Annotated in this window: 54 protein-coding genes, 2 tRNA genes and 1 pseudogene (1 of these 57 running past the window's edge); 26 read left to right on the forward strand and 31 right to left on the reverse strand. The window is 62.2% G+C overall.

Annotation, left to right across the window (positions count from 1 at the left end):
• Positions 1 to 140 precede the first annotated feature (140 nt).
• Both QMY55_RS14050 and QMY55_RS14055 read left to right on the forward strand, forming a co-directional pair.
• Complete coding sequence (locus QMY55_RS14050; protein WP_283484819.1) at positions 141 to 593, forward strand: type II toxin-antitoxin system RatA family toxin; 453 nt, start codon at positions 141 to 143, stop codon at positions 591 to 593.
• Positions 586 to 933 (forward strand): RnfH family protein, encoded by a 348-nt coding sequence (locus QMY55_RS14055; RefSeq protein ID WP_283484820.1) that lies wholly within the window; start codon positions 586 to 588, stop codon positions 931 to 933. The genes QMY55_RS14050 and QMY55_RS14055 overlap by 8 nt, the downstream gene beginning before the upstream one ends.
• Before the next feature lie 62 nt (positions 934 to 995).
• Here the strand turns inward: QMY55_RS14055 and QMY55_RS14060 are convergent, their stop codons facing one another.
• Positions 996 to 1511 (reverse strand): DUF4124 domain-containing protein, encoded by a 516-nt coding sequence (locus tag QMY55_RS14060; protein WP_283488964.1) that lies wholly within the window; start codon positions 1509 to 1511, stop codon positions 996 to 998.
• A gap of 97 nt (positions 1512 to 1608) precedes the next feature.
• Between QMY55_RS14060 and guaB the strand changes: the two genes are divergently transcribed.
• The 4 genes from guaB to guaA all read left to right on the forward strand — a co-directional run bounded on the left by guaB (position 1609) and on the right by guaA (position 5540).
• Positions 1609 to 3084: an IMP dehydrogenase gene (guaB, locus tag QMY55_RS14065; protein WP_283484821.1), complete on the forward strand. Its 1476-nt coding sequence runs from the start codon at positions 1609 to 1611 to the stop codon at positions 3082 to 3084.
• A gap of 96 nt (positions 3085 to 3180) precedes the next feature.
• The gene (locus tag QMY55_RS14070) at positions 3181 to 3453 is read left to right on the forward strand and encodes a type II toxin-antitoxin system Phd/YefM family antitoxin (protein WP_283484822.1); all 273 of its coding nucleotides are present in this window, start codon (positions 3181 to 3183) and stop codon (positions 3451 to 3453) included.
• On the forward strand, positions 3450 to 3890 hold the full coding sequence (locus QMY55_RS14075) for a type II toxin-antitoxin system VapC family toxin (RefSeq protein ID WP_283484823.1): 441 nt from the start codon (positions 3450 to 3452) through the stop codon (positions 3888 to 3890). The genes QMY55_RS14070 and QMY55_RS14075 overlap by 4 nt, the downstream gene beginning before the upstream one ends.
• A 33-nt stretch (positions 3891 to 3923) precedes the next feature.
• The gene (guaA, locus tag QMY55_RS14080; RefSeq protein ID WP_003064855.1) at positions 3924 to 5540 is read left to right on the forward strand and encodes a glutamine-hydrolyzing GMP synthase; all 1617 of its coding nucleotides are present in this window, start codon (positions 3924 to 3926) and stop codon (positions 5538 to 5540) included.
• 106 nt (positions 5541 to 5646) lie between these two features.
• On the opposite strand, the gene QMY55_RS14085 is transcribed toward guaA, so the two are convergent.
• On the reverse strand, positions 5647 to 5922 hold the full coding sequence (locus QMY55_RS14085) for a hypothetical protein (protein WP_283484824.1): 276 nt from the start codon (positions 5920 to 5922) through the stop codon (positions 5647 to 5649).
• Between QMY55_RS14085 and QMY55_RS14090 the strand changes: the two genes are divergently transcribed.
• Positions 5911 to 6357 carry a universal stress protein gene (locus QMY55_RS14090; protein ID WP_283484825.1) on the forward strand — a complete coding sequence of 149 codons (447 nt, stop codon included), beginning with the start codon at positions 5911 to 5913 and terminating at the stop codon, positions 6355 to 6357. The two genes, QMY55_RS14085 and QMY55_RS14090, sit on opposite strands and share 12 nt — an antisense overlap.
• 132 nt (positions 6358 to 6489) lie before the next feature.
• On the opposite strand, the gene QMY55_RS24850 is transcribed toward QMY55_RS14090, so the two are convergent.
• Entirely contained in the window at positions 6490 to 6885 is a 396-nt protein-coding gene (locus tag QMY55_RS24850) for a hypothetical protein (RefSeq protein ID WP_407650513.1), read from the reverse strand.
• 411 nt (positions 6886 to 7296) lie between these two features.
• Here QMY55_RS24850 and QMY55_RS14095 point away from each other — a divergent pair.
• From QMY55_RS14095 to QMY55_RS14105, 3 genes are all read left to right on the forward strand, one after another.
• A tRNA-Pro gene (locus QMY55_RS14095) sits at positions 7297 to 7373 on the forward strand.
• 1113 nt (positions 7374 to 8486) lie between these two features.
• Positions 8487 to 8681 (forward strand): hypothetical protein, encoded by a 195-nt coding sequence (locus QMY55_RS14100; RefSeq protein WP_283484826.1) that lies wholly within the window; start codon positions 8487 to 8489, stop codon positions 8679 to 8681.
• Positions 8682 to 9056: 375 nt separating this feature from the next.
• A tRNA-Pro gene (locus QMY55_RS14105) sits at positions 9057 to 9132 on the forward strand.
• 415 nt (positions 9133 to 9547) lie between these two features.
• Here the strand turns inward: QMY55_RS14105 and QMY55_RS14110 are convergent.
• Both QMY55_RS14110 and dmeF read right to left on the reverse strand, forming a co-directional pair.
• Entirely contained in the window at positions 9548 to 9946 is a 399-nt protein-coding gene (locus QMY55_RS14110) for a DUF1232 domain-containing protein (RefSeq protein WP_283484827.1), read from the reverse strand.
• Between the two features lie 29 nt (positions 9947 to 9975).
• Positions 9976 to 10974, reverse strand: coding sequence for a CDF family Co(II)/Ni(II) efflux transporter DmeF (gene dmeF, locus QMY55_RS14115; protein WP_283484828.1), 999 nt, complete (start codon positions 10972 to 10974; stop codon positions 9976 to 9978).
• A 46-nt stretch (positions 10975 to 11020) separates the two neighbouring features.
• On the opposite strand from dmeF, the gene QMY55_RS14120 reads away from it, so the two are divergent.
• From QMY55_RS14120 to QMY55_RS14130, 3 genes are all read left to right on the forward strand, one after another.
• The gene (locus tag QMY55_RS14120; protein WP_283484829.1) at positions 11021 to 11296 is read left to right on the forward strand and encodes a metal/formaldehyde-sensitive transcriptional repressor; all 276 of its coding nucleotides are present in this window, start codon (positions 11021 to 11023) and stop codon (positions 11294 to 11296) included.
• A 272-nt stretch (positions 11297 to 11568) separates the two neighbouring features.
• Complete coding sequence (locus tag QMY55_RS14125; protein ID WP_283484830.1) at positions 11569 to 11859, forward strand: transposase; 291 nt, start codon at positions 11569 to 11571, stop codon at positions 11857 to 11859.
• A gap of 59 nt (positions 11860 to 11918) precedes the next feature.
• Positions 11919 to 13049, forward strand: a complete 1131-nt coding sequence (locus tag QMY55_RS14130) for an oxidoreductase (RefSeq protein ID WP_283484831.1) — start codon at positions 11919 to 11921, stop codon at positions 13047 to 13049.
• Between the two features lie 332 nt (positions 13050 to 13381).
• On the opposite strand, the gene QMY55_RS14135 is transcribed toward QMY55_RS14130, so the two are convergent.
• The 6 genes from QMY55_RS14135 to QMY55_RS14160 form a co-directional block, all read right to left on the reverse strand.
• On the reverse strand, positions 13382 to 13639 hold the full coding sequence (locus QMY55_RS14135; protein ID WP_283484832.1) for a putative hemolysin: 258 nt from the start codon (positions 13637 to 13639) through the stop codon (positions 13382 to 13384).
• A gap of 242 nt (positions 13640 to 13881) precedes the next feature.
• Entirely contained in the window at positions 13882 to 15354 is a 1473-nt protein-coding gene (locus QMY55_RS14140; protein WP_283484833.1) for an efflux transporter outer membrane subunit, read from the reverse strand.
• The gene (locus QMY55_RS14145; protein ID WP_283484834.1) at positions 15351 to 18524 is read right to left on the reverse strand and encodes an efflux RND transporter permease subunit; all 3174 of its coding nucleotides are present in this window, start codon (positions 18522 to 18524) and stop codon (positions 15351 to 15353) included. Before QMY55_RS14145 ends, QMY55_RS14140 begins: the two co-directional genes overlap by 4 nt.
• Positions 18525 to 18539: 15 nt before the next feature.
• Entirely contained in the window at positions 18540 to 19847 is a 1308-nt protein-coding gene (locus QMY55_RS14150) for an efflux RND transporter periplasmic adaptor subunit (protein ID WP_283484835.1), read from the reverse strand.
• Positions 19848 to 20125: 278 nt separating this feature from the next.
• Positions 20126 to 21598 carry an MFS transporter gene (locus tag QMY55_RS14155; RefSeq protein WP_283484836.1) on the reverse strand — a complete coding sequence of 491 codons (1473 nt, stop codon included), beginning with the start codon at positions 21596 to 21598 and terminating at the stop codon, positions 20126 to 20128.
• Complete coding sequence (locus QMY55_RS14160; protein ID WP_283484837.1) at positions 21591 to 22790, reverse strand: multidrug effflux MFS transporter; 1200 nt, start codon at positions 22788 to 22790, stop codon at positions 21591 to 21593. Before QMY55_RS14160 ends, QMY55_RS14155 begins: the two co-directional genes overlap by 8 nt.
• A gap of 165 nt (positions 22791 to 22955) precedes the next feature.
• Here QMY55_RS14160 and QMY55_RS14165 point away from each other — a divergent pair, with 165 nt between their 5' ends.
• Positions 22956 to 23585 (forward strand): Lcl C-terminal domain-containing protein, encoded by a 630-nt coding sequence (locus tag QMY55_RS14165; protein WP_283484838.1) that lies wholly within the window; start codon positions 22956 to 22958, stop codon positions 23583 to 23585.
• A gap of 185 nt (positions 23586 to 23770) precedes the next feature.
• Here the strand turns inward: QMY55_RS14165 and QMY55_RS14170 are convergent, their stop codons facing one another.
• The 5 genes from QMY55_RS14170 to QMY55_RS14190 all read right to left on the reverse strand — a co-directional run bounded on the left by QMY55_RS14170 (position 23771) and on the right by QMY55_RS14190 (position 28202).
• A complete protein-coding gene (locus QMY55_RS14170) occupies positions 23771 to 24676 on the reverse strand; it encodes an SDR family oxidoreductase (protein ID WP_283484839.1) in 906 nt (301 codons plus the stop codon).
• Between the two features lie 185 nt (positions 24677 to 24861).
• Positions 24862 to 25878, reverse strand: a complete 1017-nt coding sequence (locus tag QMY55_RS14175; RefSeq protein WP_283484840.1) for an NADP-dependent oxidoreductase — start codon at positions 25876 to 25878, stop codon at positions 24862 to 24864.
• 131 nt (positions 25879 to 26009) lie between these two features.
• Entirely contained in the window at positions 26010 to 26420 is a 411-nt protein-coding gene (locus tag QMY55_RS14180; RefSeq protein WP_283488965.1) for a PaaI family thioesterase, read from the reverse strand.
• A 100-nt stretch (positions 26421 to 26520) separates the two neighbouring features.
• Positions 26521 to 27312: an SDR family oxidoreductase gene (locus tag QMY55_RS14185; RefSeq protein ID WP_283484841.1), complete on the reverse strand. Its 792-nt coding sequence runs from the start codon at positions 27310 to 27312 to the stop codon at positions 26521 to 26523.
• Positions 27313 to 27476: 164 nt separating this feature from the next.
• Entirely contained in the window at positions 27477 to 28202 is a 726-nt protein-coding gene (locus QMY55_RS14190) for a methylated-DNA--[protein]-cysteine S-methyltransferase (protein ID WP_283484842.1), read from the reverse strand.
• Positions 28203 to 28318: 116 nt separating this feature from the next.
• Between QMY55_RS14190 and QMY55_RS14195 the strand changes: the two genes are divergently transcribed.
• A complete protein-coding gene (locus tag QMY55_RS14195; protein ID WP_283484843.1) occupies positions 28319 to 28624 on the forward strand; it encodes a hypothetical protein in 306 nt (101 codons plus the stop codon).
• Here QMY55_RS14195 and QMY55_RS14200 read toward each other — a convergent pair.
• The 3 genes and pseudogenes from QMY55_RS14200 to QMY55_RS14210 form a co-directional block, all read right to left on the reverse strand.
• Positions 28618 to 28977, reverse strand: coding sequence for a class I adenylate-forming enzyme family protein (locus tag QMY55_RS14200; protein ID WP_328517798.1), 360 nt, complete (start codon positions 28975 to 28977; stop codon positions 28618 to 28620). The genes QMY55_RS14195 and QMY55_RS14200 overlap by 7 nt on opposite strands.
• 72 nt (positions 28978 to 29049) lie before the next feature.
• Positions 29050 to 30186: pseudogene (locus tag QMY55_RS14205) on the reverse strand (AMP-binding protein); the annotation flags it as partial.
• 24 nt (positions 30187 to 30210) lie between these two features.
• Positions 30211 to 30981 carry a crotonase/enoyl-CoA hydratase family protein gene (locus tag QMY55_RS14210; protein ID WP_283484844.1) on the reverse strand — a complete coding sequence of 257 codons (771 nt, stop codon included), beginning with the start codon at positions 30979 to 30981 and terminating at the stop codon, positions 30211 to 30213.
• A gap of 60 nt (positions 30982 to 31041) precedes the next feature.
• Here QMY55_RS14210 and QMY55_RS14215 point away from each other — a divergent pair, with 60 nt between their 5' ends.
• Both QMY55_RS14215 and QMY55_RS14220 read left to right on the forward strand, forming a co-directional pair.
• Positions 31042 to 31851: a type IV toxin-antitoxin system AbiEi family antitoxin domain-containing protein gene (locus QMY55_RS14215; protein WP_283484845.1), complete on the forward strand. Its 810-nt coding sequence runs from the start codon at positions 31042 to 31044 to the stop codon at positions 31849 to 31851.
• Positions 31852 to 32125: 274 nt separating this feature from the next.
• A complete protein-coding gene (locus tag QMY55_RS14220) occupies positions 32126 to 33079 on the forward strand; it encodes a class I SAM-dependent methyltransferase (protein WP_283484846.1) in 954 nt (317 codons plus the stop codon).
• A gap of 99 nt (positions 33080 to 33178) precedes the next feature.
• On the opposite strand, the gene QMY55_RS14225 is transcribed toward QMY55_RS14220, so the two are convergent.
• The 3 genes from QMY55_RS14225 to QMY55_RS14235 form a co-directional block, all read right to left on the reverse strand.
• Complete coding sequence (locus tag QMY55_RS14225; protein ID WP_283488967.1) at positions 33179 to 34036, reverse strand: ABC transporter permease; 858 nt, start codon at positions 34034 to 34036, stop codon at positions 33179 to 33181.
• A 257-nt stretch (positions 34037 to 34293) separates the two neighbouring features.
• Positions 34294 to 35154, reverse strand: a complete 861-nt coding sequence (locus tag QMY55_RS14230) for an ABC transporter ATP-binding protein (RefSeq protein ID WP_283484847.1) — start codon at positions 35152 to 35154, stop codon at positions 34294 to 34296.
• A 23-nt stretch (positions 35155 to 35177) separates the two neighbouring features.
• Positions 35178 to 36209 (reverse strand): ABC transporter substrate-binding protein, encoded by a 1032-nt coding sequence (locus QMY55_RS14235; protein ID WP_283484848.1) that lies wholly within the window; start codon positions 36207 to 36209, stop codon positions 35178 to 35180.
• A 189-nt stretch (positions 36210 to 36398) separates the two neighbouring features.
• On the opposite strand from QMY55_RS14235, the gene QMY55_RS14240 reads away from it, so the two are divergent.
• Together QMY55_RS14240 and QMY55_RS14245 are read left to right on the forward strand one after the other, a co-directional pair.
• Positions 36399 to 37079: a response regulator transcription factor gene (locus QMY55_RS14240; RefSeq protein WP_283484849.1), complete on the forward strand. Its 681-nt coding sequence runs from the start codon at positions 36399 to 36401 to the stop codon at positions 37077 to 37079.
• A gap of 6 nt (positions 37080 to 37085) precedes the next feature.
• On the forward strand, positions 37086 to 38507 hold the full coding sequence (locus QMY55_RS14245; RefSeq protein WP_283484850.1) for a sensor histidine kinase: 1422 nt from the start codon (positions 37086 to 37088) through the stop codon (positions 38505 to 38507).
• A gap of 4 nt (positions 38508 to 38511) precedes the next feature.
• On the opposite strand, the gene QMY55_RS14250 is transcribed toward QMY55_RS14245, so the two are convergent.
• The 6 genes from QMY55_RS14250 to QMY55_RS14275 are packed head-to-tail and all read right to left on the reverse strand — an operon-like array spanning position 38512 to position 44440.
• Complete coding sequence (locus tag QMY55_RS14250) at positions 38512 to 39291, reverse strand: SDR family oxidoreductase (RefSeq protein ID WP_412767166.1); 780 nt, start codon at positions 39289 to 39291, stop codon at positions 38512 to 38514.
• 19 nt (positions 39292 to 39310) lie between these two features.
• Positions 39311 to 40327 (reverse strand): ABC transporter substrate-binding protein, encoded by a 1017-nt coding sequence (locus QMY55_RS14255; RefSeq protein ID WP_283484852.1) that lies wholly within the window; start codon positions 40325 to 40327, stop codon positions 39311 to 39313.
• Between the two features lies 1 nt (position 40328).
• Entirely contained in the window at positions 40329 to 41129 is an 801-nt protein-coding gene (locus QMY55_RS14260; RefSeq protein WP_283484853.1) for an ABC transporter permease, read from the reverse strand.
• On the reverse strand, positions 41126 to 41884 hold the full coding sequence (locus QMY55_RS14265; protein WP_283484854.1) for an ABC transporter ATP-binding protein: 759 nt from the start codon (positions 41882 to 41884) through the stop codon (positions 41126 to 41128). Before QMY55_RS14265 ends, QMY55_RS14260 begins: the two co-directional genes overlap by 4 nt.
• A gap of 1 nt (position 41885) precedes the next feature.
• Positions 41886 to 43349, reverse strand: a complete 1464-nt coding sequence (locus tag QMY55_RS14270; RefSeq protein WP_283484855.1) for an acyl-CoA reductase — start codon at positions 43347 to 43349, stop codon at positions 41886 to 41888.
• On the reverse strand, positions 43346 to 44440 hold the full coding sequence (locus QMY55_RS14275) for a LuxE/PaaK family acyltransferase (RefSeq protein WP_283484856.1): 1095 nt from the start codon (positions 44438 to 44440) through the stop codon (positions 43346 to 43348). Before QMY55_RS14275 ends, QMY55_RS14270 begins: the two co-directional genes overlap by 4 nt.
• A 370-nt stretch (positions 44441 to 44810) precedes the next feature.
• On the opposite strand from QMY55_RS14275, the gene QMY55_RS14280 reads away from it, so the two are divergent.
• From QMY55_RS14280 to QMY55_RS14295, 4 genes are all read left to right on the forward strand, one after another.
• On the forward strand, positions 44811 to 45785 hold the full coding sequence (locus QMY55_RS14280) for an alpha/beta hydrolase fold domain-containing protein (RefSeq protein ID WP_283484857.1): 975 nt from the start codon (positions 44811 to 44813) through the stop codon (positions 45783 to 45785).
• A 170-nt stretch (positions 45786 to 45955) separates the two neighbouring features.
• A complete protein-coding gene (locus QMY55_RS14285) occupies positions 45956 to 46396 on the forward strand; it encodes a nucleoside deaminase (protein WP_283488968.1) in 441 nt (146 codons plus the stop codon).
• Between the two features lie 87 nt (positions 46397 to 46483).
• Complete coding sequence (locus QMY55_RS14290; protein WP_283484858.1) at positions 46484 to 47731, forward strand: cyanate transporter; 1248 nt, start codon at positions 46484 to 46486, stop codon at positions 47729 to 47731.
• 157 nt (positions 47732 to 47888) lie between these two features.
• Positions 47889 to 48188, forward strand: coding sequence for a DUF4148 domain-containing protein (locus tag QMY55_RS14295; RefSeq protein WP_283484859.1), 300 nt, complete (start codon positions 47889 to 47891; stop codon positions 48186 to 48188).
• An 86-nt stretch (positions 48189 to 48274) separates the two neighbouring features.
• Here QMY55_RS14295 and QMY55_RS14300 read toward each other — a convergent pair whose 3' ends face one another.
• The gene (locus tag QMY55_RS14300; protein ID WP_283484860.1) at positions 48275 to 49432 is read right to left on the reverse strand and encodes an AAA family ATPase; all 1158 of its coding nucleotides are present in this window, start codon (positions 49430 to 49432) and stop codon (positions 48275 to 48277) included.
• A 68-nt stretch (positions 49433 to 49500) separates the two neighbouring features.
• Complete coding sequence (locus QMY55_RS14305; RefSeq protein ID WP_283484861.1) at positions 49501 to 50337, reverse strand: RNA ligase family protein; 837 nt, start codon at positions 50335 to 50337, stop codon at positions 49501 to 49503.
• Between the two features lie 746 nt (positions 50338 to 51083).
• Here QMY55_RS14305 and QMY55_RS14310 point away from each other — a divergent pair.
• From QMY55_RS14310 to phnE, 3 genes are all read left to right on the forward strand, one after another.
• Positions 51084 to 51965: a putative selenate ABC transporter substrate-binding protein gene (locus QMY55_RS14310; protein WP_283484862.1), complete on the forward strand. Its 882-nt coding sequence runs from the start codon at positions 51084 to 51086 to the stop codon at positions 51963 to 51965.
• A 74-nt stretch (positions 51966 to 52039) separates the two neighbouring features.
• Positions 52040 to 52882: a phosphonate ABC transporter ATP-binding protein gene (locus QMY55_RS14315; RefSeq protein ID WP_283484863.1), complete on the forward strand. Its 843-nt coding sequence runs from the start codon at positions 52040 to 52042 to the stop codon at positions 52880 to 52882.
• Entirely contained in the window at positions 52873 to 54447 is a 1575-nt protein-coding gene (gene phnE, locus QMY55_RS14320; RefSeq protein WP_283484864.1) for a phosphonate ABC transporter, permease protein PhnE, read from the forward strand. The genes QMY55_RS14315 and phnE overlap by 10 nt, the downstream gene beginning before the upstream one ends.
• Positions 54448 to 54454: 7 nt before the next feature.
• On the opposite strand, the gene proP is transcribed toward phnE, so the two are convergent.
• Positions 54455 to 55967, reverse strand: partial view of a glycine betaine/L-proline transporter ProP gene (gene proP, locus QMY55_RS14325; protein WP_283484865.1) — the 3' portion only. The gene runs 62 nt beyond the window's last position; the window shows 1513 of its 1575 coding nt (coding positions 63-1575); its start codon lies beyond the right edge, outside the window; its stop codon occupies positions 54455 to 54457.

A 55967-nucleotide genomic window follows, 5' to 3' on the forward strand; every position in this document is an offset into this window, starting at 1 on the left:
GACCGGAGATAAAAGCTCTCCCTACAATACAGGGTTGCCGTCTCGCCTCTGAGTGGCGATTTTAGTTACGCATGACGGTCAGTGATAGTTTGGCCTTTGCCAAGACCCCATTGTCGCGCCATGCCGATTGCTCTTTGTCCATGAAAAACGTCAACAAGTCCGTCCTGATCTGGTATAGCCCCGAAGAAATGTTTGCCCTCGTGACGGACGTGGCCCACTACGCCGACTTCCTGCCCTGGTGCGATCATGCCAAGGTGCTGGAGCAGGACGAGAGCGGCATGACCGCCGAGGTGGGTATTGCATTCAGCGGACTGCGCAAGTCCTTTGTGACGCGCAACACCAACAGCACCATGGACAACGGCGGCAAACAGGTCTGCATGCGCCTGGTCAAAGGCCCGTTCTCGCGCCTGGAAGGAAACTGGCGCTTTCATCCCGTAGGGGACGGCAAGCAGCGCGCCTGCAAGGTGGAGCTGCAGCTGGACTACGGTTTTGAAAACGGTGCCGTCGGCGCCATTATCGGCCCCGTCTTTGACCGTATTGCAGGCTCCATGGTGGACGCCTTCATCAAGCGCGCCGAGCAAATCTATGGATGAGATGAGGCTGAGCTTTTGCCTCTCGCCCACAGCCGGCGTGGTGCATGAAGCATCGCTGCAAATGCCCGCAGGCAGCACGGTGGAGCAAGCACTGGCCGCCGCTGCCACAGCTCTGCCACAGTTTGCCGATGTCATTCATGCTGCGATGCCGGGCATGGTGGGCATCTGGGGCAAGACAACCGATCTGAAGCATTTGCTTTGCGATGGTGATCGGCTGGAAATCTACCGTCCGCTGACCGTGGACCCCAAGATCGCCAGACGTGAGCGCTTTGCCCGCCAAGGCGCACGCAGCACCGGCCTTTTCAAGCGCCAGCGCCCTGAAGCGAAGGCAGGATACTAGCTCTCTGCCATCCATAAAAAAGCACCTTGACGGTGCTCTTTTATTGAAGCATTCGCTTGCCCTTATTGCGCTGGATCAGGCAGCGGACCGCAATCCGATGCAATCACGGCATCGGCACGCTTGACTTCCGCCTCGCGCGTGGCTTCGTCCATAAAGCCTCGCTCGCCCTTGGCATTCACGCTGGAGAGCAGGCGGCCCGAGGCCAGCGTTGCCTTGGCCTGCTTGGCCCGGTTGCAGTTATCCTGGCGCTGCTGCTCGCGACGCCCCTTGTCCGCCTGGGCTTTTTCTGCCTCTTGTGCTTCCTGCTTGCGTTTTTGCTCCTGCAGGCCCTTGTCCACCCCCTGCTCTGCCACCTTGGGTGCAGCGACTGGCACGGGCGCTGCCTCTGCCGCTACAGCCCCCTTGATGCCCCCCGCCCCCCCGGGTTGACGCAGGATGTTCTTTGCCAGGGTATCCGGTGGCGGTGCACGGTCGCTGAAGACCTTGTGCCCCTGAGCATCAATCCACTGCCACTGCGCCATGGCAGGGACAGAGCAGCAGGCGATGACGGCAAACAGGGCGTACTTGGGGATGTGCATAGGATTCAAGAGTCGGTTTCAGACCGTGGGGATTCTGGGATGCCAGCCCACATTGTGAGCCAAGTCACAGGTACAATCTTTCTTTTGGAGCCATCACATGCGCCTTCTCGGAAAAGCACTGACCTTTGACGACGTCCTGCTCGTTCCCGCCTACTCCGAAGTCCTGCCCAAGGACGTTTCCCTCGCCACCCAATTCACTCGCAATATTCGCCTGAACCTGCCCCTGGTGTCTGCCGCCATGGACACGGTGACAGAAGCGCGTCTGGCCATCGCCATTGCGCAAGAAGGCGGTATCGGCGTGATCCACAAGAACATGACGGCCGAGCAGCAAGCCGCCGAAGTGTCCAAGGTCAAGCGCCATGAATCCGGCGTGGTGCATGACCCCGTGGTCATCACTCCCGAGCACACTGTGCTGCAAGTGCTGCAGCTGTCCGAAGAGCGCGGCATTTCGGGCTTTCCCGTCTGCGACGGCGGCAAGGTTGTCGGCATCGTGACCAGCCGCGATGTGCGTTTCGAGACCCGCTACGACGTCAAGGTCCGCGAGATCATGACGCCCCGCGAAAAGCTCATCACCGTCAATGAAAAAGACGGTACCAGCCCCGCCGAAGCCAAGGCCCTGCTGAACAAGCACAAGCTCGAACGTATCCTGGTGGTCAACGACGCCTTTGAACTCAAGGGCCTGATCACCGTCAAGGACATCAACAAGCAAACCACCTTCCCCAATGCCGCGCGTGACGCCGCAGGCCGCCTGCGCGTGGCCGCCGCCGTCGGCGTGGGCGCCGGCACCGAAGAGCGCGTGGAACTGCTGGTCAAGGCCGGCGTGGACGCAATCGTGGTGGACACGGCTCACGGCCACTCCAAGGGCGTGATCGATCGCGTGCGCTGGGTCAAGCAGAACTACCCCCAGGTGGACGTGATCGGCGGCAACATCGCCACTGGCGCGGCCGCCCTGGCCCTGGTGGAAGCCGGTGCGGATGCGGTCAAGGTCGGTATCGGCCCCGGCTCCATCTGCACGACACGTATCGTGGCCGGCGTGGGCGTGCCCCAGATCATGGCGATCGACAGCGTGGCCCAGGCCTTGAAGGGCACGGGTGTGCCCCTGATCGGTGACGGCGGCATCCGCTTCTCCGGCGACATCTCCAAGGCTCTGGCCGCTGGTGCTTCCACCATCATGATGGGCGGCATGTTTGCCGGCACCGAAGAAGCGCCCGGCGAAGTGATTCTGTACCAGGGCCGCTCGTACAAGAGCTACCGCGGCATGGGCTCCATCGGCGCCATGCAGCAAGGCTCTGCCGACCGCTACTTCCAGGAATCGTCCACCGGCAACCCCAATGCCGACAAGCTGGTTCCCGAAGGCATCGAAGGCCGCGTGCCCTACAAGGGCTCCATGGTCTCCATCGTCTATCAGATGGCCGGCGGCGTGCGCGCCTCCATGGGCTACTGCGGCTGTGCAACCATCACCGAGATGAACGAAAAGGCCGAGTTTGTGGAAATCACCGCAGCCGGCATCCGTGAGTCTCATGTGCATGACGTGCAGATCACCAAGGAAGCGCCCAACTACCGCGCTGACTAAGCAAACCCCGTGAATTCTGACCAGATTGAAAAATCTGGCCAGAATGCTAAAATCTGGCCTGAACTACTGTTCTAGCCAGATTTTTTGTTTTCAGCTATGCAATCTATCGGTATCTACGAAGCCAAAAGCCGCTTTTCCGCCCTGGTCGAAATGGTCGAACAAGGCGAGGAAGTGCGCATCACGCGCCACGGCAAAGAGGTCGTGCGCATGCTGCCCATGCGCCGCAAGCCCGTGATCACCGATGAGCAGATTACCCGCGAGCTGGGACAGATCTCGGCTCTGCAGCAGACGGTGAAAGCGCAGGCAGCTACCACTACCGTAGCAGACAGCGTCGCCAGCCTGCGCCACACAGGACGGAGCCAGGCATGAACGCCACCGCTTTTGTGCTCGATGCCTCCGTCACCGCCGCCTGGCTGCTGCCTGACAGCGCCAGCGAACACACCAGACGCCTCTACACCCGGATCCGCCGCGATGAAGTCGACCCGCAAGCACCCAACCTCTGGCAGTGGGAATGCGGCAACCTGATTGCATCGGGCGTCAATAATGGCCGTATCCCGCAGACTTCGGTCGAAGGCCTGTGGGGCGTGCTGGAAGCCATTCGCCACCGCGTGGAGCTGCACGACCTGGCTCCTGCACAACACAAGGCCGTGCTGGATGTGGCGCTGGACACGGGGCTGCCTACCTACGATGCCGCCTACCTGTGGCTGGCGCAGTCGCTGCGCCTGCCGCTGGCCACATTCGATGCAGCCCAGATGGCGGCCGCCCGCAAAAGCGGCGTCACCGTCTGGGCTCCCGAAGATTTCTAATCCTTTTTTGTCACCCTCTTGCCCTTGATCACCATGCAACACGACAAGATTCTTATTCTGGACTTCGGCTCTCAGGTCACGCAACTGATTGCGCGCCGCGTGCGTGAAGCCAATGTCTACTGCGAAGTCCACCCCTGCGATGTGAGCAGCGACTGGGTACGCGAATTTGCCGCCGACGGCAAGCTCAAGGGCATCATCCTGTCGGGCAGTCATGCCTCCGTCTACGAAGTGGACGACCGCGCTCCCGACGCCGTGTTCGAGCTGAACCTGCCCGTGCTGGGCATTTGCTACGGCATGCAGACCATGGCCACCCAACTGGGCGGCAAGGTCGAAGGCTCCAACACCCGTGAATTCGGTTATGCCGAAGTGCGCGCCCATGGCCACACCAAGCTGCTGGAAGGCATCGAAGACTTCGCCACGGCCGAAGGCCACGGCATGCTCAAGGTCTGGATGAGCCACGGCGACAAGGTCACCGAGCTGCCTCCGGGCTTCAAGGTCATGGCCTCCACGCCCTCCTGCCCCATCGCCGGCATGGCCGACGAAGCACGTCGCTACTACGCCGTGCAGTTCCACCCCGAAGTCACGCACACCGTGCAGGGCCAGGCACTGCTCAACCGCTTTGTGCTCGACATCTGCGGCACGCAAGCTGACTGGATCATGGGCGACTACATCGAAGAAGCCGTGGCCAAGATCCGCGAGCAGGTAGGCGACGAAGAAGTGATCCTGGGCCTGTCCGGCGGCGTGGACTCCTCCGTGGCTGCAGCCCTGATCCACCGCGCCATCGGCGACCAGCTGACCTGCGTATTCGTCGATCACGGCCTGCTGCGCCTGAACGAAGGCGATATGGTCATGGACATGTTCGAAGGCAAGCTGCATGCCAAGGTGGTGCGCGTCGATGCCTCCGCCCTGTTTCTGGGCGAGCTGGCCGGCGTGTCCGAGCCCGAGCAAAAGCGCAAGATCATCGGCCGTCTGTTCGTGGACGTATTCAAGGCCGAAGCCGAGAAGCTCAAGGCAGCCAACGCCGGCTCCAAGGGTGCCACCTTCCTGGCCCAGGGCACCATCTACCCCGACGTGATCGAGTCGGGCGGCGCCAAGAGCAAGAAGGCCGTCACCATCAAGAGCCACCACAACGTCGGCGGCCTGCCCGAGCAACTGGGCCTGAAGCTGCTGGAGCCCCTGCGCGATCTGTTCAAGGACGAAGTGCGCGAACTGGGCGTGGCCCTGGGCCTGCCCCGCGGCATGGTCTACCGCCACCCCTTCCCCGGCCCCGGCCTGGGCGTGCGCATCCTGGGCGAAGTGAAGAAGGAATATGCCGACCTGCTGCGTCGCGCAGATGCCATCTTCATCGAAGAGCTGAACAACTGGATCGACGAAAAGACTGGCAAGAGCTGGTACGACCTGACCAGCCAGGCCTTTACCGTGTTCCTGCCCGTCAAGAGCGTGGGCGTAATGGGCGACGGCCGCACCTACGACTACGTCGTGGCCCTGCGCGCCGTGGTTACCAGCGACTTCATGACTGCCGACTGGGCCGAGCTGCCCTACGGTCTGCTCAAGAAGGTGTCCGGCCGCATCATCAACGAAGTGCGCGGCATCAACCGCGTCACCTATGACGTGAGTACCAAGCCACCAGCAACCATCGAGTGGGAATAAAGCGCTGTCGTGAACTGACACGCAACCCTTAGACTTTTGCTCATGCAAGCCCGCGATATCGCGGGCTTTTTTGTTTTGATCAGGACTTATTCGGAGCTGCCTGGCCTTATGAAGACACCGGGCTCCAGAGCTGCGCTGCAGACAGCGCCGTGACGCAAAACCTGGGCAGGCTTGGCTGCGCAGCGATCAAGGCATCAACCCGAGCAAGCCTGGTGCAAACATCCACCACCCACACTGTTGTTTGATTTTCCAGTTTCCAATATCCGCCAAAAGCCATGTCATTCACGGCGGCGATATGTTGCATTTGCCGTGACAGGGTGTGACTATGAGTCTGGCAACTGCTCTGTTTCATCGTGCAAGGAGGTTGAATATGTTCAAACACATTCTTATTCCTACAGATGGTTCGAAGCTCTCGGAAGGCGCTTTGCGTGCGGGCATTCAGCTCGCCAAGGAACAAGGGGCCCAGGTCACCGCCCTGTATGTGATACCAGACTACGCTGCCATGATTTATGGCGGTGAAGCACTGATGACCTATAGCTCCAGCGAACTGAACAAAGATTCCGAAAAGGAGGCTGACAAGGTGCTACATGCAGCGCAGGACATTGCCAACGCCGAAAATGTGGAATGCAAGACTGCGCGAACAGTGAATATTTCCGTGCACCAAGCCATCATCAAGCTGGCTCAGGAGATCCACTGTGACCTGATCTGCATGGCATCACATGGTCGCAAGGGCATTGCAGGCATCTTGCTGGGCAGCGAGACCCAGCGCGTGCTGGTGAACAGCAGCATTCCTGTGCTGGTACATCGCGCGGCATGAAGCCACCGCATTGGCCTAGCCATTCGGGCGCAGGCGTGGCTGACTCAAGCAAAACGAGAAAGCCGCCAAGGCAAGCCAAGGCGGCTGAAAAAAGCACCGAGAATTATCAGAAGGTGGTCTGGCGAACGCGGGCTATCGGTGCCACTGCCCTCTTACCCAGAACCAGTTATTGATATCAGAGCGCCACACCCAATGCCCCGGCACCCAGAAATGCTCAGGGCTTGGGGCCATGGCCCTCTCCTCAATGATGACTGCAGGCATCGGCGGCACCGCATTGGCAACCCAACGGCCTTTCTGCCAAATCCACTGATCTCGATCCCAACGCCAATAACCATTCACCCAATGCCATCCTGGCGATGGAGGAGCACCCCTCTCTTCAACAATCACACTTGGCATCGCGCGCTCTTGAACATGAGTAACCACCGGTCGATGAGGTCTCTCTGGAGCCACCACACAACCTGTCATAACTAACACAGACATTAGGCTTACAGACACAAACCCGACTTCGGCGACTCTTCTAAGCATCATTGAATTACCTCATGAGTGAATGACAGCCAATGTACGCGCTGCCATCTGATTAACGATTTGAGACCGACAGACTACTGTCAGATTTTTTCCACAAGCACTATCAGAGACATTGCAGACACAAAACCCCAGCCGCACAGGCTAAGGATTTGAGATTCACACCATAAGTTGTGCCCACTTTCTGCCCTTTGGCTGAACTGCCCAAGAACCGTCACCAAATCCAACTCTGAATCGGAGCCCCAAGGCCAGCGATCCACACTGTGAGGGCGACAGTGAATACAGGGCTTGCTGCACAGAAATTTCACGAAATTCAGCAGCCATGATTGAACCGGTGAGAATCAACGCAATAAATTTTGCTTCCGACCGATCTCCAAGAGCCGAACCTTCCTTGCTTTGGGTTAGAATCAAAGGCTTCGGAATGTAGCGCAGCCTGGTAGCGCACTTGCATGGGGTGCAAGGGGTCGCGAGTTCGAATCCCGCCATTCCGACCAGATATAAAAGGGTTAGGTCTCACGACCTAACCCTTTTTTTCTTGGCCAAAGTCCCACCGGCCTTTGGGGCCAGAGTATCTTCTGCCGCCTGATCGGTGCGGCACCGCCTTTTCCGATCACCGGCTTGCCAAAAGCCCCCTGTCTGCATGGCTACCGGGCTCATCCACATAGAGTTGCACCTGTGGGCAGTCCTGCGATAGTTCAGCCCCCTCACCCAGAAGCTTTCCTCTTAAGCCAGCTAGGTCAATGTGGCCACGCCAGCACTGGGAGTTTGTCCTTTGATTGCTTTTAGCCACCCCTGACGCTTGAGCTCGGTACATGCTGGAACTGCTCGCCCATCATTTCCCCAGGCGGCCTGCATTGACACGCCTGTACTCCTCGCAGCTAACGACATTTTCCTGAGCCCAGCATGCCACAAGGCCAGTGACAGGACAAAAAAAGTATCCAGATACAGCGCTCGTCAGCTCTCAGTTCCCTGTCTTCTTGCTTCAGGTACTCCAACAGTCCCATCTTGCAACGCCGTCCTGGGCCTCGAACCGCGACGCGACACCACCAGTCATTGCCACCTCCAGGTTCAACGGCAGAGCACCCAGCCGTCGCACACAAGATCGGTCTGGCATGGCAAATAAATTACTGTACAAACAATCAGTACTGATTAAAATAACAGTAATTTTACTAAGTTGAAGCATGCGCAGACATGCTGCGCAGAAGCAGGGGCTGCGACTCCTTCAACGCGCTGACTTTTATATTCCCGGTCTGCAATGCAGGCCCTGATTTCGCACCAAGGAGCTTTCATGCAGTACCGCTTAAATTCCCAGCCCGTTAATGAAGACCTCGTGCAACGCCTGCGCGAGAAGGGAGGCCTGTGAAATGGCCGCATATCCCCACTCTGGTTCTGACTCTGTGCTTGGCACTCTTGCTGCTATTCGCCAGTACCTTGGAACAAGGCTTCTGAGCGCCGCACGATGGGTGGCCTTCATTGCCGCAGCCATCGGCCTCGTCGGAGCAGCGGTGCTCATTGCCACCACGCCAGCCGCCTGGCCACTGTAAGCGGCGCATACCCTCAAGCTTGATAGCTGTACTTATCGACAAGTACCTGATCGGAGAAACATCATGGAAAAGATTGTTGAATCCCTGCTTCTCGTTGCCGCCATTGCCATGGGCGCCCTGTGGCTTGCCACACCCAGTGCACAGGCCAATGAACCTGTGGCGCTGGCCAAACCTGTGCGTGACGAGTTCGCTTGCCCCGGAATGCACGCCGAATGGCTGGACGACAAAACAGTGCAATGCCTGCGTGAGATGCCCTGAGCAAGCTCTACCCGTCGACAGCAATCTCAAGCCTGGATCAGCTCCGTATCGCTAGGATTGGCACATCCAGGGCCTGCAACTGGCCTGCTGAACGGGTGCATAAAGCCCCCCTATTCACCAGCATCACTTCAGGATGCAATGCACGGTAATCGCCGCTCCACAAACCTCGCGGCCTCGATTTCGCCCATGTCTTCCTGCCCGGCATCTTGTCTGCCAATGCCTGCTCCAACACCGCGGTCGCAGGTTCAAAGCCCGCTGGACTCTTGTCCCAGTTGCTGCGCAATCCAGGAAAGCAGCGAGATTTCCATAAATATTTGCACCAATCCACTCATCCAAGAATTTTTCTCAGGTGAACTAGGTTACATTTGAAGGCTTCGGAGCGTAGCGCAGCCTGGTAGCGCATCTGCTTTGGGAGCAGAGGGTCGCGAGTTCGAATCCCGCCGCCCGACCATATGATTCAAGGACTTAGCTTCGAAAGGGGCTAAGTCCTTTAGTCTTTCTGGGGCCAAGGGGTAAACAAAGTTGTGCCTACCCAACCTGTTCTGATCTATTCGAGTCCGCATCCACTGAGCAGGCCAACCCAAGGGGAACTGGGGCTGGGACTTTCTCATGAATGCGTTCCACACAACCTCTGCCCATCCCACTCGCCTGACTTCTGCCCAAGAGCAACTACCGTGCAGCGATTGCTGCTGCTCCCGACCATATCGAAACGGATCGTTCACCCCCCATAGCGGTCATATGAATACCGAGACTGGCGATGGCTCCACGACGGATTTCATGTGCGGCGATCATCGGTGCAGTCTGATGGACTACGCAAAGTCCGCTATTGCGCCTCACCTATGGATTCTGTCGCCCTAATCAGTCCTTCATGCGCGTAACCAAGGAATCACCAAGGTCCAGAAGGCTATGCCTACGGCTATCCATAGCACAATGACCATCAGGGCACCCGCTTTGCTGATCGGCTTCGCCCGTTTTTCCGCCATCCATTGGTCTGCTTGCAAACGGCACTCGGTCAGAACCGATGTTGGTAGCAATTTGACCGTCAGCCAAATGAGAACTGGAAGCAAAAGGATATCGTCCACATATCCCAGAACGGGTATGAAATCAGGTATCAAATCAATGGGACTCAACGCATAGGCGACCACAAAAAGTCCAAGTGCTTTCGCATACCAAGGAGTCTCAGGGTGCTTGCCTGCAAACCATAGAGTTACGCCATCGCGCTTGATTCGCTTTGCCCATCGCTTTAGGTTTTCACTGATTTCCATAAAGGTTTAGCACTTGAAGCAGGTCATTCTTATCTGCTGAATCCATGCATAGAACCTGTTGGGGGCTGCGCATTCACTTCCACCGAGACATGCACTAGCTCCTCATGGATACAGACAAGCTGACGAATGTAGTCGGAACTTATATCCGGACCACCCTCGACGGCGATGATGCTTGCGTACTTGCCTTTGCCTACACGCCATACATGCAAGTCTGTGAGCTCTGCCCGGTAAGGGCCTTGAGCGATGGCTTCACGTATCTCCTCGGTCACCGGGGCATCCATTTCTGCGTCCAGCAGCACGCGTGCGCTTTCGCGCAGCAATCCCCATGCCCAAACAGCCACCAGCACGGCACCTGCAAGGCCCATGACTGGGTCCAGCCAGCCAAGCCCCCACAGAATTCCTCCCGACAAGGCCAAGATGGCCAGTACAGAGGTTGCCGCATCTGCAACAACATGCAGATAAGCCGAGCGCAAATTCAGGTCGCCATGATCTGCGTGACCGTGTCCATGCTCATGATGGTGATTGTGTCCATGCCCGTGTTCATGGTGATGATGCCCATCCTTCAGTAGCCAGGCACATGCCAGATTCACCAGCAGGCCCAAGACAGCAACACCTATGGCCTGCTCGTAGTGAATGGCAGATGGAGATAGCAAGCGCTCCACTGACTGAAAGACCATGAGGCATGCGACCAGCAGCAAAAATATGGCACTGGTATAGCCGGCTAGAACCTCGATTTTCCAGGTTCCAAATGCAAATCGCGAGTCCCTAGACAAACGGCGGGCCGCAACATAAGCCGCTGCAGATAGACCCAAGGCCAGGGCATGGGAACTCATGTGCCAACCGTCGGCCAGCAAAGCCATGGAGTTGTAGCAATACCCGGCCCCGATCTCCAGAGCCATCATGGCCAGCGTCAGCAGCGCCGCGAGCTTCGCATTCCTTTCCCCCAAAGGGTTGCCTTCATCGAAAACATGGGAATGCTGCCGTGCAGAGGTTTGAGCCGCTTGTTGAAGTGATTGTGTTGCGTTCATTTTTATACTGTACCCCAGTATATTTGAAGCTCTAGAATTGGCCCTTATGTCACATACAGTTCAGAACAAGAAGCCACTGCTGGCACGAATTCGGCGTATCAAGGGGCAGACCCAAGCTCTGGAGCGAGCCTTGGAAAACTCGGAAGATTGCTCCGTTGTCCTGCAGCAGTTGGCAGCTGTGCGTGGAGCCGTCAACGGGCTGATGCTGCAAGTCATGGAGGGCCATCTGCGCGAGCACCTGGGCGATGCAGACGCATCAGACGCACAGCGCGAGAAAGACCTCGAGATGGTTATTTCTGTACTGCGCAGTTATGTGAAGTGACGGATCTTTTGGTCGGCCTTGCGTGAGATGGTCAATAAGTCCGGATATGAGTGGCTACATGTCGCCGAAAGCGTGACTTCGAAAGAAGTCCCGGTAGCAAGCACGCAATGTGAACAAGCGGGTTCCAGCGGCTTTGAATGCCATAGAACTCTCGACCGGAGGCAGCCCTTGAAAGCATGTTGGCAGGTGATGGCTTCAGGCAGATTTCGGCCAACCCCACTGGTTTCCATCTCACAGCAGGGCAGGCATAGGATTTGGAAGGAGCAGATGTCTTGCTTGCGCGCACCGACGCGCAGGCCATGATTGCCGACAAAGCTTATGACGCCCATGAACGCGTGGTTGAACAACTGCTGCGCCAGGGCAAGCAGGTTTTCATTCCCAGTATTCGGACGCGCAAAACCCAGCGCGGGTATGACCGCCATGTCTACCAAGAGCGACATCTCATTGAGAACTTCTTTGTGCGGTTGAAGGAGTACAGGGGTATTGCCACGCGCCATGACAAAACGGCAGCGGCATTCTTGGGAGGGATTCACCTTGCGGCCACTGTCGTCTGGCTCAATTGATGACGAGCTCTAGTCTGCGCAAACTGGCCCAGGCCGCAAAAAGCGGCGGAGCGCCCGCCGTGCTGCAAATCTTCCATGCCGGCAACAAGGCCGTGCCCAGTCTGACCCCGAAGGGTGAACTGGTCAGCGCGAGCAGCCTGGCCGCGCCCAAGGGACCGTTCAATGACGGCAAGCTGGCCAGCCGGGCCTTGAGCCCTGAAGAAATCCTGGCTGTGATCCGCGATTTCGGTGAAACCACGCGCCGCGCCATCGAGGCGGGCTTCGACGGCGTGGAGCTGCATGGCGCCCATGGATTTCTGATCCAGAACTTTCTGTCGCCTCTGTTCAATCAACGCACGGACTCATGGGGAGGCTCATTGGAGAACCGCATGCGCTTTCCACTCGAAGTGGTGCGCGAGGTACGCCGCGTGATCGCCGCCCATGCCAAGCGTCCATTCCTGCTGGGCTACCGTATTTCTCCCGAGGAGCCTGGCGAGGGCGCGCTACGCATCTGCGGTGCATTGGCGCTGGTAGACCAATTGATCGAGGAAGGCCAGATCGACTATCTGCACGCCTCGCTCCATGACCTGCTGGCGGGCAAGCCGCAGAACAATGGCGTGGAGGATGAGAGCGGCAAGACGACTGCCGAGCAGTTCATCGAGCGCGTGGCAGGGCGAGTGCCGCTGCTGACCGCGGGTCAAATCCGCACACCCGACCAAGCGCGCCGCGCAGTGGCTCTTGGGTTGCCTTTGGTAGCCGTGGGCAAGGGACTGGTGATGAAGCGCGGTGGGTGGAACTGGCGCAGGCCGGACGTGATCACGAGATCGACACGGCATTGGATTTGCCTGGTGAGGCTGGCGACCTTCAGTTGCCGGACAAGCTGTGGTCCACAATCTTGGCGACGCCCGGTTGGTTCCCGGTACGCAATGAAGCAGAGGATCTGGCCGAAGCATGACCTCGTCATGGTCAGTTCGGTGTGGAGAGAAAATCTTCCAAGAGCGTCTTTGAAGCACTGCCTTTGCGAGGCGGTCAACCGTTCTCACCGCAAGAGCCGGCTTGCACTGAATGAATCCGGGCCCCTAGGCCTTCAGCGTTTGCCATGGCCACGGCCGCCGCCCGGTCTATGTCCACCATGCGGATGGCCGCCGCCATGTGAAGGACGATGGCCTCCTCCATGCGCACCATGTCCTGGATGTGGGCGATGTCCGTGAGGTCTGTGTACGTGATGGTGGGGGCGATATACAGGGCTGTAGACTTGGCCGCCGTAGTAGCCCCCATAGGGCTGATAGACGTAGGTGTCGCTGTAGCCGTAACCATATCCGCTCCCTGCCGTGGCATAACAGCCCGACAAAAATACCAGCAGCGCAGAGACTCCAAGCAATTTCTTCATGCCTGCAGTCTATAAGGGCCACGCATTTATCTGGTATTCAACATGTAAGCCGCCAGGGTAAGGCCACCGCACCAGCCACACCGACTTTGATAGCTGCCTGCACCTGGTCTATCTTGGCCAGGGCCAAAAAATGCCGGAATCTGTATCAGTGGTTTACTGAGCCGGATGGTCTCTGCGAAACAAGGCCCATTCCTCCATCTCGGTACCGTCGGGCAGCATGCAGATGCCCCGTTCACCAGCGGTGGTCTTTTCGATACGCAGCTTGCCGCCGAGCTTGCCGCAATACACCGAGGCTGGATTGGCCATGCCCAGCATCGGAGACTCCTGGCCCTTGGTCTGGGGTTGAGAGCAGGCACTGACGGCCATGGCCCCCAGAAAACCGGCTGTGGTGGTGATCAGCGTTTTTTTCATGACTTCAATATAGCAAACGCGTTGCTTGCACCCTCCCCTCAAAGGGGATGGTCCTGGCTCCGCGCTTGACTCTTGAAACCATAGCTTGCAACGCTTGATTCCTTTATGTTTCAGTGTATTTCCCGTGAGAAATCCAATGAGGACCAGCTGTATGCGCTCCCAAAACAAAGGCGCGCAGCCTTTCCAAGAGCTGCGCGCCAGGGGCCAATAGCGGCCGATAACAGCTAATAGCGGCCAGGACATCAGGATGCGTTGGTGCTGCCCGAGCTTTCGCCTGCCGCCTCCTCGCCGCCCAAGGCCTTCCACAATGTCACGCGGTTGAGCTGCTCGCCCAGGCGCAGATTGATCAGCGTCTGCTGCGCGGTATAGAGGCTGCGCTGCGCATCCAGCACGCTCAGGTAGTTGTCCACGCCGGCCTTGAAGCGGGCATTCGACAGATCAAACGCCTTTTGCGTATTGGCCACCATGCTGGTCTGGGCCGACAGGCGCTCGCCCCATTGGGCACGATCGGCCAGCACATCGGCCACTTCCTTGAAAGCGGTCTGCACGGATTTTTCGTACTGGCTGACGGCGATGCGCTGATTGCTCTGTGCCACCTGCACGCCAGCACGATTGCGGCCGCCGTCAAAAATCGGCAGCTTGACCAGAGGGATAAAGCTCCAGCTCTGGTTGTTGTTGCCAAACAAGCGGTCCAGCTCGGTGCTGCCCGTGCCCAGACTGCCGGTGAGCGTGATGGAAGGGAACATGGCTGCGCGGGCCGCGCCGATATTGGCATTCATGGCGCGTAGATTGCGCTCTGCAGCCTGCACATCGGGGCGCTTGAGCAGCACGCTCGAGGGCAACGGCGTCGGCACCTTCAGCAGCGCCATATCGGCCGAGCCGCCGATATCCGCAGCCTTCAGGGCCTGCGGAGCCGGCAGCAGAGGTGCGGGCACAGGGCCGCCCACCAGCAACTGCAGCGTGTTGCGGTCGCGCTCGACCTGGGCCGTATAGCTGGCGACATCGCCACGCGCCGTATCCACCGTGGTCTGGTTCTGTGCCAGCACCAGACCCGAAGTGGAGCCCAGCTCGTACATGCGCCGGGTCAGATCGAAGGCCTTGATACGGCTTTCCAGCGTGTCCTGTGCCAGTTGCAGGCGAGCCTGGTCGGCAGCCAGGGTCAGCCAGGCGTTGACCACATCGGCCACCAGACTGATCTGCACATTGCGCTGGTTGTCCTGGCTTTGCAGAAACTGCTGCAGCGACGCCTCGCTGAGGTTGCGTATGCGTCCCCACAGGTCCAGCTCATAGCTGGCAAAACCCAGCTGTGCCGAATATTGCTCGCTGATATTGCTGCGCCCTGCCGTAGTCAGATCGGCCGGTGTGCGCGAGCGATTGCTCTGTGCCTGGGCAGTGATGCCGGGCAGCAGATCGGCACGGGTGATGCCGTACTGGGCGCGCGCTTTCTCTATGTTTTCCAGCGCCACGCGCAGGTCGCGGTTATGGGTCAGCGCCAGCGCCACCAGTTCGCGCAGTTGCTGCGATTGCAGCCACTGCAGGGCCTGGGCTTGCTGCAGCGCCTGCTCGCTGGCCTGCACGGCAGTGCCGCCAGCGGCCACCGTGTCAGGCACGGGCATGTCGGGGGCCTTGTAGACCGGCGCCAGATTGCAGCCCGCCAGCAGTGTGGCCACACAGGCTGCGGCCAGGGCGGAAGTTTTCATCATCAGGCGCCTCATGCTGCGCTTTCCTTGGTGGTGGTCGAAGTCGCCACCTCGTCGTGGCGCGAGTGGCTCTTGAACCAGCTGCGAATCAGCAAAAAGAACACCGGCACCAGAAAAATGCCCAGCACCGTGGACGCCACCATGCCACCCAGCACGGCCGTGCCGATGGCATTGCGGCCGCCCGCGCCAGCGCCGGTGCCTATGGCCAGCGGAATCACGCCAAAGCCAAAGGCCAGCGAGGTCATCAGGATCGGGCGCAAGCGCAGGCGCACGGCCTCGACCGTGGCGTCGAACACCTTCTTGCCCTGCTCCTGCAGCTGCACCGCGAACTCCACGATCAGGATCGCGTTCTTGGATGCCAGGCCCACGGTAGTGAGCAGACCCACCTGGAAGTACACGTCGTTCGTCAACCCGCGGGTATAAGTGGCCATCAGCGCGCCGACCACGCCCAGAGGCACGGCCAGCATCACGGACAGTGGCACGGTCCAGCTCTCATACAAAGCAGCCAGGCACAGAAACACGAACAGAATCGAGATGGCGTACAGCATGGGAGCCTGGGCGCCGGACTGGCGCTCCTGCAGCGAGGCGCCGGTCCACTCGTAGCCAATGCCCTGGGGCAGTTGCTCAAGGATGTCCTCTACCGCCTTCATGGCCACGCCCGAGCTCACGCCCGGTGCCGAGCTGCCGATGAACTCGTAGGCTGGCGCACCGTTGTAGCGCATCAGTTGCGGCGAACCATAGGCCCAATAGCTGCGCGAGAACGCTCCGAAAGGCACCATCTCGCCCTTGTTGTTGCGCACCGTCCATTTGGCAATGTCCTGCGGCAGCATGCGGTGTGGCGCATCGCCCTGGATGTAGACGCGCTTGACACGGCCGTTGTTCAGAAAGTCGTTCACATAGGTACCGCCCATGGCACTGGAAAGCACGCCGTTGATATCGGTATACGACAGCCCCAGCGCGGCCGCCTTGCGGTCGTCGATGTCCAGGCGCAGCTCGGCCGCGTCTTCCAGATTGGTCACGCGCACCGAGGTCAGTTCGGAGCGCTTGCGCGCTGCCTCTTCCACCTGCTTGCTGGCAGCCAGCAAAACCTCGTGGCCCATGCCGTTGATATCCTTGAGCATGAAGTTGAAGCCGGCATTCGCGCCCAGGCCGCGCACGGCCGGCGGGTTCATCACGAACACGCGGGCATCACGGATGCGAGCCAGCTCCTTGGTGGCACGATGCGCCACGGCAATCGAGGACTGCGAAGCCAGCGGGCGCTCGGCCCAGGGCTTGAGCCGCACAAAACCACGTGCCGAGCTCTGGTCGCCGTTGAGGCCCGAGACCTGGTTGAAGCTGATGACTTCGGGCTGCTTGACCAGGTAGTCACGCACCTCGTCCAGCACCTCCTGCAGGCGGGCGTCGGACGAGCCCGAGGGCAGGTTCACATTGACATAGACAAAGCCCTGATCTTCGTCTGGCAGAAAGGAAGTCGGCAGGCGTGCCATCAGCAGCCAGACGGCCGCACAAATGGCCAGAAACACCAGCATCATGCGCTTGGCGCGGCGCAGCATATAGGCCACCGTGCCCTGATAGCGGCTGGCCGTCGCATCGAAATTGCGGTTGAACCAGTTGAAGAAGCGATCGCTGAGCCCGAACGGCCCAGAGCGCACTGGGCGCTCATGGCCCTCGCCGCCATGGTGCTCGGGCGCCTTGAGAATGGTCGCGCACAGCGCAGGCGTCAGCGTCAGGGCCACGAACACCGAGAACGCCATGGCCGCCACGATGGTGATGGAAAACTGGCGGTAGATCACGCCCGTGGAGCCGCCGAAGAAAGCCATGGGCACGAACACGGCCGACAGCGTCACCCCGATACCCACCAGCGCCGGGGTGATTTCCCTCATGGACTGGTGTGTCGCCTCCTTGGGGGACTTGCCGGTTTCGTGCATCACACGCTCGACGTTTTCCACCACCACGATCGCATCGTCCACCAGCAGGCCGATGGCCAGCACCATGCCGAACATGGTCAGGGTGTTGATGGAATAGCCGGCCGCCGACAGCACGCCAAACGTGCCCAGCAGCACCACGGGCACGGCAATGGCGGGAATCAAGGTGGCGCGGATGTTCTGCAGGAAGATGAACATCACGATCACCACCAGCACCATGGCCTCACCCAGGGCGCTGACCACTTCGTGAATCGAGGCCCGCACAAAGGGCGTGGAGTCCGAGCTCACGAAGTAGTCGATCTGGTTGGGGAAATAAGGCTTGAGCTCGGCCAGCTTGGCGGCCACGGCATCGGCCACTTTCATGGCATTGGCGCCGTCGGCCAAAATCACGCCCATGCCGGCGCCGGGCATGCCGTTGAGCTTGGCCTGGATGGTCAGGAAGTCGGCCGCCAGCTCCACACGCGCCACATCGCCCATGGTGACAACCGAACCGTCCGTCGCGGCCTTGAGCACGATGGAGCGGAATTGTTCAGGCGTCTGCAGCTTGGTACGTGCGGTAATCGTTGCGTTGAGCTGCTGGTTCTGCACGGCAGGCAAAGCGCCCAGCTGGCCGGCAGACACCTGGGCGTTCTGCGAGTTCAGCGCGGCCACCAGATCGGACGGCATCAGCGCGTATTTCTCCATCTTGGCCGGGTCCATCCAGATGCGCATGGCGTAAGGGGAGCCAAAGACGTTGATGTCGCCCACGCCTTCCAGACGGCCGATCACGTCGACCAGATTGCTGTTCAGATAGTCGCCAATGGCCACATCGGTGACCTTGGGGTCCAGTGAGTAAAAGCTGTAGGTGACCAGAAAGTCCTGACCGCCCTTGTTGACGAACACGCCCCGGCTTTTGACAGCATCGGGCAGCCGGTTCATCGCGGCCTGCAGCTTGTTTTGCACCTGCACCTGGGCCACGTCGATATTCGTGCCGGGCGCAAAGGTCAGCGTGGTGCGCGAGCGACCCGAGGCATCGCTGGTCGAGCTCATATAGAGCATGTTGTCGATGCCCTTGATCTGCTGCTCGACGATCTGCGTGACCGAGTTTTCCACGGTCTCGGCAGACGCACCCGTGTACTGCGAGGAAATCGTCACCCGCGGCGGTGCAATGTCGGGGTACTGCTCCAGCGGCAAGGTCGAGATCGACAAGGCCCCCGCCAGCATGATGATGATGGCAATGACCCAGGCAAAAATGGGCCGGCTGATAAAGAACTGCGCCATGGTGTCTGTCCTGCCTTATTTCTTGGCAGGGGCTGCGGGGGCGTCGGCGGCAGCCTGCACGGGCGGCTCGCCACGCACGCTCTTGCGCTCGGCCTTGGCCTTCAGGTCCACCTCCACGGCCTTGACCTTGTCGCCGGGCTTGACGCGCTGAAAGCCGTCCACCATCACGCGGTCGCCCGCCTTGAGGCCGGACTTGAGCAACCAGAAGGCACCGACGGCACGGTCCACCTCGATCTCGCGCCTTTCCACCACATCGCCATCCTTGACGAGCATGACATTGGGCTTGCCCGCCAGATCGCGCGTCACCGACTGCTGGGGCACCATCACCCCGTCGGGTGCCAGCGCCGTGGGCAGCTTGGCCTGCACATACATGCCGGGCATCAGCATGCCCTCGGGGTTGGGCACTTCGGCGCGCAGCGTCAGCGTGCCCGTGGTGTCGTTGACGATCACGCCGGCAAATGCCAGCTTGCCCTCATGCGGATAGTCGCTGCCGTCGTCGAGCTGAATGCGCACGGGCACCTTGTTGCCCTCCACCTTCTGGTAGCGGCCGGACTCCAGATCGCGCTTGAGCTGCAGCAGGTCGGAGCTGGACTGGGTGAAGTCTACATACATGGGGTCCAGTTGCACGATAGTGGTCAGCGCATTGGCCTGATTGGCCGTGACCAGTGCACCCGGCGTGACGGCCGACAGCGCGATGCGCCCACCGATCGGAGCCTCGATACGGCTGTAGCGCAGATTGATGCGTGCCGTCTCGAGATTGGCCTTGGCCACGGCCACATCGGACAAAGCCTGGGCCGCAGCGGCCTGGCTTTCGTCGTTGGCCTGCTTGCTGATGGCGTCGATCTTGACCAGCTCGGCATTGCGGCGTGCCGTCGCAGCCAGTGTGCGCTGGCTGGCTTCGGCCTTGGCCACGGCAGCCAGTGCACTGGCCTCCACGGCCTTCAGCGACGCAGCGTCGATCTGATAGAGCTGCTGGCCCTGTCTGACCTGCGCACCTTCGGTGAACAAACGCTTTTGAATGATGCCCGAGACCTGGGGACGCACCTCGGCGGTCAGAAACGCCCTGGTGCGGCCCGGCAGGCTGGCGTCCAGTTGCTGGTTCTGGGCCTGCAGCGTCACCACGCCGACCTGGACGTCCTGTTTGGGTGGGGCTTTTTGATCGCCATCGGACTTGGAGCAGGCCGCCAGCGCGGTCACCACCAGCGCCGCGCCCAGTGCCTGCATCCAGCGCTGCCGTCTGGCAACCTGCGGGCTTGCGCTGTGCGAATCAGAAAAAAGCGCCTTGCGGCGCGGGCTCAGCGAAGCGGACAGGTCAATCTTCATACGGTGGGGCGATCAGAAACAAGGTAACTTGTCACTATTGTGCGACGGCAATATTTCTCAAATGTAAAGCGGACAGGCGCGCAATTGCTGGTGCGCCACACCCTTCACCCGAAGCCTGCGAGCTCGGAGCACGGCAATGGCCGCGCTCGCGGCCTGTCACTGTAACCATGCTTACGACTCTCCACCTGGTTGCAATGGACTAGGTACCGAGCTGCCAGGCACATGATTTTCATAGCGTCTCACGTAAACCTAGACAGGGTTAGACCCCTATTTGATGCCTAGGTATGCGCCTTGGCTGCAGGCGCCTGCCGCACGCGCAGCATGCTGAAGACCCCGGCCATGGCGGCAAAGCCACCGGCAATCCACAGCGCCAGCACTTCGGCATGGCCGCCATGGCCACCGGAAATGACAAAAATCGTGCCCAGCACCACCGCGCCCAGTGTCTGCCCGGTCATGCGGGCCGAACTCAGCATGCCGCCGGCCGCGCCGCTGCGCGCCAGTGGTGCCGAAGTGACGATGGTGTGATTATTCGGTGACTGATAGAGCGCAAAGCCGCTGCCGGCCAGCAGCATGCGCCAGACCATGTCCCAGTGCGCCACATCCGCCGGCATGGCGGCCAGCAGCCACAGACCGCTGGCAAACATGGCCATGCCGATGCCGCCCAGCAGACCATCGGGATACTTGCCGATCAAACGGCCCGCAATCGGCGCCGTCAGCATGGTCGCCACGGGCCAGCTGGTGATCAGCATGCCGGCCTCCATGGGCGACAGGCCACGCGCATCCAGCAGCAAAAATGGCAGGGCCAGATAAGACATCATCTGCGCCGTGAAGGCCGAAACCGAGCCGCACATGGACAGTGCAAACACCGGGATACGCAGCAGATCAACAGGAAACAGCGGCGCCTGCATGGGCCACTGGCGGCGCAGATAGACATAGCCCACCAGCACGCCCGCCACCAGCAGCCACCAGCCCGACGGCATCCAGGAACTGGCCGGCGCACTGTGCGGGCCCAGGTGCATGCCCAGCTGTTCGCCGCCCAGAAAGATCAGCGTGAACATCAGGATGTTGAGCAGCACATCCAGCGGCGCAATCCTTTCGCGGCTGTCCTGGCCCGCATGACTCACGGGGTTGGCAGGCAAGGCCTTGCGCCCCAGCCACAGCGTGAACAAACCCAGCGGCACATTGATGGCAAACAGCCAGGGCCAGCTGCCCACGGACAAGATCGCCGCCGCCACCGATGGCCCGGCCATGGAGGATGTGGCCACCGTCAGGGAATTGATGGCCATGCCGCGGCCCAACTTGTCGCTGGGATAGGTCAGGCGCACCAGGGCCGCATTCACGCTCATCACGCCAGAGGCGCCGATACCTTGAAAAACACGGGCCGCAATCAGCGTGGCCAGCGAATCGGCCATCAGCGCGCCCACGGAGGCCAGCACAAAAACCGCCATGCCCACCAGATAGATGCGCCGGTAGCCCAGGCGCTCGCCCAGAGCCGCCAGCGGCAGCAGCAACACCAGGCCCGCCAGTTGATAGGCGTTGACCACCCACAGTGTCTGGGCGGAGCTGGCCTGCAACTCCCTGGCAATGGCGGGCAGGGCCAGGTTGACGATGCTGCTGTCCAGCACCGACAGCGTCAGCCCCAGGATGATGACCAGCATGGCCCGGCCGCGCGGGCCCTCAGGCAGACCTTGATGCAGGCCCTGATGCACGGGAGCCGGATTGATGCCAGAGCTTGCAGCGGGCTCAGCCATGACGCGCTCCCCGTGAGCCGCCCAACGTGATCCAGGCCAGCGCCACGCCCACCAGTGCACCCAGTGCCATGCCCACCACCATGGGCAGGGGCTTGCCGTTCGAGAAATGGCCGACGATCTGCATGGCTGCCGCACCGCTGAGCATCTGCAGCGTGCCCAGCAAGGCCGAAGCCGTGCCGGCAATCTCGCCATGCTCTTCCAGCGCCAGCACCGAAGTCGTCGGAATCACCAGCCCCATCAGCGCACTGGCGACAAAGTACAGCGCAACCAGCACTGCCAGCTTTTCACCGCCCATCAGGTAATAAGTCATGAGCGAAGCCATGACCAGCCCCGATGCCGATGCTGCCACCTTGACCACATTCACCAGCCCATAGCGCTGGCCCAGCCGTCCCGTGAATTGCGCTGCACCGATAAAGGCGATGGAGTTCAGCGCAAACGCCATGCTGTACTGCGTGGAGGACAGGCCGTAGTAATTGATGAGCACAAAGGGCGAGCCCGCCAGATAGACAAAAAAGCCCGCCATGGCACAGCCGCCGATAAAGACCAGGCCCAGATAGTGAGCATCGCGCAGCAGCTTGAGATAGGCCTTGAACGCCCCGCCCAGGCTGCTGTCCAGCCGCAGCTCGGGCGTACGGGTCTCCTCCACGCCGCGCCAGGTGGCGACCAGGCCCAGCATGGCGGCCGCAGCCACCACCCAGAATACGGCGCGCCAGCCAGCCACAGCAATCACGCCGCTGCCAGCCAGTGGTGCCAGAATGGGCGAGACGCTGAACACCAGCATCAGCAGCGACATCATGCGCGCGGCGGCGTGACCGGTATGCAGATCGCGCACCACGGCACGCGGCACGGCCATGCCGGCCGCAGCGCCCAGGCCCTGAAGAAAACGAAAGACCACCAGGGTCTCGATATTGGGAGCCAGCGCACAGCCCACGCTGGCGGCAGCAAACAGAATCAGGCCAAAGTACAGCGGCGGTTTGCGGCCCAGCATGTCGGACACAGGACCATAGAGCAACTGCCCCACGCCGATGGAGAGGAAGAAAGCCGTCAGGCTGGCTTGCACTGCCCCGACCTGGGCGCCCAGGCTGCTGCCGATCTGGGGCAGCGCGGGCAAATACATATCGATGGCGAACGGCCCAATGGCCGACAACAGGCCCAAAATCAGAACCAGACGCAGGGAAACGGAAGCTTGCATAGAGGTGCAATTGTCGTGGTAACTTGATTTACGTGCTGAGCAACGTGCGTTTTGCGGCCAACGCCCTGCCCTTGCCGCCAACAGCAAGGCTTTCACCGCTGTCATTGGGGCAATGGCTTGCGCCACCAGCGGCACAATCGCGGCAACACATCATTGAGAGATGCCGTGCATTTGCCTTTTTTTGCCGCAATTCCCAAACTGGCTGTGCGCAGCCTGCTATGTTTTTTGGTGATCCCTGCCTTCGCGCAAGACGCCGCCCCGACCTCGGCTGTTCCAGCAACTGTGCCTTTTCACCCATCGCCCGACGGGCAGATGGTGATCGACACCCGGGCCAAACTGGCCTGGCCGCGCTGCGCCGAAGGCATGGACTGGAACGGCAAGAGCTGCACGGGCAGCGCCCTGCTCCTGAACTACAAGCAGGCCCAGGCCCATGCGGCAGAGCGCAGCAAGAGCGAGAACCTGCGCTGGCGGCTGCCGCGGGTCAACGAGTTCAAACGCCTGCTGGACCGTGGCAGCAAGCCGCAAGGCCTGAACCCCGAGTTCTTTCCCAATGCCCCGCGCGACTGGCACTGGACAGGCACGGCTGCCGTCAACACCCAGCGCCTGAACAGCTACAACTACAGCCAGGTCGACAAATCTCAAAGCATTACCGGCCTGTCGGCACAGCAAGCCTGGGCCGTCAACACCGAAACCCTGCAGACCACGCCGGACATGGGCAAGGGCAATGCCCTGCTGCTGCGCCTGGTGCGCCCGGCGACAGAAGCGGAGCTGAAGGAGCTGGGCCGCGCACCATGAAAATGGCTCCCACGCCTGCCCAGCGAACGGCTCGACGGCAATAAGTCACCCCACGCTCCCCACTGTCTGTGGTTCGCTATCCCTCCAAGAGGACCTAGGCGACCCCGGCGTTTTTATCCTGGCGCGGCCCGGCGATAAAAAAGCCTTGCCATTCCCGGCAAGGCTTTCTTTGGCAACCTGGACTCTCAGCCAGCGCGCAACGCGGCCTTGAGGCTCTCCCCCAACTCGGGCTTGTGGGCAAACGGGTCCGTGGGATTGCGCCCCCGCACCACATCCTCCATGCGCACCTGCACCGAGCCCAGGGCCTGAGGGTGGCTGTAGATATAGAACTGGCCAGATGCCATGGCCTCAAACACCTTCTGCGCCACATCGGTCGCCGTGACCTTGCCCGAACCGACTGCCTTGTCGGTCATGGCCTGGCCGATCTTCTGGCTGGCCGTCAGCGGCTGCGCCTCCAGACTCTGCGGACGATTGCGTTCGCTATGGCCTATGCCCGTGGGCACAAAGAAAGGACACAGCAAGCTGGCGCTGACCTGGTCCGACACCAGAGCCAGGTCCTGGTAGAGCGTCTCGGTCAGAGACACCACCGCATGCTTGCTGACGTTGTAAATGCCCATATTGGGCGGAGCCAGCAGGCCCGCCATGCTGGCGGTGTTGACGATATGGCCTTCGTAGGCAGGGTCGGCCTTGGCGGCCTCCAGCATCATGGGCGTGAACAGGCGCACACCGTGGATCACGCCCCAGACGTTGACACCCAGCACCCATTGCCAGTCGGCAACCGTGTTTTCCCAGACCAGACCACCGGCACCCACGCCCGCATTGTTGAACACAAAGTGCGGTGCGCCAAAAGTCGCCTTGACCTCGGCAGCCAGCTTTTCCATCTGCGCCGCATCCGACACATCGACCTTGCGCGCCAGCACCTGAACACCGGTAGCTTTGAGCTCTGCTTCGGCCTTGTCCAGGGCTTCCTGCTGCACGTCGACCAGCACCAGATTCATGCCCCTGGCCGCCCCGATGCGTGCGCACTCCAGACCAAAGCCCGAGCCTGCACCCGTCAAAACCGCCGTCTTTCCCTTGAAGTTCGTGATCATTCTTGTCTCCGAATATTTTTATGTGAGCAGTGCCTGAAGCTGGCTCGCTCCAGATCAGAGATGCCGAGCAAGAGCCGCCTCGCGGCGGGGCCGCCCCGGCGAAGGCATCGTCCCCCTTCCCTAGCGCGCAGCGCGTAGAGAAAGGGGGCGCCCGGCTAGGGGAAGGCACAAAGCGCTTCAGGGGGTCAGACCAGTTTCACCAACTGCTTGCCGAAGTTCTTGCCCTTGAGCAGGCCCAGGAAAGCAGCAGGGGCCGACGCCAGTCCCTCGGACACTGTTTCGCGCGGCTTGAGCTTGCCTGCGGCAACCAGGCCCCCCAGCTCGGTCAGTGCCTCGCCCCAGACCTCCATGTGCTCGCTGACGATAAAGCCTTCGAGCTTGATGCGGTTGACCAGCAGTAGCGCAGGATTGGCCAGCGGCAGAGGCTGGCCGTCATAGCCGGCAATCATGCCGCACAGGGCAACACGCGCAAACGCATTGGTGCGCAGCAGCACGGCATCGAAGATATAGCCGCCCACATTTTCGAAATAGCCGTCGATGCCATTGGGGCAGGCCTCCTTGAGTGCCTTGGCCATGGTCTTGACGTCGGGGTGCTCGCGGTAATCGATGCAGGCATCAAAGCCCAGTTCGTTCACTGCATAGGCGCATTTTTCCGGGCCACCGGCAATACCCACCACGCGGCAGCCGCGTGCCCTGGCCAGGGCCGCAAACGCACTGCCCACGGCACCGGTGGCAGCGCTGATCACCATGGTTTCGCCGGCCTTGGGATTGATGATCTTGACCAGTCCATACCAGGCCGTGACGCCCGGCATGCCCACGGCACCCAGGTAATAGGACAGAGGCACATAAGTGGTATCGACCTTGCGCAGCGCACCGGGCACACCGGGGTTGACGACCGAATACTGCTGCCAGCCCCCCATGCCGACGACCTTGTCGCCCGCATGGAACTTGGGATGGCGGCTTTCCACCACCTCGCCCACCGTGCCGCCCTGCATGACCTCGCCCAGCGGCTGGGGCTGGGCATAGCTCTTGGAGTCATTCATGCGGCCCCGCATATAGGGGTCCAGACTCAGATAGTGATGGCGCACCAGCACCTCGCCATCCTGCAGCGCGGGCAGCTCGGACTGCGCCAGCTTGAAGTTGCTCTCTACCGCCTCGCCCGTGGGGCGGTTGTCGAGAAGAATCTGTTGGTTCACGGTCATGATGCATTCCTCGAAAAGTGACGAGGCCAGGGGAAATTCACACCCGATCACCCCCTACCCCTTGCTGGCAAAGCGCTATGCGCTATGCGCTATGCGCTATGCGCTATGCGCTATCAAAAAAATATAACTCGTCAGTCGGTCGCAGGCCCGTTGCTCTCAGGCTTGCGCTTCATGTATTTGAAGGTGCCCGTGGCATGGACGCACAAGCGGCCCTGTGCGTCGTAGATGCGGCCCTCGGTGAAAGCCATGGTACCTGTGCGATGCAGCAGCACGCCCTTGCCCACCAGGGGTCCGCGCGCGGCCTGCATGAACGAGGTCTTCATCTCTATGGTGACCACGCCCATCTCGAAATCCACGCTGCGCGCGGCCACGGCCATGGTCACGTCCAACAGCGCCATGGAGGCACCGCCATGCGTGACGCCAAAGGAGTTCAGATGCGAGGGCTGCGGCGTGTAGTGCAGCTCGGACTCTCCTCCCTCCATCTTGTGCAGGGTCATGCCCAGCTCTGTAACAAAGGGAATATCTGCACCGAATGACAACACGCTATGGTCTTTCTCAATGATGGGCCGCACGGACAGGCGGCAATGCCTTGAATGTATACGCGCCAGCTCATGCCCAGGGCGAGCAATTCAAGGCCTTGGCTCAGCCGCCTACCAGCGCGCTGACACCACCGTCCACCGCCATCCACTGGCCCGTGATGTGCTTGCCCGCATCGCTGGCATACAGCAGGGTCAGGCCCTTGAGGTCCTCATCGTCGCCCAGACGGCGCAGCGGTGCATGGGACTTCATCTCGTCCTCGCCCAGGGTCTCGATCAGCACGGCAGCCATCTTGGTCTTGAAAAAGCCCGGGCAGATGGCATTGACGGTGATGCCGTGCTCGCCCCACTCACCGGCCAATGCGCGCGTGAAATTAATCACCGCGCCCTTGGAAGTGTTGTAGGCAATGGTCTTCATGCCCGTGGGATTGCCGCCCAGGCCGGCAATCGATGCCAGATTGATGATGCGACCGCTCTTGCGCTCCAGCATGGACAGGCGGGCAATCTGCTGGCTCAGCAGAAAATAGCCACGCACATTGAGGTTCATGACCTTGTCCCAGGCCGAGGTGGGATGATCCTCGGCAGGAGCGCCCCAGCTGGCACCCGCGTTGTTGATCAGAATGTCCACATGACCGAGGCGCTGCACGGTCTCTTTGGCCAGGCGCTCGATATCGGCCTCGTCCGAACAGTCGGCGGCAATCCAGTCCGCCACAATGCCGGCGGCCTTGAGTTCGGCGGCTGCCTCCTCCAGGTCCTTGGCCTTGCGCGATGTCAGCATGATTTTGGCGCCCGCCTCGCCCAGGGCATGGGCCATCTGCAAACCCAGGCCGCGCGAGCCACCGGTCACCAGGGCCGTCTTGCCAGAGAGATCGAAAAGTTGCTGCACCGTACGTGTCATTGCATGTCTCCTGCTCGTTATCAAATTTCAAGGCCCGGGGTAGTCACCCCAGGCCGCGTCTCTAAGCATGTCTCAAAGCTCGAAGGATTGTGCGGGCGCACCTGCCCCCGACTTGTCACCTGCGTGTCGGTGCTGTCCCGCAGGTTGCAGCACCGGCGGGCGCTCTAGTCGGCGAACAGTGACAGCGTGCCGCCCCAGGCCCCGCCTTCGATCTCCAGCATCTGCAGCTTGGTGATCGCGCCCTGTCCCCCCGAAAAGCCGCCGGCAGCACGCCCCGCAGCCAGCACCCGATGGCAGGGAACAATGGGCGCAAACGGGTTGGCCCCCAGCGCCTGCCCTACCGCCCGCGCCGCGCCCGGCTCGCCCAGCGCCGAAGCAACATCGCCATAGGTACAGGTCTGCCCGGGCCCGAGTGCTCGGGTGAAGGCATAGACACGCGAATGAAATGGCGGCACGCCAAACTCGTCGAGAGGAATCTGCTGCAGCGACGGCAGTGCCCCCGCTGCATCGGAGCTCTCAGGCTTGCAGGCGTGGCGCATATCACCGAGCACACCAGCCGCCGCCAACTCTGCCGACAGTCTGGTCCAGTCCTCATTCAAGCCAGGCCGGGTTCCGGCCAGCAAGCACTGCACACCCGCCATGGCCTGCAACGCCAGGGCCGGCAGCTCCTGCATGGCGGCCACCGGGATATAGGCCGCAGCGCCCCGCTCGGGCTGCAACTGATGGCGCTTGCGCAGTCCCAGCAGCATGCGTTCCCGCGTCTCGCCCGGTGTGCTTTCAGGCAGTTGCACGGCGGTCACGGCCTGTGCATTCCATGCCAGACCACAGACACCGATGCGGGTGGCAAACAGGGCGAACCCGGGGAAAGGCAAAACGGCAGCGAGATTCATGGCCGCAGTGTATTCACAGCGCATGAAAAGGCCATGCAAAAAATTTTGCTTCAACTGTATTAAATAACAGTTGTTTACTGTACATTCAACCAGTCTCAACACTGTGAACCACGGACATGCAAGAAGCCATTTTCACCGTCTCCCTCTGCGACTACCCCGAGCTGCCCGAAGACAAGCGCCTGCAGGCCGAGGCCCGTTATGCCCGCGTGCTGGCCCGCCAACTTGGCGGCGAAGAAGAGGTCAGTCATGCCCTGGGCATTGTTCAAGGCCTGGAAGACACCCCGCCCGAGGAAATCACCGAAGAAGCCAAGCTCACTTTCGGGCGCTGGATGAAGGCCGCACGCGCCGCCGCCGAAGCCGGCCTGCAAGGCATAGGCGGCACGGAAAGCTGCTTTTTCGATGTGCGGCGCACGGCTTACTGAGCCTTCAGCTTCTCGCGCATGAGGCGGCGGTTGAGCTTGCCCACCGCCGTCTTGGCAATTTCCTTCACAAACAGCACACGCTGCGGTTTTTTGTACGAAGCCAGCTGTGCGGCCACATGGGCAACCAGCTCCTGCTCGGCAGCCTGCGCGCCGTCTCGCAGCACCACGGCGGCCGTCACGACCTCCACCCACTTTTCGTGCGGCAGGCCCACCACCACGCACTCGCGTACGGCCGGGTGAGTCAACAAGGCGTTCTCCACTTCCAGCGGATAGACGTTGTAGCCGCCCGTGATGATCATGTCGGACTTGCGGTCCTTGAGGTGCAGAAAGCCCTGCGCATCCAGCATGCCCATATCGCGCGTGCGCACCCAGCCGTCGTGCGTGAAGGTTTCCGCATTGAGCGAGGACGCGTTGTAGTAGCCGCGCACGGCAGACGGCGCCCTGACCGTGATCTCCCCTGTCTCGCCTGCCGGGACCTCTCTACCCTGCTCATCAAGCAGGCGCAGCTCCACATCCACACAAGGCTGCCCGCAGGCCGACCCCATAAGCTCCGGCGTATGGTCTTCGGGCCTGAGCACGGCCAGGCACAAAGGCACTTCGGTCTGCCCGTAGTATTGCTAGAAGCGGTGCTGTCCCCACTGCTCCATGGCTTTTTGCAGCACGCTGCGCGGCATGGGCGATGCGCCGTAGATCACGTATTTGAGCGCCGAGATGTCGACCTTTGCAAATTCCGGGTGCTCCAGCAGCATTTGCAGCATGGTGGGCACCATATTGATGGCCGTCACCCGCTGTGCCTGCAGCGTGGCCAGGAACTGCCCCGGCTCGAACCCCGAAAGAATGACGGTACGCCCCCCGCGCAACCAGAAAGGCAGGACAAACACGCCGCTGGCATGAATCATGGAAGCCGCATGCAGCATGGCATCGTCCGCCGTCGCAGGCAGCAGGTTGAGCAACACATTGCGGCAGATGCCTGCAAACGAGGCCTGGGTGTGCTGCGCGGCCTTGAGCGTGCCCGTGGTGCCGGAGGTGAACAAGGTCAGCACGATATCGTCGGGCTGGACCTCAATGTCCGGGCCGTGACCGGGCTGCGCCTGCGCCAGCGCGCAAAGATCCTGCGCTTCCGGCATCGCCGTGCCAAGCCCCAGGATGGATAGCTCTGGCATGGCCGCCCGCAGCTCTGCGGCCCGCTGCTCCAGCCCCTGGCCAAACACCAGCCGCGCGCAGGCCGTCTCCTGCAGCATCTTCACATGCTCGGGCAATGACAGCCGCGCATTCAAGGGCACACGGTTGAGGCCCGCCTTGACGCAGGCAAAGTCCATCGGCACGCTGAGCAGGCCGTTGTTGATCAGCAGCGCCACGCGATCGTTCTGCCGGACTCCCTGGGCATGCATGGCATGGGCGAGCTGACTGCTCAGCCTGTCCACCTCGGCAAAGCTCAGGCTTTGCTCACCAAACACAATCGCCACGCGCTCGCCATGCTGACGCGCACCGCGACGGATCAGCTCAAGATAGGTGGGCTGGCGTGCATGCATGCCGCCGTACTGCTCATTGCTCATGGTCATCTCCCATTTTTTGAATCGACCGACTTAGAACTGGCCGTGCCGCCCTGCACCTTTGGCAAAGCGCGCCGCGCCATGCACGCCTTCGGCAGCCACCATTGCCACACCTTCACGGCCTTCGTGGCGCAAGGCCTCGGCCAGACTCATATCCCACTGGGCATAGGCCGAGGCCCGGTCGACATTCATGCACTGCTGCGGAAATTCGGCCAGTTGCCGCGCCAGCTCCAGCGCCTGGGTCAGCGCCTGCCCTTGCGGCACGACGCGATTGGCCAGCCCCATGGACAAGGCTTCGTCGGCATGCACGGGCCGGCCGGTGAGAATCATGTCCAGCGCCCGGCCCATGCCCACAATGCGCGGCAGACGCACCGTACCGCCATCGATCAAAGGCACGCCCCAGCGGCGGCAGAACACGCCAAACACTGCAGACTCCTCCGCCACACGCAAGTCGGCCAACAGGGCCAGTTCCAGGCCGCCAGCCACGGCATAACCGCTGATGGCAGCAATCACCGGTTTGCTCAGCGCCAGCCGGCTCGGCCCCATGGGGCCACAGCCGCCGCCGTCCAGATCCAGCTCATTGCGTAACTGCGGATCTGCCACCGCCGCCAGGTCAGCGCCCGCACAGAAATGCCCGCCAGATCCGGCCAACACGGCCACGCGCAGACTGTCATCACGCTCAAAACGCTGAAAAGCATCGCGCAACTCCTCGGCCATGGGCCGGTGAACCGCATTGCGCTTGTCGGGACGACTCATGATGATGCGGCACACCGGACCATCGACTTCAAACTGCACAAACTGCATGCCTTTCCTCCTTCATCGGGTTGACAGCCATGCTATTGATGCTTTCAATATTTCTCCATCATGGACAAAGCCTGTAATGTTTTGCCACGCCGCCCCTCTGCTACAGATTTGATACTGGACCTGCTGGTCACACGGGGCACACCGCTGTCAGGCCAGGCTCTTATTCAAGCCGCAGCCCTGTTTGGCATCGGGGAAAATGCGGTGAGGGTCAGTTTGAGCCGCCTGATCTCCAGCGGAAAAATCGAGCGACTTGAGCGCGGCCTCTATGAGGCAAGGCTTCAACCCTCCCGCCTTGCCTACACCGTGGACCACTGGCACAGACGCGAAGAGCTGCGAGTGCCCTGGCAAGGCCACTGGCTCGCCGTTCAGGATGCAGAGACGTCACGCGCGGACAAGTCGGTCTGGCGCCGCCATCAACGCGCTCTGGGCCTGCGCGGCTTTGCATCGCTGAGGGCCCAGCTGCATATACGCCCGGACAATCTGCACATCTCTTTCGACCAGCTTCAGGCGGAACTGGAATCGATGGGTATTGCCCCCGGCAGCGGCCTGATGCGAATTCATCAATTCGATGCCACACACGAAAGCCATGCGCGCGCGCTCTGGAACACACGTTCACTGGAGTCCGCCCACAAACACTGGATCGACGTCGTTCTCGGCAGCCATGCAAGACTGGAAAGCCTGCCCCTGGCCAGTGCCGTGCGCGAGTCCCTCTTGCTGGGCCGCGCGGCCATCGCCCATTTACTGCGCGACCCATTGCTTCCCGAAGAGCTCATGCCATCCCGGACGCGGCAGATACTGCAAACGCATCTGCGGAGCTATCAGCAGCAGGCCGTCAAGCTCTGGCTGCTCTGGTTCGCGCAATACGAGTGATACCTGGGTCCGGGGCTGGCTGCCGGGCAGGCCCAGGCACTGATTCGCGGCAGCTTAAAAAAGCCCCCACGCTTGCCCACTTCGTGTGACCGCTGCCCCCCAAGGGGGCTGCTTATTGCCTTGGGGCGGCCCGGCGGCAATAAAAAAGTGCCAGCCGCCCATGAATTGGCACAGGGCCGCGCTGAGTCACCTTGAACTGCATACACTGACGCCCTCTCATTGCCGACGACCCGGTGCTCTGCAGCCAGTTGCAGGGCCAGTTCTGCCTTCTCTCATGCAAGCCCTGCTCGACACCATTGCCCAGATGCCCTTCCCCACCGATGCCCAGCGCATCTTTCATGGCCGGGGCGGGCGTTTTCCTGGTTGCGAACAGATCGTGCTCGATGCCTTTCCTCCGGTGCTGCTGCTGACAAGCTTTGCGCCGGTCGATGAAGCCCAGTTGAGCCGCATCGGCCAGGCTCTGGAGCAGCGCTGGCAGCAGATTGCACCGACAGATCAGCCCCTGATCTGGGCTTTCCAAAGCCGCGAGCCGGGTGGCAAGGCCGAGACGCGCGTCATGGCCGGCGAGCTTCCCGAACCCCATGTGGTGACGGAAAACGGCGCGAAATACCTGGTTCACATCGCACGCGGCCAGAACCACGGACTGTTTCTGGACATGGCCGCAGGCCGTGAGTGGGTGCGCCGCACCGTGACGGCCCACCCTCAGCCCGCGCGCATGAAGGTGCTCAATCTGTTTGCCTATACATGCGCTTTCTCGGTCGCGGCCAAGCTGGCCGGCGCTGGTCAGGTGCTCAATATGGACATGAGCAAGGGCGCGCTGGCCACGGGCCAGCAGAACCACCAGCTCAACGGCGTGAAGGCCGGTGCCAGCTTTGCGGCACACGACATCTTCAGCAGCTGGGGCAAGATTGGTCGTGGCGGGCCTTACGACCTGATCATCGTCGACCCTCCCAGCTACCAGAAGGGCAGCTTTATCGCCACCAAGGACTACGCGCGCCTGATGCGCCGCCTGTCCGATCTGCTGGTACCCGGCGGACACGCCCTGCTGTGTCTGAACGCGCCCGAGCTGGGTACGGACTTCCTCAAGGCGCAAATGACCGAAGCCGCGCCCGCGCTGCAGTTTGTGCAGCGCGTGGTCAACCCGCCGCAGTTTGCCGATGTGGATGAGGAGCGCAGTCTCAAGGTGCTGGTTTACCGCGAGCCGGAACTGGATAAAACCGGCACCTGACGCAATACCAGAGCGCACAATGCGCTCTTTTTTCATGAGCAATCCATGAAAAAGCCACTGCAGCGGGGCAGTGGCAGAAGGTAGAACCGGGGCAGCGGCTCAGAAGGCCGCAGGCCGCCATTTGAGCAGGCGCTTTTCCACCTGCCCCAGCAGAAAGTCCGCCGCCAGTGCCACCACGGCCAGCACAATCATGGCGGCAAATACGCCGCTGGCATTGAACGCGCCCTGGGCCGTGGAGATCAGCAGGCCAATGCCTTCCTTGGCACCCAGGAATTCGCCCACCACCGCGCCCACCAGAGCAAAGCCGAAGCTCACGTGCAGGCTGGCCAGAATCCAGGACATGGCCGAAGGAATCACCACCGACATCGTCACCTGGCGCGGCGAGGCGCCCAGAATCTGGGCGTTGGCAATCATGTACTTGTCGGCTTCACGCACCCCCTGGAAGGCGTTGGCAAACACCACAAAAAACACCATCACCACGGCCAGCGCCACCTTGGACGCCATACCCAGGCCCAGCGCAATCACAAAAATGGAGCCCAGCACCACCCGCGGAATGGAGTTGGCGATCTGGATATAGATGGAAAACACATCCGACAGCAGCTTGTTGCGACCCAACACAATGCCGCAGACCACACCAGCCACCGCGCCGATCAGAAAGCCGATCACCGTCTCTTCCAGCGTCACCAGCACCTGCTGCCACAGCGGGCCTTGCGAAGTGCCGTCACGCAGCCATTCCACGATCTGGTTCCAGATCATCGAAGGCATGGAATAGAAAAACGGGTCGATCCATTTCAGGCGCGCCGCCAGCTCCCAGCCGCCCAGCACCGCCACCAGCACAATCAGGCGCAGCGCGATGATCATGGTGTGGCGGCGCTTGATGGCCGCCTGGGCGACGATGGACTCCTGCGCCAGCGCCGCATCGCTGACGGCCGCAGGCGTATGGTTGGCCGCCGCCATGGCGGCCGAAGCGCCCAGCGACTGCTCGGGCGCGCGATTCAAACTGATTTCAGACATGGTGTTCTCCAGCCACATAACCGGGGCATAAAAACCGAGGCGTTTACCCAACTCAAAATGGCACATAAGCTCAAAAACTGGCGCACCCCAGTACGGGCAGCCGAGCAAGAGCCGTCTCGCCGCGAGGGCTGCGTCCCCCTCCCGTGAAACGAGAGAGGGGGAAGGCGCGGGGCCGCCCGGGCAAAGCGCCTCAGGGGGAGCTACGAGATATTCACTTCCTCGCGCAGGTCATCCCAGATGCGCTTGGACAGGTCGATGAATTGCGGGTCATAACGCACCTCGCTCATGATGCGCGGGCGCGGAAGGTCGATGTCGTAGACGCGCTTGAGCGTGGCGGGGCGCGCCGTGAGCACAAACACCCGGTCGGCCAGCGCAATGGCTTCCTCCAGATCGTGGGTCACGAACACCACCGATCCGCCCGTGCCCGACCACAGGCGCAGCAGCTCGTCCTGCATCAGCGTGCGGGTCTGCATGTCCAGGGCCGAAAACGGCTCGTCCATCAGCAGGATCTCGGGCTGGTTGATAAAGGTCTGCGCCAGGGCCACGCGCTTGCGCATGCCGCCCGAAAGCTGGTGCGGATAGTGATTGCCAAAGTTGGCCAGGCCCACGCGGAGAATCCACTCGTCGGCCAGCTTGAGCGCCTGCTCGCGCTGCATGCCGCGAAAGACGGGGCCGGCGGCCACGTTCTCGCGCACCGACTTCCAGGGAAAGACGGCATCGGCCTGGAACACAAAGCCTATGCGCGGATCAATCCTGTCCACGGGCTGGCCCATGACCCTGACCTGGCCCACGGTGGCCTTGAGCAGGCCGGTGATCAGATTCAGCGTGGTGGATTTGCCGCTGCCCGTGGGGCCGACGATGGCGATGAATTCGCCCCGCGCCACTTGCATGGAAAAGTTGCGCAGCGCCAGCGTGGCCGTGCCGTCTGCCGAGATAAAGCGCAGCGAAACCTTGTCAAATTCAATAGCTGGCTGCGCTGATACATTAATGCTTTCAGCATCGATTGACTGAAAAACCGAGGACTGCTGCGCGCCAGGCGCTATGGTTTGTGCATAGGACATGAATTTCTCCTCTGGCTCGCGACTTACTTGTTGGCCAGATAGGCGTTGCTATAGGTCTTGCCCAGATCGATGTGCGCGCTCTTCACATTGGGCTTGTAGGCCGAGAGCACCTTGAGCACGGTCTCGGGGCCGCCCGCGGGCATGGCGCCATCCTTGGTAAACATGGGCAGCGAGGCCTTGAGCGCTTCCACATACAGCGCCTTGTCGCTGCCGTAGTAGTCCTTAGGCATCAGCTCGGCAATCTGCTCGGCGCTATGGGTGCTGATATAGGCCATGGTCCTGCCAAAGGCGTGGGCCAGCTTGGCGGCCTGCGGCTTGTGCGAGGCTGCCCATTCATTGCGCACATACAGGCTGGCTGCGGGGTACAGGCCACCCAGCGCGGCCTGCGTGCCGGCTTCGGTACGCATATCGACCAGCACCTTGGCGTCCCCGGTCTTGAGCATTTGCGCCACCGTAGGGTCGGTGGTCATGCCGGCCTGGATGCGATCCTGCTTCATGCCGGCGATAAAGGAGTTGCCAGCGCCCACGGGCAGCAGCGAATAGTCCTTGCTGGCAATGCCCTGCTTGTCCACCAGATAGCGGGTCAGGAACTCGGTGGACGAGCCCAGACCGGTTACGCCCAGAGTCTTGCCCTTGGCATCGGCCATGGTCTTGAAACCCGCGGCTGCGGCCTTGGAAGAGACCAGTTCCACCTCGCCTGGCACCTTGCAGAACACGGCAATGGCTTCGATCTCCTTGCCCTTGGCCTGCAGGTCGATGGTGTGGTCATAAAAGCCCACCACGCCCTGCACGGCGCCCGCAATCAGCTGGTTTTCGGCATCCACACCCGCGGGCTGGGACTGCAACTCCACCTTCAGACCTTCGTCCTTGAAGTAGCCCAGCGCCTCGGTCAGCTTGGCGGGCAGATAGATGATCTTGTTGATGCCGCCCACCATGATGGTGATGTTGTCACTATCGGCGGCATGGGCGGCTGGCAGGCCCGCGCACAGCGCCAGAGCGGCGATGGATACCGTGGACAGCAGACTGCGGCGGGAGGATTTGGACAGGCGGGACATGGGCGGTCTCCTTGGAAGTGGTTTCATCTGCGCATCGCCTTTTGGGCGGGCTTTGCGACTTGAGTGAACACAGTCTAGAAATCGCGCGCTTTCGGTCAGCTTTCGCTGCACCGCAAAATTTTTAGGTGTAAACCCGGGTCGTTTTTCCCCGTACGTCACGGGTATCCGGGCAGGTTTACGCTGCATGTCATGCGAATTCTTGTGGTTGAAGACAACACCGAGCTGGGCCAGTCCCTGACCGAGCTGCTGCGCCAGCAAGGCTTTGTGGCGGATCTGGTGGAAAGCGGCGACGCGGCCGATCAGTGGCTCAGGCAGACCCGCTATGACCTGCTGCTGCTGGACTTGAATCTGCCCGGCCTCAGCGGCAAGGCGCTGCTGCGCAGGCTGCGCGAGCGCGGCAGCGATCTGCCCGTGATCGTGCTCACGGCCTCGGACTCCATGGACCAGAAAGTGCTGTGTCTGGAAATCGGCGCCGATGACTATCTGGTCAAGCCCGTGGACATGCGCGAATTGCTGGCACGCATGCAGGCCATTGCCCGCCGCCAGCATCCGGGGCGCGAAAACCATTTGCGCTGCGGCAATCTGCTGCTGGACCTGCGCACACGTCAGTTCAGCGTGCAGGAGGCAGAGCTGGCCCTGCCCCCGCGCGAGCGCGGCGTGCTCGAAGCGCTGATGCTGGCCCATGGCAGTGCCGTGTCCAAACCCCGGCTGCTTGACGCCATCTACGGCATGGATGAGGAGGCCAGCGAGGATGCGCTGGAGCTGTATGTGCACCGCCTGCGCAAAAAGCTCGAAGCCAGCGACGCCACCATCATGACGCTGCGCGGCGTGGGCTATCTGCTCAAGCAAAAACTGCCGCCCCCCGGCTGACACGCCATGTTCTACAGCCTGCGCGCCCGCCTGGCCCTGTGGTTGCTGCTGCCGCTGGCACTGCTGGTGGCCCTGTGCGGCTATGCCGCGCATGAGCATGCCGAGGACGCGGCCGACTATGTGCAGGACCACGACCTGCTGTCATCGGCCAAGAATCTGGCGGACCGCCTGATCTGGGAAGACGGCGATATTCATGCCAGTGTGCCGCCATCGGCATTGAGCCTGTTCATGTCGCCCGAGCATGACCAGGTGTTTCTCAGCGTCATCAACGATCAGGGGCAACTGCTGACTGGCCAGCCCGATTTTCCGCAGCCCCCGACTTTGCGACTGACGGGCGGCGATGCCGCCCAGTGGTATGACACGAAGTGGCAGGGCCAGAAGCTGCGCGCCGTCATCACGCGCCGCGCCATGTATGACGTGGCTGGCTCGCGCCAGATCACCGTCATCGTCGGCAAAACCACCCACAGCCGCGACAACATGGTCCGGACCCTGTGGTGGCCCACCATGGAATATTTGCTGTGGGCACTGGTCGTGGCCGTGCTGGTCAGCGCCACGGCGCTGACGCTGGAGTTGCGCCCCTTGCTGCGCACGGCGCGCCAGCTGTCGAGCCGCCAGGTGCAGCCTGCACGCGATATGGATTTTCACCTGGACTCGACCCGGCTGCACCAGGAACTGCGCCCGCTGGCCGAAACCCTCAACCAGTTTGCACGCACCATACGCAACCAGGTCACGCGCCAGCGCCAGTTCATCTCCGATGCGGCCCACCAGCTGCGCACGCCGCTGGCCATACAGGCCCATACCTTGCAACAACTGCAGCAGCTATCGCCTGACGAACAGCCCCAGCAAAGCGCCCTGGTGCAGCGCCTGCAGCGCAGCAACCAGCAGCTCATCAGCACCACCAATCAGCTGCTGACGCTGGCCCAGGCCGAGCAGGCGGGCAGCGCCCAAATGCAAACCGTGGACCTGCGCGAGCTATGTCTGCAGGCACTGCAAACCTTTGCCCCGGCGGCCGAGCAAAAAAGCCTGGACCTGGGACTGGAAGATGGCGGTGCACCGCCCCATACCTTTGCACTGCATACCAGCAGCCGCCTGCTGCCCGAGCTGATCCACAACCTGCTGGACAACGCCATACGCTACACGCCCGCACATGGCCAAGTCACGCTGGGCCTGCAATCGACAGCCGACAGCATCACCCTGTATGTGGAAGACAACGGCCCCGGCATTCCGCGCCAGAGCCATGACAAGGTGTTTGAGCGCTTTTACCGCCTCGGCAGCGACCAGCCAGGCACAGGGCTGGGCCTGGCCATCGTGCAGGAAGTGGCCCGCGCCAGTCAGGCGCGCATCACGCTGGGGCCTGCGCTGCAAACGGCCAGCACGCCGCTGCGCCCGGGCCTGCGCGTGGAAGTGGTGTTTCCGCGCGCCGCTTGAAACATCAACGCATCACCAGGCCGCCATCGACCAGCAACACCTGTCCGGTCATAAAGCTGCTGAGGTCCGATGCCAGAAACAGCACCGGACCAGCCACATCTTCGGGCCTGGCCAGACGGCGCAGCGGTGTGGCGGCCATCAAGGATTCGCGAAACGACTCCTTGCTGCCCTGCGTGCCCTGGGTCGGATAGACCAGACCCGGCGCCACGCAGTTGACACGTATGCCCTGCGGCCCCAGCTCGCTGGCCAGATTGCGACTGAATCCCACCAGCGCCGACTTGGCCGTGCTGTAGTCGTGATAGGCCACGACGGGGTGCTCTACCAGGTTGCTCACGATGTTCACGATGCTGCCCCGCGCACGCTGGCGCATCAGCGGCAGCACTGCACGGCAGACATTGAAAGTGGCACCGACCGCACCATCGAACTGCGACTGGTAGTGCCCCCATTCCAGATCATCAAAGCGTTGCCGGCTCTCGGGATCGAAGGCATAGGGTCTGAATGCGTTGTTGACCACGATGTCCACGCCGCCGGCATCGAGAGCAATGCTGTCCACCATGCTCTGCACGGCTTGCGCATCCCCCACATCGGCCTTGACGGCCCAGGCATCGCCGCCCGCTGCTTCGCCTGCTTCCAGGCAGGCAGCCACCGTCTGCTGCGCCGCCGCATCGTTGCTCAGGTAGTTGATGACCACCGTCGCACCTTCGCGGGCAAACGCCGTCGCGATCGCCGCGCCTATGCCCCGGCTGGCTCCGGTGACCAGAACCACCTTGCCGCGCAGGTTCATAGCAGAGGAATGCGCCATCTCAGGCACCCGGCAGCAGCGAAGTATCGACCACCTCGGTCACCTTGATCTGGCGCTGCACCATGCCCAGCGCACGGTAAGTGTCTGCGCCCTTTTGCAGCGCGGCCAGATCAAAGTGGCCCAGACCGGCCTTGGCCTGTGCAGGTTGTGACGCAGCATTGCGCAGCTGAATGATTTCGCGGTTGATGTCCATATTGGTACCGTCGATGGCGCGCCTGCTCGCAATCTGCGCCGCCTCTTCGGGCTGGGCCATCATCCAGGCCGCGCTGTCGCGGTAGCCCTTGAGGAAAGCCTTGAGCAAATCCTTTTTCTGGCGCAGCGTCTCTTCGCGCACCACAAACATATCGCTGGAGATATTGAGCGTGTCGCGCACCTGCATGACGTTGACATCGCCCATGCCCTTGCGCAGGCCCACGGCCAGGCCGGTGTCGGTGGCTGCCGTGGCATCGACCTGGCCCTGCATCAGCGGCGCAAAGTTCAGCAGGCCGGTGACGACGATGGTCACGTCCGACTCCTTGAGCCCGGCCTGGTGCAGCATCACCAACAGGTTCTGGCGTGTGCCGCTGGACAGGCTGTAGACACCGATCTTCTTGCCCTTGAGGTCTGCGGGCTTGTGAATGCCGGCCGACTTGAGCGAGACCACATTGAACACGTTCTGCGGGTAGATGTCGTAAATCGCGACCAGCTTTTCACCCTTGTCCAGCGCCATGAAGAACGAGCCGGGGTCGGTAAACGCCACATCGGCCTGCCCGGCCAGCATATTGCGAATGGCATCCCCGCCGCCAGCACCGGGCAGATAGGCCAGCTCCACGCCCTGAGCTTTAAAGAAGCCCTTGTCCGGCTCCGCCAGGATGTTGGTGATCTCGCTGATGGGCTTGCTCCAGCCCGCCAGCCGTATCTTGCCCTGAACGGGCGCAGCCGCATGGCTCATGCCGGTCAGCGCCAGGCCCGCGATACCTGCACCGGCACCCAACAGGCTGCGGCGAGAAAGAGTCGAGACAATGTTTTCTTGGTACATATCAGTGCTTGCGAGAAGAGATATCAAAGGAAGAAAAGTGGCTGTCCAGATGGCCGCGCAGCAAGCGGCGCTCCAGCAGCAGACACAGCTGGTACAGGAGCAGGCCCAGCGCGGCGATCAACACCAACGCGGCGAACATCAAGGTCGTGTCCATCATTCCCTGGGCGGCGATGACGACAGCGCCCAAGCCCTGGCTGGCGCCCATGAACTCGGCCACCACCACGCCCACCAGCGCCAGCACTGCCGCCACGCGCAGGCCCGCCAGAATGGCCGGCAGGCCCATGGGCAGCTTCAGCCGCAGCAAGGTCTGCAGCCGCGTGGCACCCAGCATGTGAAACAGCTGCAGGCGCTGGGCATCGACCTGGCGCAGCCCGGTCAAGGTGTTTTCCATCAGCGGGAAGAAACAGATCAGCGCCGTAATCAGCACCGTAGGCAACATGCCGAAACCGAACCACAGCACAAACAGCGGAGCCAGCGCCAGCTTGGGCACGACCTGGCTGACCACCACATAGGGCTTGAGCACCAGTTCTGCCCAGGCCGACTCGGCCAGTACCATGCCGGCCAGCAAACCCACGGCGCTGCCTGCGGCCAGGCCCAGCAACAAGGCCTGCAAGGTGGACAGCAGATGCGGCCAGAAATAGCCCGATGCCAGGCCGTTCCACAGCGCCACGGCCACGGCGGACGGCGCAGGCAGCACCAGCGCAGACAAACCCCATTGCCTTACCGCCAGCTCCCACAGGGCCAGCAAAATCAATAGCAGCGCACCGGATACCAGCCGCGCTTTGCAGGGGTTGAGACTCATGAACACGCCTCGTCCATAGCTGCTCGCACCTGGGCGCAGTAGTCGTTGAAGAGCGCACCATGACGCAGGCTCTGGCTGCGCGGCTCGGGCAGTTCTATCTTCCAGGCGTTCACGATGCGGCCGCCATGCATGAGCGCGATACGGTCCCCGAGGTAGACCGCCTCGTTGATGTCATGGGTGACAAACAGCACAGTGGTGCCTCGCTCGCGGCAGGTGCGCAGCAAATCGTCCTGCAGCTCCGCTCGCGTGATGGCGTCAAGCGCGGCAAAAGGCTCGTCCAGCAGCAACAGCGGCGGCTCCAGCATCAGCGCCCGCGCCAGCGCCACACGGCTTTGCTGACCGCCGGACAGCTCACGCGGATGCTGGCCCGCATAGGCTGCCAGCCCCAGTTGCGCCAGCAATTGCCGCGCACGCTGCTCGTCCTGCGCCGTGGGCTTGCGCTGCAGGGACACAGGCAGCAGCACATTGGCCAACGCCGTCTTCCATTCCAGCAGGGTCGGGGCCTGAAACATGAAACCCACTTGCGGCCCGGGCGCGGCAAGCTCCCCACCGCTCTCACGGTCATACAGTGCGATATGCCCCCGCTGAGGCCGGATCAGTCCCGCCACCAGCTTGAGCAAGGTGGTCTTGCCGCAGCCGCTGCGCCCCAGCAGGCAATGGACTTCGCCAGCCTGCACCTGCCAGCTCACCTCATCCACCACGGGCGAACGGCCTGGGTAGCTGAAGCTGAGCTGCTCCATCGCAAGAAACGCCATATCAGTCCGCATAAGCCGCCAGCGGCTGCGCCGCCAGTTCTGCCGATTGCTCGATCTCGGTCATGCGCACCAGATCCAGCAGGTTGAAGCGCCCGTCGTGATGCCACCCGGCTTCGGGCATGCTCATGGAGCCAATGGCAGCGATACGGGTCACGCCCGCCGCGCCCAGCCGATCCGCCAGACGGTACAAGGTCTCGGGCCCCGCGGCCACACCTGCGGTCTGCAAAAAGTCGCGCTGCTGCGCCACGATGGGGACGGCGGCGTCCAGACTGTCCACGGCAATCACCGCAATGCTGCGATACAAAGCAGTTGGCGTCAGCGGCGGAAGGTCAGCATCCTGCGCCTCGTGATAGGCCACGCTCCAGGCCGCATCCGCCGGCCCGATCAAGGTATGCGGCTGGGCCGACCATTCCACGCCCTGCTGCCAGCGGGCCACGGCAGTGCCCTCTTCCAGCTCCAGCGCACGGCGGGGAAAGCGCCGCTGCAGATTGGCCAGCTCGGCCGCCAGATAGTCGGCAAAAGCGCGCGGCGGCACGGCCGCGCCGCGCTCCACGTAGAACACATGGGGCGAATAGCAGCCTTGCTGGTCGTAGCGCATCATGTCCCAGGCCGCAAGCCGAGCCAGGGCCGGCGCCTTGAGAGTATCCAGAGCCTCCCTGGCCACCATGCCAAAGCCCAGCTTGTGGCCGTGGGGCAGAAAGCGCGTGGTTACCGGCAGGCGCTGGCGCAGCGCATCCAGCGTCTGGTTGCCGCCATAGGCCAGCACCGTATCAGCCTGGGCATACAGCGCATCGGCCTCCTCACCGCCTGCACCGCTCCACCAGACCACGGCCAGGCAATCGGCCAGCGGTGGATGCACTTCCGCCAGCAAGCGTGCAAACCAGCCGGCAAACAAGGGCTCGGCACTGGCCAGCTTGCCAATGCTGGGCGCCTTGACCAGCAAGCCGCAGACCAGGCTCCACAGCGACAGCGCGGGCACATTGCCCGCCCAGCTATGCACCAGCAGCTCAGGCCCATAGGCCCGCACAGCCCCACCCTTGGCCGCAGGCTGAAACCCGTCCAGCACGCCAGGGTTGGCAAAATCCTCGGCCACAAAACGCTTCAGCTGCAGCGCGCGAAAGGTCTTGAAGAAGCCCGTCAGGCCCAGGCGCACCATGTCCGCGTCATAGCCGCTGACCACGGGCAGCCAGGCCTCGGCCTGCTGGCGATAGATGTCGTTGCGATCCAGCAAACGGGCCATGGCCCGGTCTATCGCGTCGATGATCTCGGTCACGGGCATGGCGCGCAGATGCCGGTCGGCCGCAGCGCGCACATGCCGGGCCAGTGCCTGCATCTGCTCCGCACCGAGCACCGGCACGGACACTTCCAGCCGCACATCGTCCCGTTCGAAAAGCAGTGACTGCCACCGGACATCCTCGTCCTTGAGGCCCGGCAGATAGCCCGCTTGTATGCGCTCCAGCCTCATGCGCTGGCGGCCTTCACAAATTCGTCCACGGCCAGGGAGCAGCCCTTGGCGGCGGCACCCTCGGCCCGGCCCAGCAGCAAAAAGCCGCTGCTCTCGTCGGCCCCTGCCCACAGGCCCACGTCTTCCGTCAGGATGGTGGTGACCGCGTTGTAGTTGGCCAGATCGCAGTGCACCAGAATGCCGCGCTCGCCCGCAGGCACATCGCGCCCGGTGATGGGTTCGACCAGACGCGAGCGTATCCAGTGCGGGCCCGACTTGACCGAGGGCAGCGTCTCGTTGCCGCTGTCATAGAACTGCGTGCTCAGCTCGGTCATGCCATACATATTGATGCACAGCGTGCGCGGCACGCCGAACAGTGCCGACAGATCGGCATAGAACTGTTCCAGCGGCAATTCGCGCGACTGCCCCTTGTAGCCGCCGGTATCCAGAATGCGGCTGCCGACAGGCAGGCGAAAGCTGCGACCCAGCTCACGCAGCGCGTCCATCACATGGACCAGGCTGAAGCTGGCGCCCAGCAGGGCAAAGGGCTGGCCGCTGCGCTCGGAGGCTTCCAGCGCAGCGCACAGGCCGGGCATGTCCAGCCCCTCGGGCGTCAAGTAATAGCGGCTTTCAGGTGTACCGAATTCGGATCTGGCCAGCGCCAGATAGTGCGCCAGCGAGGAATTGGGCATGGCCTGCTCATCGGGGAACAGAATGCCCATGTCCATGCGTTCCGCACCCTGCATGAAGCGCAGCGCGAAGTAGCGCTTCATCGACAGGTCGTAGACATCGAGAGCCGGGTGGAAATGCCGCCCGCGCGCAGCACGGCCGGTGGTGCCGCTGGTCATGAAAATGCGCTCGCTCGGCGATGCAGGCTCGCTGCGCAGTTCCATGGCCTTGAAGGCGTCTATGGGCACGGCGGGAATGTCGCGCCACGACTTCACATTGCGCAGGCTGGCGCCGCGCCGCTGGCAGAAGCTGCGAAACGGCGCATTGTTTTCGTACTGGTGGGCAAACAGCCGCAAAGCCAATTCATTGAACTGATCGTCGGTGCAATCATCCTGCGCAATAAAGCCAAGCAGGTCTGCAACCAGGGCAGCGGCCTTGTCCATGGGATTCCTTCGAGAGCTGAGATATCTGCTCCGAAGCCTCCCTTCCATGCTTGAGCCAAGGCAGTCATGGGGTTGCAAGCTCTTCTTCCGCCGGAATAACCCGGTTCAAGTTCTCGGGTGTAGATCTCAGCACTTGCGTGCACCCCGGAGCGCGCGGCCATCATACCCCAGCAATACGGCGCAGCCAGGACATGGCTGCATTGCTCTGGCTGCAGGAATGCAAGCCCTTACGCGCCCGGCCTGCCATCGTCGGCGCAGGCTGCGCGCGGCAGGGTCGCGCCGTCCTATCTAAGATGGCGGCATGACCTCGCCGGATTTCCCGCCCCCTGCTCCCGCTGAAGCAACTCAGCCCCGTGACCCTAGCGACACCATGACTGCCATCGACCCTGCCCTGGCACGCACGCTGCAGCGCTTTGCCCGGCTCGATGCCGAAACCCGGACCCCACAGCTTGACTACACCCAACGCCGTCGCCTGCTCGGCGAGCTGCAGGCGCAGCTGATCCGGTCCCCGCTGCCCGGCATCACCAAAGCCGATCATTTTGTGGCCGCCAGCGGCCGTGAGATATGCCTGCGCAGCTATCAAAAGAAAAGCATCAACAGCCAGCAAACCCTGGTCTGGCTGCATGGCGGCGGCTGGATGGTCGGCGATCTCAACACGCATGACGACCTGTGCGAGCATCTGGCCCTGTTCACAGGCCATACCGTGCTTGCGGTGCACTACCGCCGCACGCCTGAAAACCCCTTTCCCGCAGCTCTGGACGATGTGATGACCGTTTTGCAGTGGCTGCCCACCCTGCAGGGTGTGCTGCCATTTGCCCGATCATCGGTACTGCTGGGCGGCGACAGCGCCGGGGCGCATCTGGCCTTGGCTGCAGCCGTGCGGCAGTTGCAGACCCTGCCAAGCGATATAGAAGCGGCGCGGATTGCGGGTCTGCTGCTGCTTTACCCGCCGCTGCAGCCCGGGCAGGACAACGCCAGCATGCGCAGCTTTGCCAGCGGCCATGGGCTCACGCCCGAGGCCATGCAGCACTATTGGCAGGCCATGGGCCAGCCACAGGGGCCGGCGGCGCAGTGGCTGCGGCCAGGCCATTGCCATGCCCAGATTGCGCAGTTGCCGCCCACACTGCTGATGACGGCCAGCCACGATATATTGCGCGACGCGGCCGAGGCCTTTGCCGCCCAGGCCCAAGCCCTGGGCGCACCGCTGCAGCTGCTGCGCGCCCCGGCCATGGTCCACGGCTTTGCACGCATGCTGGCAGCCAGCCCCGCCGCACGCCAGCAGGTCGAGAGTGCCTGCAGCCATTGGTCGGAACTCCTGGCCCATACCAGCCATCGAAGCAAATAAGCTTTGCGCCCCACGCCATGAGAGGGGCAGGCCTATGGGTGTACCCTGAAGGGCCAGGGCACCGACCACCCGAATTCCATCGAAACATGCATTAAGCGCTTATCCATCAAGCGCCAGATGCTCTGCTTTTCATAGCCATGACTTCCACCCCCCATTATCAGCAGCAGCTGATGCGCCAGGCCGTCGATCTGGCCCACACCAACCGCCTGCAGGGCGGCCGCCCCTTTGGCGCCGTGCTTGCACAGGGCGATCAGGTCATCGCCACGGGCGTCAACAACATCATCGCCAGCCATGACCCCAGCACCCATGCCGAAATGGAGGCCATTCGCGCCGGCACGCAAAAGCGCGCCAACCCCAGCCTGGCCGGGCTGAGCATCTACGCCAGCGGTCACCCCTGCCCCATGTGTCTGGCGGCCCTGGTCATGAACGGCGCGGAACAGGTGTTCTTTGCCTTCGACAACAACGATGCACAGCCCTATGGACTGTCCAGCGAAGGCACTTACCAGCGCCTTCGCCTGTCGCTCACACCTGCGCCGCTGCCCATCACCCGCATCGACACCGGCATCACGGCCGATCAGCTCTACGGCAGCACCCCCTGGCCCCAGGATTGAGCGCTTCGCGCGTTCCACTTCAAAACCATAACAACAAGCCAGTAAAGCCGAAGCTGCACGCACCGCAGTGCAGATCGGCGACCTTCCATGACGACATCCACATCTTCTTCAAGCACACGCGTCCCGGCCTGGCTATGGCTGAGCGTGGTGGTGCTGGTCACCATCAATCTGCGACCTTTTCTGACCGCCCCCGGTCCGCTGGGGCATACCATCCAGCAAGCCACGGGCATGGATCTGCGCAGTTTTTCCTGGCTCACGCTGCTGCCCATGGCGCTGATGGGCATTGGCGGCTGGCTGGCGCCCTCTGCACTGCTGCGCCTGGGCGCACTCACCTCCATCTGCGGCTCCCTGCTGCTGATTGCGCTGGGCTGCGCCTTGCGCATGGTGCCTGCAGGCACGGCCACCGGCAGCCTGCTGATCGCCACCGCCGGTCTTTGCGGTGCGGGCGTGGCTCTGGTACAGGGCACCATGCCGGGCCTGATCAAGCGCCAGTCACCCCACAATGTGGCGCTCATGATGGGCTTGTACTCTGCCGCCCTGATGGGCGGCGGCGCGCTGGGCGCCCAGATATCGCCGCTGGCCATGCAATGGGGCCTGGGCTGGCAACCATCGCTGGCCATCTGGGCCATTCCGGTACTGCTGGCCTTGCCACTGGCCTGGCGCGCACTGAGCCTGATGCACGCCAAGACCCCGGCAATGAGCGCCACGCCCCACGCACCGGCCGCCAGCAGTGGCAGCGACAACAGCACCGGCTGGCTGTTTCGCCGCCGTCGCACCTGGCTGCTGCTGCTGAGCTTTGGCCTGATGAACGGCGGCTATGGCTCCACTGTTGCCTGGCTGGCGCCCTTCTATCAAACCCATGGCTGGACGGCCACGCAAAGCGGCTCGCTGCTGGCCATTCTGTCCATCGCTCAGGCCGCATCGGCCCTGGCCATGCCCGCATTGGCAGGCCGCAATGTCGATAGACGCCTGTGGATGGTGCTGGCCTTGCTGATGCAGGTCATCGGCTTTGCCGGTCTTGCGCTCTGGCCCGACGCCATGCCCACACTCAACGCCATCCTGCTGGGCATGGGGCTGGGCGGCTGCTTTTCGCTGTTCATGCTGGTGGCGCTGGATCACCTGCCTTCGCCCACACAGGCTGGCGCTTTAAGCTCCTTGATGCAGGGCGGCGGTTTCATCCTGGCCGCGCTTGCGCCGCTGATCATGGCCCAGCTGCACGAACTCAGCGGCAGCTGGACCTCCGGCTGGCTGTACCAGGCAACGGTGGCAGCCCTGGTTCTGGTGCTGGTGACGCGCTTCAATCCCAAGCACTATGCACGGGTGCTGGCCGCCTAAAGGTCTGCATTGTTTCAATTTCAACAACAATGCATTGTGCGATTGGGTATTTTTACGGGTGCTGATCACTCCTAAAGTTCGGCTCATGGGTTCGACGCCACAAAGCGGTTTTCGCGGCGGACATCGCGACCCAGATATCCCATTTGGAGTAACGATCATGAAAAACGCCAATCGCCTTGCCCTCGCTGCTGTTGTTGCCCTGTCTGCTGTTGCCGCCCAGGCTGGCCAGAATTTCGAAGACGGAAGCTGGCCCCCCGAAGCCCCTGCCACCAGCACGCTGACCCGTGCCGAAGTGGTGGCCGACCTGCAGGCCGCACAGCAAAACGGCAGCATGCCCAACTACGACTTCACCTATGTCAGCCCCCAGAAACAGCAAGCCACTGTTGTCACTCGTGAACAGGTCAAGGCCGAAACCCTGGCAGCCATGAAGAACGGCGGTCTGAGCTTAGGCAGCTGATCGGGCATTTCCTGCCTGCCGCGCAGAAATCAAAAAAAGGCCTGGAAATCGCTTTCCAGGCCTTTTCATTTCAGTTGGCAGATGCCTTATTCATTGACCAGCAGCTGCAGCCCATGTGCCTCGGTCGGCAGGGGCACCTCCCATTTGTGCAACATGCCCAGCAGCGTCGCATTGCTCAGCGTGGTGTCGCGCTGGCTGTTGCGGGCCAGCAGCGTGGGCCTGCTGGCTTCCATATGCACCAGCTCCACCTGCGCGCCATAGGCCAGACACAGGTCCACGGACTTGCCACGCATCTGTCTGGACAGGTGCGTGGCATTCCACACAAACGGCGCCTTGGCACGCAGCAGGCTTTTGGCCTTGTCCACCGCTCGATGGGCCGCTGCGCCTTCGTTTTCACCATGGCGCAGGCCCAGCTCGGTGCGCGCATCGTCAAACGACACCACGGGCAGATCGCCATGGTGTTGCGCCACCCAGCGGTTCTTGCCCGAGGCTGGCAGACCGCACATCACGATGACGTGCGAGCCCGGCTCTTCATGCAAGGCGTAGTCCGGGTGCAGCTCGGCACCGCGGAAATAGCGCACGGCCGTCTCTGCCGAAGCAAAGCTGCGTGGCGTGCGCAGACAGCCCTCTTCCAGCGCCAGCTCTTTGAACAGCTCGATATTCACGAGCACATTGCCCACATCGGGGCAGATGCGGCCACGAATATCGGCGCGCGCCAGCTGCACCAGCAACTGCAGATCGACCTGCCAGGACAGCTCGCGGACGATGAACTCGGGCGAGACACCGCGGCGCGAATCGGCAAAGGCAAAGAACGGCACCTGATGCACGGCAATCAGGCGGCAGATCGCCTCGCGCTGGGCTACGGGGGCCCCCGCCTCCCAGAGCATGAGCCGCGCATCCAGCGCCCCCCGACGTGAATGGCCGGGCTGCGAGATGCGCCCGCCCTCGCCTATCTGCGTGGTCGAGCACTTGGCCACATCATGGAGCAGTGCAGACAGGAAAAGCGTTTCGCGCTCCTCATTCGTGAGCAACGCATAGTCGCTGTCCTGCAGCAGCGCGGCCACGACCATTTGCGTATGAGTCCAGACATCACCTTCTGCGTGATAGATCGGGTCCTGCGGCGTGGTCTTGGCCAGCTCCAGTTGCGGGAAAGCTTCCAGGCAGGCGGCCCAGTCCACTGCATCACAGGTGGAATGCGGCGAGGGATGCGGCACCAGGGCCGCAATCTGTTTCCAGCTCCACATATAAATCTCCTCTCCACGGCCCTTGTGAACCATGGTTTTGATAGCTGATAACGCTTGATGGACAAGCCTTACCAGCTCTTTTGAATCGAAGCGGCAAAAATATCGATGCCGACACGCAGACCGTTGGCCACAATGGGCCGCTCGCTGTGGTGCGAACCCGAGTCCAGAATCGTCTGCACAAAGTCGGAACGCACAAACTTGTAGCGCGCCACGGTCTGGCCGTCCTCTTCGACCTTGATGTACAGGCCTTCGGCCAGGTCCGAGCCATCGGTCTGCTTCCAGGCCAGAGGCAGGTCCAGCTTTTGCCGCAAGACCTGATCCTCGAATACCGCACGCCACTGCACGCTGCGCGCCAGCGACGGGGCCAGCAGCGCCAACAGGTCCTGTACCCGCCGGGGCGCAACGCCGCTATAGAGCACGGGCACGGAAACCACGGGCACATTGGCCAGCAGCGCATGGCGGCGTGGGGTATCGAGGAACTGCTGCGCGGAACGGTCCCAGACATCAAACTCGCAGAACCAGTGCGGCAGCGCGTCGTAGTACAGCGAATGTTTGGCATACAGCCACTCGCCATACATGACATAGCGGTCGTCCAGCAGCGCCATCAGCGCGCCTTCATGGGCCCTGGCCCATTGCTTGTAGGCATTGAACTGGCGCTCGCGCCCGCCCATCTGGTCGGCTTGCAGATAGTGGCCGCGCGACTGCAGCAGCAAGCTGCCGTCGGCAGCAAAGCTCAGCGCCGCATTGGCGCCATCGAGCTTTTCCTCGACCACGATATGGCGTCCGGCCAGTGCCTCATAGGGCACGGCATCGCCCTGGTCGCCGGCCTGCAGACGCGAGCCGCGCAGATGCGGCGTGCGCGGGTATTTGAGAATCTCCAGATTGAATAAATGTTGTGAAGTCATGTTGTGCTTTCCTAAGAGGGAATAAGCCACGCGCAAAAAAGCGTGGCAGACAAATCAACGACAACGGCAGCGCCGCAATGGGAGAATGCGAAGGCGAAACACCAAGCCACCGAGCCAAAGGCAGCAAATGGCAGGTCGGAGTTTCAGAAAGTGGAGGGGCTCGGAATCAGGGGACGGCCCCGATCAGGGACGCCGAGCAAAGAGACACCGCCCTTCACAGGGAGGAAAATCCACACACCGCAGCGCACACGCATAAAAGATCAGCGTGTAACGAAGTCGTTTAGCAAAAACGAATGCGGCGGGACATGATGCACCTCGAAAATGAGAGCTGCAGAAGCAGATGGAACAAGGTTCGCGAGTTTAGGCAATGCCATGGCGGCTTGCCAAGCCTTGCCACCAGCTCTGTGGTGCAAAGCACACAGATCAGAGCCCTGGGATCATGGTTTCACTCCACCACTCTATTTGCAAATCACCGTGTCATTCGGTTTCGCATCCTGCGCGATGCTTTTCAGGGTTCCCGCATCATTGCGGAAAGGCAGGGCCGTTCAATGCGGCGCGGGCCCACTGCGCCAAGCTGCAGCAGCGCCGCCCTTTTCGCCCCTGTCCGGTATCTGCCATCACTTCTCCCTACAATCGCGCCCTGCGGTCGGTGTACCGCTTTTGGATTGATTTTCGCCGGGCCTTTCCCCCGGCCTATCAACCGCCGTGTATCCGGACGGCGGTGGCAAACTGAACGGAGCATATCGATGAGCACTTCTTTCGCCCGCCGCCAGGCGCTGCGCGGCATGGCTATTGCCGCCCTGGCCGCATCCTCCCTGGCTTCCCTGGCCCATGCCGACACTCCCGCCGTGCTGCGCGTCTCGGCCATCCCCGACGAAGCGCCGACCGAGCTGCAGCGCAAGTTCAAGCCCCTGGGCGAATACCTCTCGCAGGCCACGGGCATGAAGGTGGTGTTCACCCCCGTCTCCGACTACGCGGCCGTGGTCGAATCGCTGGCCACCAAAAAGCTGGATATGGCCTGGCTAGGCGGCTTCACCTATGTGCAAGCCAAGATCCGCACCCATGGCACGGCCATCCCCATCGTGCAGCGGGCCGAAGACGCGGTCTTCACCAGCAAGTTCATCACGGCCGACCCCGCCATCAAGACGCTGGCCGACCTCAAGGGAAAGACCTTTGCCTTCGGCGCCCCCTCCTCCACCTCGGGCAGCCTGATGCCGCGCTTCTTCCTGCAGCAGGACGGCCTGAACCCCGAGAAGGACTTCAAGACCGTGGCCTACTCGGGCGCGCATGACGCCACCGTGGCCTTTGTGGCCGCTGGCAAGGCCGAGGCCGGCGTGCTCAACACCTCGGTGTGGGACAAGCTGGTCGAGTCCAAGAAGGTGGATACCAGCAAGGTGCGCGTGTTCGCCACCACCCCTACCTACTTTGACTACAACTGGACGGTGCGCGGCGACCTGGACCCCGCCATCGTCAAGAAGCTGACCGCGGCCTTCCTGGCGCTGGACCCCAGCAAGCCCGAGCACAAGGCCATCATGGACCTGCAGCGCGCCTCCAAGTTCATCGCCACCGACTCCAAGAACTACGACGGCATTGAAGCTGCCGCCAAGTCTGCCGGTCTGCTGAAGTAAGAGCTTTAGCTTTTTTGACTGCCAACGCTTATGTATAAAGCGTTGGCAGCTATTGTTTTCAGAGTATTCGTCTCATGAGCTTCATGCTGGACGATGTGGGCCTGACCCACAGCAACGGCTTTACTGCCCTGTCCCATATCTGCCTGTCCGCCGCACAGGGCGAGAGCATTGCGCTCATCGGCCCCTCGGGCGCCGGCAAGACTTCGCTGCTCAGCGCCATAGGCACGGCCTACCTGCCCACGGCAGGCCAGATGCAGGTGCTGGGCCAGGCCGCATCTGCGCAATCCGCCGCACGCGAACTCAAGGCTTTGCGCAGCCGCATCGGCACCGTGCACCAGGCCGCCCCGATTCCGCTGCGCCAGCGCGTGGTCACGGCCGTGCTGGCCGGCAAGCTGGGCCAGTGGCCGCTGTGGAAGGCGCTGGCATCGCTGGCCTATCCGCAGGACATTCCCGGCGCGCGCGAAGCCCTGGCCCGCGTGCAGCTCGATGACAAGCTGTTTGCACGCTGCGACCAGCTCTCGGGCGGGCAGTTGCAGCGCGTGGGCATTGCCCGTGTGCTCTACCAGCAGGCCGAATTGATTCTGGCCGACGAACCGGTCTCTGCCCTGGATCCAGCGCTTTCACAAGCCACGGTGCAACTGCTGGTGCAGGAAGCTGCCGCGCACAATGCCACGCTGGTGGCCAGCCTGCATGCCGTGGATCTGGCCCTGGCCCATTTCTCGCGCATTGTCGGCATACGCGGCGGCCGCGTGCTGTTTGATCTGCCCGCCGCGCAGGTCGCGGCCGAGCAGCTGCAAGCGCTCTATGCCCATGCCGATGGCAGCCCCATGCCCCTGCCCACGCTGCATAGCGACGCAGTCCAGGTGGAAAACGCCACTTCTTCCAGCGCTCCCGTCCAGGTGATGACATGCCGGTAGGCGCGTCAGCATCCGCCTCGCAACGCCAGCGCGACCCGGCGGCACGCACCCGCCTGGGCTGGCTGGTGCTTGCGCTGGTGCTGTTGTGGCCCATGCTGCAGACCTCGGGCTTTTCGCTGCGGCCATTCTTCGATGCCGGCAATCTCAAGGTCATAAGCGGGTTTCTGGCCAACTTTCTGCCGCCCGAAACCGGCAGTGAATTCCTCGGTTATCTGGGTCAGGCCGCGCTGGAGACCCTGGCGATTGCCACGGCCGGCATGGCGCTGGCCTTTGTGATTGCCGTGCCCATGGCCTATCTGTCCACGGGCGCGGCGCGCGAGCGGGTCACGCTCAACCCCGTCGCCCGCAGCGTGCTCACCATCCTGCGCGGCATTCCCGAACTGGTCTGGGCCCTGGTCTTTGTGCGCGTGTTCGGCCTGGGGCCCGCCGCCGGTGTGTTGGCCCTGGGCCTGACCTATGGCGGCATGCTGGCCAAGGTCTATGCCGAAATCCTCGAATCCACCGACCCTGCGCCAGCCCGTGCCCTGCGTGCCAGCGGCGCTGCCCGCTTGCAAGCCCTGCTCTATGGTCTGCTGCCGCAGGCGGCCAAGGAGCTGACCTCGTACACTGTCTACCGCTGGGAATGCGCGATTCGCGCCTCGGTGGTCATGGGCTTTGTGGGCGCGGGTGGGCTGGGCCAGCTCATGGACCAGGCCATGAAAATGCTCAACGGCGGCGAAGCGGCCAGCATTCTGCTGGCCTTCATGCTGCTGGTAGCCGCAGCCGATCTACTGTCTTGGTGGCTGCGCCGCGCGCTGGACGCTGCGCCTGCCGCCCGCGCCCTGCCGTTTGGCTGGCGCACCGCCATCTTCCTGCTGGCTGCTTGCGCAGGCCTGTGGGCCAGCCTGCGGCTGCTGGACATGGATCTGCCGGCACTGTTCACGCAGGATGCGGCCCAGTCCATGGGAGACTTTGTGCGCGGCTTCTTCCCGCCCGATGTCAGCCAGCCCTGGCTGCTGAAAGTGGCGCAAGGCGTGTGGGAAACGCTGGCGATTTCCATCATCGGCACACTGCTGGCCGCTGCGGCAGGCCTGCTGCTGGCCCTGCCGCGCTGGCGTGCGCCGTGGAATATGGTGCTCAATGTGCTGCGCTCGGTGCCCGAGCTGGTCTGGGCCACCATCACGGCGCTGGCCGTGGGCCTGGGCCCGTTTGCCGGTGCACTGGCCCTGGCTCTGCACACCACGGGCGTGCTGGGCCGCCTCTATGCCGAGGCTTTGCAAAATGCCCCCGCCGCGCCTGCCAAGGCCTTGCGCCTGTCCGGCAGCAGCCGCCTGCTGGCGTTCTGCTATGGCACGCTTCCCGGTGCTGCGCCACAGCTGCTGGCCTATACCCTGTACCGTTGGGAAATGAATATCCGCATGGCCGCCATCCTGGGTTTTGTGGGTGCGGGCGGCCTGGGTCAGTTGCTGTATTTCGAGCTGTCCCTGTTCCACTACGCGCAGGCCAGCACCGTGATCATTGCCATGCTTTTACTGAGCATCGCCGTGGACTGGGGCAGCGCAGCCCTGCGCCGGGCCATGCACTAGTCCAGCGCTAATCCAGGTGCGGGTGCAGGTCGATGTACTGCTGCTTGCGCAGCTCCAGCGCTTCGATCTGTTCCTTGAGCTTGGCAATTTCCGCGTCCAGATCTTCTACACCCTGCTCCAGCCGCTCATAGGACTGCACCAGCAGTTCCTTGGCCTCCTTCTTGCTGGAGGCCAGCGGCGTGGCGCCGCGCAGCGGCTTGTTGGCCGTTTCCTTCATGAAGATGGCTGTCGCAATGCCCACCAGCGACACCAGCATCAGATAGTAGGCCGGCAGATAGAGGTTGCCTGTCGAATCCACCAGGGCCGCCGCGATCGTGGGCGTCAGGCCCGCAATGATGATGGCGATATTGAATGAGGCCGCCAGCGCGCTGTAGCGAATGCGTGTGGGGAACAAGGCTGGCAAGGTGGATGCCATTACGCCCGTAAAGCAGTTGAGCACGATGGCCAGCAGAAACAGGCCCACAAAGATCAGACCGATCTTGCCGCTGACGATCAGGTGAAAGCAGGGAATCGACAACACCAGCAGCGCAACGGAGCCAAACAGCACAAACGGCTTGCGCCCGAAACGGTCGCTGGCCAGGCCGATCACCGGCTGCACAAACAACATGCCGATCATCACCGCAATGATGATGAGCACGCCGCGATCTTCCGAATAGTGCAGATTGTGCGAAAGATAGCTGGGCATATAAGTCAGCAGCATGTAGTAGGTGATGTTGGTCGTCAGCACCATACCGATACACACCAGCAGCGGCCGCCAGTACTGCTTGGCAATTTCCTTGAAAGAGATGCGCGGGCGGTTTTCCACGTCGTCCTGGTCGTCCTGCTCCATCTGGTCGAGCTGCTGCTGAAACGCCGGCGTTTCTTCGGCCGCATGGCGCAGATACAGGCCGATCAGGCCCAGGGGGCCTGCCGCGAAGAAGGGCACGCGCCAGCCCCAGCTCAGAAACGACTCCTCCGTCATCAGGCTTTGCAGCAACACCACCACGCCCGCACCCAGCACAAAACCGGCAATGGAGCCGAAGTCCAGAAAGCTGCCCAGAAAGCCACGCTTGCGGTCGGGCGAGTATTCGGCCACGAAAATGGCTGCCCCCGTGTATTCACCCCCCACCGAAAAGCCCTGCACCAGCTTGCATAGCAACAGCAAGATGGGCGCGGCAATGCCTATGCTGGCGTAGGAAGGAATCAGGCCAATACAGAAGGTGCTGGCCGCCATCAGGATGATGGTCATGGACAGCACTTTCTGCCGCCCGAACCTGTCGCCCAGCACGCCAAAGAACAAACCACCCAAGGGCCGCACCAGAAACGGCACGGAAAACGTGCCCAGAGCCGCAATCATCTGCACGCTGGGCGAGGCATCGGGGAAGAACACCTTGCCCAGGGCAAAGGCGACAAAGCCATAGACGCCAAAGTCGAACCACTCCATGGCATTGCCCAGCGCCGCCGCCGAGATCGCCTTCTTGAGCTTGCTGCGGTCGATGATGGTGATGTCATGCAGCTCCAGCGTGCCGCTCTGGGTGGGG

This window comes from Comamonas resistens, from assembly GCF_030064165.1.
GTDB lineage: Bacteria > Pseudomonadota > Gammaproteobacteria > Burkholderiales > Burkholderiaceae_C > Comamonas > Comamonas resistens.

Bases quoted from the DNA above. Each gene is read 5' to 3' on its own strand.
- QMY55_RS14050 (WP_283484819.1), top strand. From the start codon at position 141: ATGAAAAACGTCAACAAGTCCGTCCTGATCTGGTATAGCCCCGAAGAA.
- QMY55_RS14055 (WP_283484820.1), top strand. From the start codon at position 586: ATGGATGAGATGAGGCTGAGCTTTTGCCTCTCGCCCACAGCCGGCGTG.
- QMY55_RS14060 (WP_283488964.1), bottom strand. From the start codon at position 1,511: ATGCACATCCCCAAGTACGCCCTGTTTGCCGTCATCGCCTGCTGCTCT.
- guaB (WP_283484821.1), top strand. From the start codon at position 1,609: ATGCGCCTTCTCGGAAAAGCACTGACCTTTGACGACGTCCTGCTCGTT.
- QMY55_RS14070 (WP_283484822.1), top strand. From the start codon at position 3,181: ATGCAATCTATCGGTATCTACGAAGCCAAAAGCCGCTTTTCCGCCCTG.
- QMY55_RS14075 (WP_283484823.1), top strand. From the start codon at position 3,450: ATGAACGCCACCGCTTTTGTGCTCGATGCCTCCGTCACCGCCGCCTGG.
- guaA (WP_003064855.1), top strand. From the start codon at position 3,924: ATGCAACACGACAAGATTCTTATTCTGGACTTCGGCTCTCAGGTCACG.
- QMY55_RS14090 (WP_283484825.1), top strand. From the start codon at position 5,911: ATGTTCAAACACATTCTTATTCCTACAGATGGTTCGAAGCTCTCGGAA.
- QMY55_RS24850 (WP_407650513.1), bottom strand. From the start codon at position 6,885: ATGATGCTTAGAAGAGTCGCCGAAGTCGGGTTTGTGTCTGTAAGCCTA.
- QMY55_RS14100 (WP_283484826.1), top strand. From the start codon at position 8,487: ATGGAAAAGATTGTTGAATCCCTGCTTCTCGTTGCCGCCATTGCCATG.
- QMY55_RS14110 (WP_283484827.1), bottom strand. From the start codon at position 9,946: ATGGAAATCAGTGAAAACCTAAAGCGATGGGCAAAGCGAATCAAGCGC.
- dmeF (WP_283484828.1), bottom strand. From the start codon at position 10,974: ATGAACGCAACACAATCACTTCAACAAGCGGCTCAAACCTCTGCACGG.
- QMY55_RS14120 (WP_283484829.1), top strand. From the start codon at position 11,021: ATGTCACATACAGTTCAGAACAAGAAGCCACTGCTGGCACGAATTCGG.
- QMY55_RS14135 (WP_283484832.1), bottom strand. From the start codon at position 13,639: ATGAAAAAAACGCTGATCACCACCACAGCCGGTTTTCTGGGGGCCATG.
- QMY55_RS14140 (WP_283484833.1), bottom strand. From the start codon at position 15,354: ATGAGGCGCCTGATGATGAAAACTTCCGCCCTGGCCGCAGCCTGTGTG.
- QMY55_RS14145 (WP_283484834.1), bottom strand. From the start codon at position 18,524: ATGGCGCAGTTCTTTATCAGCCGGCCCATTTTTGCCTGGGTCATTGCC.
- QMY55_RS14150 (WP_283484835.1), bottom strand. From the start codon at position 19,847: ATGAAGATTGACCTGTCCGCTTCGCTGAGCCCGCGCCGCAAGGCGCTT.
- QMY55_RS14155 (WP_283484836.1), bottom strand. From the start codon at position 21,598: ATGGCTGAGCCCGCTGCAAGCTCTGGCATCAATCCGGCTCCCGTGCAT.
- QMY55_RS14160 (WP_283484837.1), bottom strand. From the start codon at position 22,790: ATGCAAGCTTCCGTTTCCCTGCGTCTGGTTCTGATTTTGGGCCTGTTG.
- QMY55_RS14170 (WP_283484839.1), bottom strand. From the start codon at position 24,676: ATGATCACGAACTTCAAGGGAAAGACGGCGGTTTTGACGGGTGCAGGC.
- QMY55_RS14175 (WP_283484840.1), bottom strand. From the start codon at position 25,878: ATGACCGTGAACCAACAGATTCTTCTCGACAACCGCCCCACGGGCGAG.
- QMY55_RS14185 (WP_283484841.1), bottom strand. From the start codon at position 27,312: ATGACACGTACGGTGCAGCAACTTTTCGATCTCTCTGGCAAGACGGCC.
- QMY55_RS14190 (WP_283484842.1), bottom strand. From the start codon at position 28,202: ATGAATCTCGCTGCCGTTTTGCCTTTCCCCGGGTTCGCCCTGTTTGCC.
- QMY55_RS14195 (WP_283484843.1), top strand. From the start codon at position 28,319: ATGCAAGAAGCCATTTTCACCGTCTCCCTCTGCGACTACCCCGAGCTG.
- QMY55_RS14200 (WP_328517798.1), bottom strand. From the start codon at position 28,977: ATGGGCATGCTGGATGCGCAGGGCTTTCTGCACCTCAAGGACCGCAAG.
- QMY55_RS14210 (WP_283484844.1), bottom strand. From the start codon at position 30,981: ATGCAGTTTGTGCAGTTTGAAGTCGATGGTCCGGTGTGCCGCATCATC.
- QMY55_RS14215 (WP_283484845.1), top strand. From the start codon at position 31,042: ATGGACAAAGCCTGTAATGTTTTGCCACGCCGCCCCTCTGCTACAGAT.
- QMY55_RS14220 (WP_283484846.1), top strand. From the start codon at position 32,126: ATGCAAGCCCTGCTCGACACCATTGCCCAGATGCCCTTCCCCACCGAT.
- QMY55_RS14225 (WP_283488967.1), bottom strand. From the start codon at position 34,036: ATGGCGGCGGCCAACCATACGCCTGCGGCCGTCAGCGATGCGGCGCTG.
- QMY55_RS14230 (WP_283484847.1), bottom strand. From the start codon at position 35,154: ATGTCCTATGCACAAACCATAGCGCCTGGCGCGCAGCAGTCCTCGGTT.
- QMY55_RS14235 (WP_283484848.1), bottom strand. From the start codon at position 36,209: ATGTCCCGCCTGTCCAAATCCTCCCGCCGCAGTCTGCTGTCCACGGTA.
- QMY55_RS14240 (WP_283484849.1), top strand. From the start codon at position 36,399: ATGCGAATTCTTGTGGTTGAAGACAACACCGAGCTGGGCCAGTCCCTG.
- QMY55_RS14245 (WP_283484850.1), top strand. From the start codon at position 37,086: ATGTTCTACAGCCTGCGCGCCCGCCTGGCCCTGTGGTTGCTGCTGCCG.
- QMY55_RS14250 (WP_412767166.1), bottom strand. From the start codon at position 39,291: ATGAACCTGCGCGGCAAGGTGGTTCTGGTCACCGGAGCCAGCCGGGGC.
- QMY55_RS14255 (WP_283484852.1), bottom strand. From the start codon at position 40,327: ATGTACCAAGAAAACATTGTCTCGACTCTTTCTCGCCGCAGCCTGTTG.
- QMY55_RS14260 (WP_283484853.1), bottom strand. From the start codon at position 41,129: ATGAGTCTCAACCCCTGCAAAGCGCGGCTGGTATCCGGTGCGCTGCTA.
- QMY55_RS14265 (WP_283484854.1), bottom strand. From the start codon at position 41,884: ATGGCGTTTCTTGCGATGGAGCAGCTCAGCTTCAGCTACCCAGGCCGT.
- QMY55_RS14270 (WP_283484855.1), bottom strand. From the start codon at position 43,349: ATGAGGCTGGAGCGCATACAAGCGGGCTATCTGCCGGGCCTCAAGGAC.
- QMY55_RS14275 (WP_283484856.1), bottom strand. From the start codon at position 44,440: ATGGACAAGGCCGCTGCCCTGGTTGCAGACCTGCTTGGCTTTATTGCG.
- QMY55_RS14280 (WP_283484857.1), top strand. From the start codon at position 44,811: ATGACTGCCATCGACCCTGCCCTGGCACGCACGCTGCAGCGCTTTGCC.
- QMY55_RS14285 (WP_283488968.1), top strand. From the start codon at position 45,956: ATGCGCCAGGCCGTCGATCTGGCCCACACCAACCGCCTGCAGGGCGGC.
- QMY55_RS14290 (WP_283484858.1), top strand. From the start codon at position 46,484: ATGACGACATCCACATCTTCTTCAAGCACACGCGTCCCGGCCTGGCTA.
- QMY55_RS14295 (WP_283484859.1), top strand. From the start codon at position 47,889: ATGAAAAACGCCAATCGCCTTGCCCTCGCTGCTGTTGTTGCCCTGTCT.
- QMY55_RS14300 (WP_283484860.1), bottom strand. From the start codon at position 49,432: ATGTGGAGCTGGAAACAGATTGCGGCCCTGGTGCCGCATCCCTCGCCG.
- QMY55_RS14305 (WP_283484861.1), bottom strand. From the start codon at position 50,337: ATGACTTCACAACATTTATTCAATCTGGAGATTCTCAAATACCCGCGC.
- QMY55_RS14310 (WP_283484862.1), top strand. From the start codon at position 51,084: ATGAGCACTTCTTTCGCCCGCCGCCAGGCGCTGCGCGGCATGGCTATT.
- QMY55_RS14315 (WP_283484863.1), top strand. From the start codon at position 52,040: ATGAGCTTCATGCTGGACGATGTGGGCCTGACCCACAGCAACGGCTTT.
- phnE (WP_283484864.1), top strand. From the start codon at position 52,873: ATGCCGGTAGGCGCGTCAGCATCCGCCTCGCAACGCCAGCGCGACCCG.